Source organism: Streptomyces sp. ISL-94 (genome assembly GCF_018614075.1).
Classification (GTDB): Bacteria; Actinomycetota; Actinomycetes; order Streptomycetales; family Streptomycetaceae; genus Streptomyces.
Window position 1 is genome coordinate 1 of record NZ_JAGGOZ010000093.1, and the last position, 55257, is coordinate 55257.

The 55257-nt window shown below is 71.5% G+C and carries 51 protein-coding genes and 2 pseudogenes; 38 read left to right on the plus strand and 15 right to left on the minus strand.

Going from position 1 to position 55257, the window contains the following annotated elements; translation table 11 throughout:
- The first annotated feature begins 385 nt into the window (after positions 1-385).
- Positions 386-736, plus strand: a complete 351-nt coding sequence (locus J7E94_RS26640; protein WP_215019352.1) for a hypothetical protein — start codon at positions 386-388, stop codon at positions 734-736.
- Between the two features lie 85 nt (positions 737-821).
- Here J7E94_RS26640 and J7E94_RS26645 read toward each other — a convergent pair whose 3' ends face one another.
- From J7E94_RS26645 to J7E94_RS26655, 3 genes are all read right to left on the minus strand, one after another.
- Positions 822-1529, minus strand: a complete 708-nt coding sequence (locus tag J7E94_RS26645) for a gamma-glutamyl-gamma-aminobutyrate hydrolase family protein (protein WP_215019353.1) — start codon at positions 1527-1529, stop codon at positions 822-824.
- Between the two features lie 54 nt (positions 1530-1583).
- Complete coding sequence (eat, locus tag J7E94_RS26650) at positions 1584-3077, minus strand: ethanolamine permease (protein ID WP_251057262.1); 1494 nt, start codon at positions 3075-3077, stop codon at positions 1584-1586.
- Between the two features lie 121 nt (positions 3078-3198).
- The gene (locus tag J7E94_RS26655) at positions 3199-3945 is read right to left on the minus strand and encodes a FadR/GntR family transcriptional regulator (RefSeq protein WP_215019354.1); all 747 of its coding nucleotides are present in this window, start codon (positions 3943-3945) and stop codon (positions 3199-3201) included.
- 77 nt (positions 3946-4022) lie between these two features.
- On the opposite strand from J7E94_RS26655, the gene J7E94_RS26660 reads away from it, so the two are divergent.
- The 4 genes from J7E94_RS26660 to J7E94_RS26675 all read left to right on the plus strand — a co-directional run bounded on the left by J7E94_RS26660 (position 4023) and on the right by J7E94_RS26675 (position 9124).
- Positions 4023-5387 carry a glutamine synthetase family protein gene (locus J7E94_RS26660; protein WP_215019355.1) on the plus strand — a complete coding sequence of 455 codons (1365 nt, stop codon included), beginning with the start codon at positions 4023-4025 and terminating at the stop codon, positions 5385-5387.
- A 99-nt stretch (positions 5388-5486) separates the two neighbouring features.
- Positions 5487-6866: an aldehyde dehydrogenase family protein gene (locus J7E94_RS26665; RefSeq protein ID WP_308345469.1), complete on the plus strand. Its 1380-nt coding sequence runs from the start codon at positions 5487-5489 to the stop codon at positions 6864-6866.
- 5 nt (positions 6867-6871) lie between these two features.
- The gene (locus tag J7E94_RS26670) at positions 6872-7666 is read left to right on the plus strand and encodes a 3-oxoacyl-ACP reductase (RefSeq protein ID WP_215019356.1); all 795 of its coding nucleotides are present in this window, start codon (positions 6872-6874) and stop codon (positions 7664-7666) included.
- A 150-nt stretch (positions 7667-7816) separates the two neighbouring features.
- Entirely contained in the window at positions 7817-9124 is a 1308-nt protein-coding gene (locus J7E94_RS26675) for a haloacid dehalogenase-like hydrolase (RefSeq protein ID WP_215019357.1), read from the plus strand.
- A gap of 10 nt (positions 9125-9134) precedes the next feature.
- Here J7E94_RS26675 and J7E94_RS26680 read toward each other — a convergent pair whose 3' ends face one another.
- Positions 9135-10337: an amino acid deaminase/aldolase gene (locus J7E94_RS26680; protein WP_215019358.1), complete on the minus strand. Its 1203-nt coding sequence runs from the start codon at positions 10335-10337 to the stop codon at positions 9135-9137.
- Between the two features lie 583 nt (positions 10338-10920).
- Here J7E94_RS26680 and J7E94_RS26685 point away from each other — a divergent pair.
- The 3 genes from J7E94_RS26685 (at position 10921) to J7E94_RS26695 (ending at position 13905) form a co-directional block, all read left to right on the plus strand.
- Positions 10921-11727, plus strand: a complete 807-nt coding sequence (locus J7E94_RS26685) for a hypothetical protein (RefSeq protein ID WP_251057263.1) — start codon at positions 10921-10923, stop codon at positions 11725-11727.
- Positions 11728-11895: 168 nt separating this feature from the next.
- Positions 11896-13143, plus strand: coding sequence for a type VII secretion-associated serine protease mycosin (gene mycP, locus J7E94_RS26690; RefSeq protein ID WP_215019359.1), 1248 nt, complete (start codon positions 11896-11898; stop codon positions 13141-13143).
- Between the two features lie 21 nt (positions 13144-13164).
- Positions 13165-13905: an SseB family protein gene (locus tag J7E94_RS26695; RefSeq protein WP_215019360.1), complete on the plus strand. Its 741-nt coding sequence runs from the start codon at positions 13165-13167 to the stop codon at positions 13903-13905.
- 83 nt (positions 13906-13988) lie between these two features.
- On the opposite strand, the gene J7E94_RS26700 is transcribed toward J7E94_RS26695, so the two are convergent.
- Positions 13989-14366, minus strand: a complete 378-nt coding sequence (locus tag J7E94_RS26700; protein WP_215019361.1) for a DUF1844 domain-containing protein — start codon at positions 14364-14366, stop codon at positions 13989-13991.
- Between the two features lie 367 nt (positions 14367-14733).
- Between J7E94_RS26700 and infC the strand changes: the two genes are divergently transcribed.
- From infC to J7E94_RS26755, 10 genes are all read left to right on the plus strand, one after another.
- Positions 14734-15447 carry a translation initiation factor IF-3 gene (gene infC, locus J7E94_RS26705; RefSeq protein WP_215019362.1) on the plus strand — a complete coding sequence of 238 codons (714 nt, stop codon included), beginning with the start codon at positions 14734-14736 and terminating at the stop codon, positions 15445-15447.
- A gap of 103 nt (positions 15448-15550) precedes the next feature.
- Positions 15551-15745: a 50S ribosomal protein L35 gene (rpmI, locus tag J7E94_RS26710; protein WP_030387121.1), complete on the plus strand. Its 195-nt coding sequence runs from the start codon at positions 15551-15553 to the stop codon at positions 15743-15745.
- Between the two features lie 100 nt (positions 15746-15845).
- A complete protein-coding gene (gene rplT / locus J7E94_RS26715; protein ID WP_030157251.1) occupies positions 15846-16232 on the plus strand; it encodes a 50S ribosomal protein L20 in 387 nt (128 codons plus the stop codon).
- A gap of 167 nt (positions 16233-16399) precedes the next feature.
- On the plus strand, positions 16400-17260 hold the full coding sequence (locus tag J7E94_RS26720) for an RNA methyltransferase (protein WP_215019363.1): 861 nt from the start codon (positions 16400-16402) through the stop codon (positions 17258-17260).
- A 53-nt stretch (positions 17261-17313) separates the two neighbouring features.
- Entirely contained in the window at positions 17314-18459 is a 1146-nt protein-coding gene (locus J7E94_RS26725) for an ATP-binding protein (RefSeq protein ID WP_215019364.1), read from the plus strand.
- Positions 18460-18599: 140 nt separating this feature from the next.
- A complete protein-coding gene (gene pheS, locus J7E94_RS26730) occupies positions 18600-19727 on the plus strand; it encodes a phenylalanine--tRNA ligase subunit alpha (protein WP_215019365.1) in 1128 nt (375 codons plus the stop codon).
- Entirely contained in the window at positions 19727-22255 is a 2529-nt protein-coding gene (pheT, locus tag J7E94_RS26735) for a phenylalanine--tRNA ligase subunit beta (protein WP_215019366.1), read from the plus strand. Before pheS ends, pheT begins: the two co-directional genes overlap by 1 nt.
- 140 nt (positions 22256-22395) lie before the next feature.
- Positions 22396-23835 (plus strand): SpoIIE family protein phosphatase, encoded by a 1440-nt coding sequence (locus J7E94_RS36050; protein ID WP_374224507.1) that lies wholly within the window; start codon positions 22396-22398, stop codon positions 23833-23835.
- A gap of 376 nt (positions 23836-24211) precedes the next feature.
- Entirely contained in the window at positions 24212-25552 is a 1341-nt protein-coding gene (locus J7E94_RS26750) for a transcriptional regulator (protein WP_215019367.1), read from the plus strand.
- A gap of 62 nt (positions 25553-25614) precedes the next feature.
- Positions 25615-26148, plus strand: coding sequence for an NUDIX domain-containing protein (locus J7E94_RS26755; protein WP_251057270.1), 534 nt, complete (start codon positions 25615-25617; stop codon positions 26146-26148).
- Here J7E94_RS26755 and J7E94_RS26760 read toward each other — a convergent pair.
- Positions 26139-27041, minus strand: a complete 903-nt coding sequence (locus tag J7E94_RS26760; protein WP_215019369.1) for a 3-hydroxybutyryl-CoA dehydrogenase — start codon at positions 27039-27041, stop codon at positions 26139-26141. The genes J7E94_RS26755 and J7E94_RS26760 overlap by 10 nt on opposite strands.
- A 154-nt stretch (positions 27042-27195) precedes the next feature.
- Here J7E94_RS26760 and J7E94_RS26765 point away from each other — a divergent pair, with 154 nt between their 5' ends.
- Positions 27196-28470 (plus strand): glycoside hydrolase family 10 protein, encoded by a 1275-nt coding sequence (locus tag J7E94_RS26765; RefSeq protein WP_215019370.1) that lies wholly within the window; start codon positions 27196-27198, stop codon positions 28468-28470.
- 39 nt (positions 28471-28509) lie between these two features.
- Here J7E94_RS26765 and J7E94_RS26770 read toward each other — a convergent pair whose 3' ends face one another.
- Together J7E94_RS26770 and J7E94_RS26775 are read right to left on the minus strand one after the other, a co-directional pair.
- Entirely contained in the window at positions 28510-28707 is a 198-nt protein-coding gene (locus J7E94_RS26770; protein WP_215019371.1) for a DUF1918 domain-containing protein, read from the minus strand.
- A 57-nt stretch (positions 28708-28764) separates the two neighbouring features.
- Positions 28765-29649: a DMT family transporter gene (locus tag J7E94_RS26775; protein ID WP_374224508.1), complete on the minus strand. Its 885-nt coding sequence runs from the start codon at positions 29647-29649 to the stop codon at positions 28765-28767.
- 79 nt (positions 29650-29728) lie between these two features.
- Between J7E94_RS26775 and J7E94_RS26780 the strand changes: the two genes are divergently transcribed.
- From J7E94_RS26780 to J7E94_RS26790, 3 genes are read left to right on the plus strand one after another with little or no spacing between them, the layout of a single operon-like run.
- Positions 29729-31183: a PLP-dependent aminotransferase family protein gene (locus J7E94_RS26780; RefSeq protein ID WP_215019373.1), complete on the plus strand. Its 1455-nt coding sequence runs from the start codon at positions 29729-29731 to the stop codon at positions 31181-31183.
- 31 nt (positions 31184-31214) lie between these two features.
- The gene (locus J7E94_RS26785) at positions 31215-31790 is read left to right on the plus strand and encodes a histidine phosphatase family protein (protein ID WP_215019374.1); all 576 of its coding nucleotides are present in this window, start codon (positions 31215-31217) and stop codon (positions 31788-31790) included.
- A gap of 41 nt (positions 31791-31831) precedes the next feature.
- Positions 31832-32086 carry a hypothetical protein gene (locus J7E94_RS26790; protein ID WP_215019375.1) on the plus strand — a complete coding sequence of 85 codons (255 nt, stop codon included), beginning with the start codon at positions 31832-31834 and terminating at the stop codon, positions 32084-32086.
- Between the two features lie 30 nt (positions 32087-32116).
- Here the strand turns inward: J7E94_RS26790 and J7E94_RS26795 are convergent, their stop codons facing one another.
- The 3 genes from J7E94_RS26795 to J7E94_RS26805 form a co-directional block, all read right to left on the minus strand.
- Entirely contained in the window at positions 32117-32746 is a 630-nt protein-coding gene (locus tag J7E94_RS26795) for a TetR/AcrR family transcriptional regulator (protein WP_251057264.1), read from the minus strand.
- 90 nt (positions 32747-32836) lie between these two features.
- Positions 32837-36634: a type I polyketide synthase gene (locus J7E94_RS26800; protein WP_215019376.1), complete on the minus strand. Its 3798-nt coding sequence runs from the start codon at positions 36632-36634 to the stop codon at positions 32837-32839.
- 309 nt (positions 36635-36943) lie between these two features.
- Complete coding sequence (locus tag J7E94_RS26805; RefSeq protein ID WP_215019377.1) at positions 36944-37528, minus strand: TetR/AcrR family transcriptional regulator; 585 nt, start codon at positions 37526-37528, stop codon at positions 36944-36946.
- An 80-nt stretch (positions 37529-37608) separates the two neighbouring features.
- Here J7E94_RS26805 and J7E94_RS26810 point away from each other — a divergent pair, with 80 nt between their 5' ends.
- The 11 genes and pseudogenes from J7E94_RS26810 (at position 37609) to J7E94_RS26860 (ending at position 48109) form a co-directional block, all read left to right on the plus strand.
- The gene (locus tag J7E94_RS26810) at positions 37609-38454 is read left to right on the plus strand and encodes an AAA family ATPase (protein WP_251057265.1); all 846 of its coding nucleotides are present in this window, start codon (positions 37609-37611) and stop codon (positions 38452-38454) included.
- A gap of 90 nt (positions 38455-38544) precedes the next feature.
- Positions 38545-39144 (plus strand): flavodoxin family protein, encoded by a 600-nt coding sequence (locus tag J7E94_RS26815; RefSeq protein WP_215019378.1) that lies wholly within the window; start codon positions 38545-38547, stop codon positions 39142-39144.
- A gap of 41 nt (positions 39145-39185) precedes the next feature.
- Entirely contained in the window at positions 39186-39611 is a 426-nt protein-coding gene (locus tag J7E94_RS26820) for a nuclear transport factor 2 family protein (protein ID WP_215019379.1), read from the plus strand.
- A gap of 47 nt (positions 39612-39658) precedes the next feature.
- Positions 39659-40609, plus strand: a complete 951-nt coding sequence (locus J7E94_RS26825; RefSeq protein WP_215019380.1) for a DMT family transporter — start codon at positions 39659-39661, stop codon at positions 40607-40609.
- Between the two features lie 40 nt (positions 40610-40649).
- Positions 40650-41648, plus strand: a pseudogene (locus tag J7E94_RS34940) (FAD-dependent oxidoreductase); the annotation flags it as partial.
- A gap of 535 nt (positions 41649-42183) precedes the next feature.
- Positions 42184-42567 (plus strand): nuclear transport factor 2 family protein, encoded by a 384-nt coding sequence (locus tag J7E94_RS34945; RefSeq protein ID WP_251057266.1) that lies wholly within the window; start codon positions 42184-42186, stop codon positions 42565-42567.
- Positions 42568-42684: 117 nt separating this feature from the next.
- Positions 42685-43668: an AvrD family protein gene (locus J7E94_RS26840; RefSeq protein WP_215019382.1), complete on the plus strand. Its 984-nt coding sequence runs from the start codon at positions 42685-42687 to the stop codon at positions 43666-43668.
- A 31-nt stretch (positions 43669-43699) separates the two neighbouring features.
- Complete coding sequence (locus tag J7E94_RS26845) at positions 43700-44716, plus strand: beta-ketoacyl-ACP synthase III (protein WP_215019383.1); 1017 nt, start codon at positions 43700-43702, stop codon at positions 44714-44716.
- 56 nt (positions 44717-44772) lie between these two features.
- Positions 44773-45021: an acyl carrier protein gene (locus tag J7E94_RS26850; RefSeq protein WP_215019384.1), complete on the plus strand. Its 249-nt coding sequence runs from the start codon at positions 44773-44775 to the stop codon at positions 45019-45021.
- A 71-nt stretch (positions 45022-45092) separates the two neighbouring features.
- Positions 45093-45800 carry an HAD family phosphatase gene (locus J7E94_RS26855; protein ID WP_215019385.1) on the plus strand — a complete coding sequence of 236 codons (708 nt, stop codon included), beginning with the start codon at positions 45093-45095 and terminating at the stop codon, positions 45798-45800.
- 206 nt (positions 45801-46006) lie between these two features.
- Positions 46007-48109: an ISAzo13 family transposase gene (locus J7E94_RS26860; RefSeq protein ID WP_308345470.1), complete on the plus strand. Its 2103-nt coding sequence runs from the start codon at positions 46007-46009 to the stop codon at positions 48107-48109.
- A gap of 18 nt (positions 48110-48127) precedes the next feature.
- On the opposite strand, the pseudogene J7E94_RS26865 reads toward J7E94_RS26860, so the two are convergent.
- From J7E94_RS26865 to J7E94_RS34950, 4 genes and pseudogenes are all read right to left on the minus strand, one after another.
- Positions 48128-48442 (minus strand): annotated as a pseudogene (locus J7E94_RS26865) (transposase); the annotation flags it as partial.
- Positions 48443-48457: 15 nt separating this feature from the next.
- Positions 48458-48622, minus strand: coding sequence for a hypothetical protein (locus tag J7E94_RS26870; RefSeq protein WP_374224509.1), 165 nt, complete (start codon positions 48620-48622; stop codon positions 48458-48460).
- Positions 48619-49566: a transposase gene (locus J7E94_RS26875; RefSeq protein WP_251057267.1), complete on the minus strand. Its 948-nt coding sequence runs from the start codon at positions 49564-49566 to the stop codon at positions 48619-48621. Before J7E94_RS26875 ends, J7E94_RS26870 begins: the two co-directional genes overlap by 4 nt.
- Complete coding sequence (locus J7E94_RS34950; protein WP_251057268.1) at positions 49566-49979, minus strand: hypothetical protein; 414 nt, start codon at positions 49977-49979, stop codon at positions 49566-49568. The genes J7E94_RS26875 and J7E94_RS34950 overlap by 1 nt, the downstream gene beginning before the upstream one ends.
- Before the next feature lie 405 nt (positions 49980-50384).
- On the opposite strand from J7E94_RS34950, the gene argC reads away from it, so the two are divergent.
- The 5 genes from argC to J7E94_RS26905 are packed head-to-tail and all read left to right on the plus strand — an operon-like array spanning position 50385 to position 55224.
- Positions 50385-51413: an N-acetyl-gamma-glutamyl-phosphate reductase gene (gene argC, locus J7E94_RS26885; protein ID WP_215019386.1), complete on the plus strand. Its 1029-nt coding sequence runs from the start codon at positions 50385-50387 to the stop codon at positions 51411-51413.
- On the plus strand, positions 51410-52567 hold the full coding sequence (argJ, locus tag J7E94_RS26890) for a bifunctional glutamate N-acetyltransferase/amino-acid acetyltransferase ArgJ (protein ID WP_215019387.1): 1158 nt from the start codon (positions 51410-51412) through the stop codon (positions 52565-52567). Before argC ends, argJ begins: the two co-directional genes overlap by 4 nt.
- On the plus strand, positions 52564-53484 hold the full coding sequence (argB, locus tag J7E94_RS26895; RefSeq protein ID WP_215019388.1) for an acetylglutamate kinase: 921 nt from the start codon (positions 52564-52566) through the stop codon (positions 53482-53484). The genes argJ and argB overlap by 4 nt, the downstream gene beginning before the upstream one ends.
- Positions 53481-54680 (plus strand): acetylornithine transaminase, encoded by a 1200-nt coding sequence (locus J7E94_RS26900; protein ID WP_215019389.1) that lies wholly within the window; start codon positions 53481-53483, stop codon positions 54678-54680. The genes argB and J7E94_RS26900 overlap by 4 nt, the downstream gene beginning before the upstream one ends.
- Positions 54681-54687: 7 nt before the next feature.
- On the plus strand, positions 54688-55224 hold the full coding sequence (locus tag J7E94_RS26905; protein WP_215019390.1) for an arginine repressor: 537 nt from the start codon (positions 54688-54690) through the stop codon (positions 55222-55224).
- Positions 55225-55257 lie beyond the last annotated feature (33 nt).

The window sequence follows — 55257 nt, forward strand, 5'->3', positions numbered from 1 at the left end:
CACGAAAAAGGTAACGGGGGCTCTGCCCGGTCAGGCAGCGGCCTGGCGGCCGCCCCGGACTCCGCGCCTCAAACGCCGGCGGGCTGGGGTGCGCTCCCGCCGGTCCCGGCAGCGGCCTACGCCGGCGGGCTGGGGTGGGGCCTGCCCGGATCCGGCAGCGGCCTGCCGGCGGGGGCTGGGGTGGATCCGGCAGCGGCCTGCGCCGGCGGGCTGGGGTGGGCTCTGCCGGGCTTCGCGGGGTCGCCCGGGGCGGCTCCGGTTGGCGTGGCTGGGCCGTTCGGGCGAGGAGGGATCGATTCGGCGCACGTCGGGCGGTGACCTGGTTCCGGGCCGGCGGAAAGGTGGCTCCTGCACGTTGTTGTCCGTCGTGAAGGGAACCCCCGCCATGCATCTTCGCCGCGCCACCGTCGCCGCCTTCGGGGCGCTGACGCTCCTCCTGACCGTTCCGACGTCCGCCTCGGCCGCGACGGGCGAGTTCCGCTACACGTACAGCGGCCTGGACGGAAGCCCCCAGGTGGCGGTTCTGACGGACCCGCCCAGCGAGGAGTGCATCACGCTCCCCGAGGTGGCCGACCCGGACTCGAGCTCCCCGGCGCACTCACCGCGCAACCGGACCGACGCGACGGCGACGGTGTTCACCGAACCGGACTGCGAGGGCGACTACTTCACGCTGAGGCCGCGCACCGGCTACGGCTCGGCGCGGTTGGCGCTGCGGTCGGTGGTCTTCAGCCGCTGACCCGACGGACAGGCCCCGGCGGGGACGGTGGACGCCGGGCCGCCGTCCCCTCCGAGCCCCGAGTCCCGGACGCGGAGGGTGTCCCTCAGGACACCGGGACCATCGCGTGAACGGCGGCCGCCTCGATCAGGGACGCCATGACGCGGGTGTCCTTGTCGCGTTCGGGGTGCCACTGGACGCCCAGTACCCAGCCGGCCGGGTCGGGCAGTTCGATGGCCTCCACCGTGCCGTCGAGGGCGTGGGCCGAGGCGATCAGGCCGCGGCCCAGGCGGTCGACGGCCTGGTGGTGGTAGGTCGGGACGTCCGCCTCCTCCGGGACCAGCGCCGCGTACCGGGTGCCCGGGACCGGGCGGACCGGGTGCCAGGAGGTGGCGCCCGGCGTGTCGAAGTGACCGTCGATGTGCTGGATCAGCGTGCCGCCCAGGGCCACGTTCAGCGCCTGCATGCCCCGGCAGATGCCCAGCACCGGCATGGAGGAGTCGAGGGCCGCCGCGATCAGGGCCAGCTCCCACTCGTCGCGGACCGTCGCCGGGGCGCCGGTACGGGAGTCGCGCGCGGCGCCGTACCGGACCGGGTCCACGTCCGGGCCGCCCGCGACGACCAGACCGTCCACCCGGCTCAGCACCTCCGCCGCCGCCCCGGGCTCGTCCGGGGGCAGCAGGACGGCCGCGCCGCCCGCCGCCTGGACGAGTTCGTAGTACCCGGCGGGCACGAGGGACGTGGGCAGGTCCCATACCCCGTAGCGGGTGGATTCCTCCACGTAGGTGCTGATGCCGATGAGCGGCCTGGGCACGTTCTTACCTCCGAAGGGCGGTCAGGAGCGGTCAGGGGAGATCGGTTCAGCGTTTCAGTCGCGGCTCAGCTCCGCCTCGGCTTCCGCCAGAGCCGCGAACTCCTCTTCGGGGGCCGAGGCCACGAGGTGGTGGCGACTGTAGATCGCGAAATAGGCGAGGGCGACGGCGTACACGGCCAGTGCGATGAATGCCGCGTCCTTGTCCACCAGGAAGGTGGCGACCAGGGCCGACAGGGCGAGTACGAAGGCCACCGCGGAGGTCAGGATGCCGCCGGGCGTGCGGTACGGGCGCTCCAGGTTCGGCTCGCGGCGGCGCAGCGCGATGTGGGAGAGGGCCATCAGGGCGTACGAGATGGTCGCGCCGAAGACCGCGATGTTGAGCATCCGCGCGCCGTTGCCGGTGGCCGCGGCCAGCGCGAAGCCGATCGCGCCGGGGATGACCAGGCCCAGGTACGGGGCCTTGCGCTTCGAGGTGAGCGAGAGGAAACGGGGGAGGTACCCGGCCCGGGAGAGGGCGAAGAGCTGGCGCGAGCCCGCGTAGATGAGCGAGAAGAAGGAGGCCACCAGGCCGGCGAGGCCCGCGTAGTTCACGAAGCGGCTCAGCGCGGTCGGACCGCCGTCCCCCTCCAGCGCGACGACGAGCGGGTTGCCGGCCGTCCTGACCGCGTCCGCGCCCTGCGCGCCCGTCGCCGCGAAGAAGGTGAGCAGCGCCAGCAGGGCGAGGATGCCCATGGAGATGGCCAGGGCCTTCGGCATGGAGCGGACCGGGTCCTTCGCCTCCTCCGCGGCCAGCGGTACGCCTTCCACGCCGAGGAAGAACCACATGCCGAAGGGGAAGGCGGCCCAGATGCCCAGGACGCCCAGCGGCAGCCAGGAGTTCGAGCCGAAGGCGGTCGGGTCGACCGGGATGTCGTCGAGGCTGCCGGCGTCGAACCCGGTCAGGGCGCCCACTGCGAAGACGAGCAGCGCGGCCACGGCGATGGCGGTCACGACGAGGCTGAAGCGCAGGGCCTCGCCGACGCCCCAGAGGTGGACGCCGATGAAGACGACGAAGCAGCCGAGGTAGACGGGCCAGCTTGAGGTGAGGCCGAAGAGGCCGAGGGACTCGACGTAGTCGCCGATGAAGATGACGATCGCCGCCGGGGCCAGGATGTACTCGATCAGGATGGCGGTGCCGGTGAGGAAGCCGCCCCAGGGGCCGAGCGCGCGGCGGGCGAAGCCGTAGCCGCCGCCCGCCGTGGGCAGGATGGTGGACAGCTCCGCCAGCGAGAAGACCAGGCAGGCGTACATGGCGCCCATGAGGACGGTGGCGATGGCGAGGCCGCCGAAGCCGCCCTTGTCGAGGCCGACGTTCCAGCCCGAGAAGTCGCCGGAGACGACGTACGCGACGCCGAGGCCGGTGAGCAGCAGCCAGCCGGCGCTGCCGCGGCGCAGGGTGCGGCGCTCCAGGTAGTCGTCCGCGTGGTGGTCCGCTTGGTCGCCGCCGCCCTCGGGGGACTTGGCGGCTGGGGGCACGGCTGTCAGCCGTGCCTCGATGTCGTCGGCCATCGTGCGCTCCTGCCTCGGGGCAATGGTTGTGGGGCGTACCTTTGCCGCAATGGAGTGGAGTGCGCAAGACCCCCGCGTTAAACAGGCGTTACGAAAACCTCCCCAGGCCTCCCCGTCGCGCTCAGGCCAGAAACCCCCGCAGCAGCGCCGCCGTGCCGCAGCAGTGCTCGCGCATGGTCTCGCGCGCCCCGGCCGCGTCCCCCTCCAGGACGGACTCCACCAGGGCGGTGTGCTGCTGCTGGGAGTGCTCCAGGTTGCGCACCAGCAGCGGGATGCAGTCGAGCAGGTCGTTGACCGTGGCCCGGACGGCCGCGTACTGGGCCGTCAGGGTGGCGGAGCCGGCCAGTTCGCACAGCGTCAGGTGGAAGAGGGTGTCCTGGCGGCGGTAGTCGGCCAGCGGGGCGTCGTGGGTGGCGGCCAGCGCCCCGAGCAGCCGTTCGGCGTCCTCGTCGGTCAGCCCCTGGGAGGCGCACAGCCCGGCCGCCCCCACCTCCAGGACCTCGCGGAACCGCAGGGCGTCCTCGATGTCCACCCCCGCGACCCGCCGGCGCAGCTCCTGCTCGGCGCCGTCCGCGGGCGTGTCGGGCCGGGGCAGGACGAACGTTCCGCCGTACCGCCCGCGCCGGGCCTCCACCAGCCCCTGGTCCTGGAGCACCTTCAGCACCTCGCGCAGCGTGACCCGGCTGATGCCCATCCGCTCGGCCAGCTCGCGCTCGGGCGGAAGCCGTTCGCCGCCCGGCACCAGACCCAGCCGGACCACCTGGAGGATCTGCTCCAGCGCCTCCTCGAAACCGTTGCCCGCCCGCACTTGCCGCAGCACGGGATTCAGCCGCGCCATCGCGTCGCCCTCGCTCGCCGTGTCGGTCATCTCGGCCCCTCCCCTTCCCAAGCAATGGTTCTGTTCAATACCTTAGGCCTCCTCGGCTCACCGAAGGAGAGATCCCCGTGGTAGACCGCAAGCCGCCGCTCGCGACCGAGGAGCTCCGCTCCCTCGTCGCCAGCGGTGAGATCGACACAGTCGTCCTGGCCTTCCCCGACATGCAGGGGCGCCTCCAGGGCAAGCGGTTCGCCGCACAGTTCTTCCTCGACGAGGTCCTCGCGCACGGCACCGAGGGCTGCAACTACCTGCTCGCCGTCGACACCGACATGAACACCGTCGACGGATACGAGATGTCCTCCTGGGACCGGGGCTACGGCGACTTCGCCATGCACCCCGACCCTGCCACCCTGCGCCGCATCCCCTGGAACCCCGGCAGCGCCTTCCTCCTCGCCGACCTCGCCTGGAACGACGGCTCGCCCGTCGTCGCCGCGCCCCGGCAGATCCTGCGCCGCCAGCTGGAGCGCCTCGCCGAGCACGGGTACACCGCGATGGTCGGCACCGAGCTGGAGTTCATGGTCTTCCAGGACACCTACGAGCAGGCCTGGAACGCCAACTACCGCGGCCTGACCCCGGCCAACCAGTACAACATCGACTACTCCGTCCTCGGGACCGGCCGCATCGAGCCCCTGCTGCGCCGCATCCGCAACGAGATGCAGGCCGCGGGGCTGATCGTCGAGTCGGCGAAGGGCGAGTGCAACCTCGGCCAGCACGAGATCGCCTTCCGCTACGACGAGGCGCTGACCACCTGCGACCAGCACGCCGTCTACAAGACCGGGGCGAAGGAGATCGCCGCCCAGGAGGGTGTCTCGCTCACCTTCATGGCCAAGTACGACGAGCGCGAGGGCAACTCCTGCCACATCCACCTCTCGCTCAACGACGCCGACGGACGCAACGCGATGGCCGGGGACGGGCCAGGCGGAATGTCACCGGTGATGCGGCACTTCCTGGCCGGTCAGCTGGCCGCGCTGCGCGACTTCTCCCTTCTCTACGCCCCCAACATCAATTCGTACAAGCGTTTCCGGCCGGGATCCTTCGCGCCGACCGCCGTCGCCTGGGGCGTGGACAACCGGACCTGCGCGCTCCGCGTGGTCGGCCACGGCCGCTCCATGCGCTTCGAGAACCGCCTCCCCGGCGGCGACGTCAACCCCCACCTCGCCGTCGCCGGCCTGGTCGCGGCCGGGCTCTACGGCATCGAGAACCGCCTGGAACTGCCCGAGGCCTGCGCCGGCAACGCGTACACCGGCGACTACGCCCACGTCCCCGCCACCCTGCGCGAGGCCGCCGAGCTCTGGGAGAACAGCGAGATCGCCAAGGCCGCCTTCGGCCCCGAGGTGGTCGCCCACTACCGCAACATGGCCCGCGTCGAGCTGGACGCGTACGACTCCGCGGTGACGGACTGGGAGCTGCGCCGCTCCTTCGAACGCCTGTAACCCGACGGAACCGACGGAACCGACGGAACCGACCGAACCGACCGCCCCGACCGAACCGACCGAACCGACCGAACCGACCGGAAGTCTGTGAGGCACCACGTGTCCGATGAGCTGGCCCCCCTCCCTCTAGAGGTGCTGAATCCGGCCACCGAGGAAACCGTCGCCATCGTCCCGGCCGCCACACGGGACGATGTCGACGCCGCAGTCGCCCGGGCCGCCGCGGCCCAGCGCGGCTGGGCCGCGGCCGCCCCCGCCGACCGGGCCCGGCTGCTGCGCCGCTTCGCCGCGGTCGTCGACGGCCACACCGAGGAACTGGCCCAGCTGGAGGTCCGCGAGGCCGGCCACACCATCGGCAACGCCCGCTGGGAAGCCGGCAACGTACGCGACCTGCTCGAATTCGCCGCCGGGGGAGTGGAACGGCTCTCCGGCCGCCAGATCCCCGTCGCCGGCGGCATCGACGTCACCTTCCTCGAACCCCTCGGCGTCATCGGCGTGATCGCCCCCTGGAACTTCCCCATGCCGATCGCCGCCTGGGGCCTGGCCCCGGCCCTCGCCGCAGGCAACGCCGTCATCCTCAAGCCCGCCGAGACCACCCCCCTCACCGCGCTGCGCCTCGCCGAACTCGCCCTCGAAGCCGGGATCCCCGAGCACCTCTTCCAGGTGCTCCCCGGCCACGGCGCGGTCGCGGGAGACGCGCTCGTCGAGCACCCCGGCGTGGCCAAGATCGTCTTCACGGGCTCCACCCGCGTCGGCAAGCAGATCATGGCCAAGTGCGCCGACCGGGTGAAGCGCGTCACCCTCGAACTCGGCGGCAAGAGCCCCAACATCGTCTTCGCCGACGCCGACCTGGAAGCGGCCGCCGCCGCCGCGCCGATGGCCTTCCTCGACAACACCGGCCAGGACTGCTGCGCCCGCACCCGGATCCTCGTACAGCGCTCCGTCTACGACCGCTTCCTGGAGCTCGTCGCCCCCGCCATCGAATCCGTGGCCGTGGGCGACCCGCTCGACGAGAACACCCAGATGGGCCCGCTCATCTCCCGGGCACAACTGGACCGCGTACGGTCGTACGTCACCGCCGACCTCACCGCCCTCCGCGGCAAGGCCCCCGAAGGACCCGGCTTCTGGTACCCGCCGACCCTCGTCACCGACGTCGCCCCCACCGCGCCCGTCGCGGCCGAGGAGGTCTTCGGCCCCGTCGCCGTCGTCCTGCCCTTCGAGGACGAGGAGGACGCCGTACGCCTGGCCAACGCCACCGCATACGGCCTCTCCGGCTCCCTGTGGACCCGCGACATCGGCCGCGCCCTGCGCGTCTCGCGCGCCGTCGCCGCCGGCAACCTGTCCGTCAACTCCCACAGCAGCGTCCGCTACTGGACCCCCTTCGGCGGCTACAAGCAGTCCGGACTCGGCCGCGAGCTCGGACCCGACGCCCTCACCGCTTTCACCGAGACCAAGAACGTCTTCATCAGCACGGAGGCCTGAACCGCATGTCGAACGAGAAGAACGAAGAGATCGTCTGCCGCCGCCTGGTCGGCCGCACCGCCGTCATCACCGGAGCCGGCAGCGGCATCGGCCTCGCCACCGCCCGCCGCCTCGCCTCCGAAGGCGCCAACGTGGTCTGCGGCGACATCGACGAGACGGCCGGCAAGGCCGCCGCGGAGGAGGTCGGCGGCACGTTCGTGAAGGTCGACGTCACCAGCCCGGAGGAGGTCGAGGCCCTCTTCAAGACCGCCTTCGACACCTACGGCTCCGTCGACATCGCCTTCAACAACGCCGGCATCTCGCCCCCGGACGACGACTCGATCCTCACCACCGGGCTGGAGGCCTGGAAGCGGGTCCAGGACGTCAACCTCACCTCTGTCTACCTCTGCTGCAAGGCCGCGCTGCCCTACATGCAGCGCCAGGGCCGCGGCTCGATCATCAACACCGCGTCCTTCGTCGCCATCATGGGCGCCGCCACCTCCCAGATCTCCTACACCGCCTCCAAGGGCGGCGTCCTCGCCATGTCCCGCGAACTCGGCGTCCAGTTCGCCCGCGAGGGCATCCGCGTCAACGCGCTCTGCCCGGGGCCCGTCAACACCCCGCTGCTCCAAGAGCTGTTCGCCAAGGACCCGGAGCGCGCCGCCCGCCGGCTCGTGCACATCCCGCTGGGCCGCTTCGCCGAGCCCACCGAGATCGCCGCCGCCGTCGCCTTCCTCGCCAGCGACGACTCCTCCTTCGTCAACGCCACCGACTTCCTCGTCGACGGCGGTATCTCCGGGGCGTACGTGACGCCCCTGTAGCCGGCCGCGGCCGCCGCGCCGCCGGGCGCCGACGGGCACCGCAAGCGTTCATCCGGGCTCCACCCTCCCGACAGCCGGGCGTCGCACGACGCCCGGCTGTCGTGCTCTACCGTCCGCGACGATCGTCATCAGCAAGGAGCGTCCACCCCAGTGACCCCACGACCCGCCACGCGGCGGCTCCAGGCCGTCGCCGCCGCCGCGATAACCGCCGGCACCCTCCTCGCCACCGCGCCCGCCGCCGAAGCGGCCCGCCCCGGCGCGCCCTGTACCACCCCGCAGGTCAAGGCCGGCTGGTACGGGGACAACCAGGCCCGGCTCCAGCAGCTCATCGACCAGTACGGCCGCTGCACCCCGTACCGGACCGGCCGCAGCCGCCGCACCAAGCCCGTCGCCGTCTTCGACTGGGACAACACCGTCGTCAAGAACGACGTCGGCGACGCCACGCTGTACTGGCTGCTGCGCAACGGCAAGGTCCGCCAACCCGCCGGCGGCGACTGGTCCACCACCAGCCGCCACCTCACCCCGGCCGCCGCCCGGGCCCTGGACGACGCCTGCGGCACCCTCGCCCGCCCCGGCGCCCCGCTGCCCACCGGCACCCCCGAGGGCGCTGCCTGCGCCGACGAACTGGCCGCCGTCTACGGCACCGGCGCGACCCGGACCGGCGGCGCCGCGGCCTTCGCCGGCTGGGACCGCCGCACGACCGAGCCCTCGTACGCCTGGCTGCCCCAGCTGATGCAGGGCTGGACCACCCGCGAGATCCGCGGCTTCGCCGCCGCCGCCCGCACCGAGAACCTGGCCGCGCCCATCGGCGCCAAGCAGCAGGTGGGCACCGGCACCGCCACTGGCTGGGTGCGCTACTACGACCAGCAGAGGGACCTCATCGGCGCCCTGCGGAAGGCCGGCTTCGACGTGTGGATCAGCTCGGCCTCGCCACAGCCGGTAGTCGAGGTCTGGGCCCAGGACGTCGGCGTCCCGGCGGACCACGTGATCGGCATCCGCAACACCACCACCCGGGGCGGGAAGTTCACCGCGCACCTCCAGGGCTGCGGATCCGTCGCGGACGGCGCAGACACGATGATCACGTACATCGACGGCAAGCGCTGCTGGATCAACAAGGAGATCTTCGGCGTGCGCGGCGCGGCCGCCGAGGAGGTCCAGCCGGCCGCCCGCCGCCAGGTGTTCGCCGCGGGCGACTCCGACACCGACATCTCGTTCCTCCGCGACGCCACCGCCCTGCGGCTGGTGGTCAACCGCAACAAGAACGAGCTGATGTGCCGCGCCTACGACAACAGCGACGGCAAGTGGATCGTGAACCCGATGTTCATCGAGCCGAAGAAGCAGAAGAGCGGCCCCTACCCGTGCTCCACGACGGGTTACGTCGACCACGACGGCGCGGCCGGCCCCGTCCGCCGGGGTGACACGAGCGTCATCCCGGACCAGACGGACACGGTCTTCTAATGCCGGCTTCCTAGAGGAAGGTGCGGCCCTCGCCCCGGTACGTCGGGGGCGAGGCCGTCACCCGGTCCCCCTCGACGAGGTGCAACGTGTCGAAGCGCTCGCACAGTTCGCCCGCCTTGGCATGGCGGAACCAGACCCGGTCGCCGATCAGCAGGTCGTCGGCCGGGCTGCCGAGCAGCGGGGTCTGCACCTCGCCGGCGCCCTCCTGGGGGTCGTAGCGCAGCCCCTGCGGCAGGTACGGCACCGGAAACCGGTCGGCACCCGCCGCGCCCGAAGCCGGGTAGCCGCCGCCGAGCACGGTGACCACGCCCACGCCGGGCCGCCGGACCACGGGCTGGGCGAAGAGCGCGGCCGGACGCCCGCGGAAGGAGGTGTAGTTGTCGAACAGCCGGGGCACGTAGAGCCCGGACCCGGCGGCGATCTCCGTGACCGCGTCCTCGGCGGCCGTCTCCCCCACGCTCCCGGTGCCGCCGCCGTTGACGAACTCCAGGTCCGGCACCACCGCGCGCACGGCCCGCACCACCTCGGCCCGGCGCGCCGCCAGCTCCTTGCGGGCCGCGCTCTGCATGAGCCGGATCACCCGCGACCGCACCGGCCGCCCGGCCAGTGCGTCCCCGACCCCGGCAACGTGGCCCTCGTACCCCATCAGCCCCACCACGCGGAATCCCGGCCGGGAACCGACCGTCCGGGCCAGCTCGGCCAGCTGCCCGGGCTCCCGGAGGGGCGAGCGCCGTGCCCCGACGCGCACCCGCCCGCCCAACAGGTGCAGGGCGGTGTCCAGCTCCAGGCAGACCCGGATCTCCTGCGTGCCGCCGTCCCGGGACCGGTCGATGAGCTCCAGCTGGGCCGGGTCGTCCACCATGACGGTGACGGCGGCGGACAGCTTGGGATCGCCGGCGAGCTCGCCGAAACCGGCCCGGTCGGCGGAGGGATAGGCCAGCAGCACGTCCTCGAACCCGGAGCGGGCCAGCCACAGCGACTCGGCGAGGGTGTACGACATGATCCCGGCGAAACCGGGCCGGGCGAGGACCCGTTCGAGGAGCACGCGGCACCGTACGGACTTGCTGGCCACCCGGATCGGCTTGCCGCCGGCGCGCCGCACGAGGTCGTCGGCGTTGGCGTCGAACGCGTCGAGATCCACGAGGGCCAGCGGCGCGTCCAGGTGCGCGGTCGCCCGGTCGTACCGGGCGCGGTCGGCGGCGGGGGAGTTCATGGCGGGAGCTTGCCAGACCGCTCTACCGATGGGTAGGGGTCCGGGCCGCGGCCACCGCTGCCCGGGCCGGGTCCGGCGGCCCTGCGGCACGGGGCTCCGCCCCGGACCCCGCGCCTCAATCGCCGGCGGGGCTGGATGTGCCCGGCGGGGCTGGGTGGGTGCGGCTCAGTTGCCAGTGGGGCTCAGAGATTCGGGGCTCTGCCCCGGACCCCGCTCCTCAAACGCCGGAGGGGCTGGGTGTGCCTGGCGGGCTGGGTGGGTGCGGTTCGAAGACCGGCGTACGCCTGGGGGCTGGGTTGCCCGGAGGGCAATTTCAGCCCCGCCGGCGTTTGAGGCGCGGGGTTCCGGGGCGGAGCCCCGGGGCGGCCGGTAGGCCGTTGCCGTGGGGTGGGCGGTCGGCCGGTACGGGGGAGCTCCGGGCGGCCGGTGGGCCGTTGCCGTGGGGTGGGCGGTCGGCCGGTACGGGGGAGCTCCGGGCGGCCGGTGGGCCGTTGGAGCTGAGGCCGGCGGCCGGTCGGGGATGTGCGAGGACCCCGTAGAGTACGCGCAGGCAGCCGTACGGAACGGGGGGCGGAGCCGCCGGATGACCACGACGACACCGCGGACCGCGGTCCTGGGCGAGCCCGATCCGCCGCCCCCGCCCCCACCCCCGCCCGTCGGGACGAAGCGGCATCCCGGCCGGGTCCTCGCCGCCGTCCTGAGCGGGCTCCTCGGGGCCGGTCTCCTCGGCGGAGCCGGCATCGGCACGTGGGTCGAACAGCGCGCCGCCCACCGCCCGTTGCCGGCCGACGCCGCCTACCGCAAGGCCGGTGCGCTGTGGCACTCCGCCCCGGTGGACAGCCTCTTCCCGCCCGTCCTCGCCGGCCAGGCGACCGGCCCCGGCGGATCGGACCGCGTCTGGACCCGGATCGCGCTCGCCCCCGACGCCGACTGCCCGGCCGCGCTCGCCGCCGACTGGCAGGGACTGCTGGCCGCCACCGGCGCCGGCTGCACCCGCGTGCTCCGCGCCACCTACACCGACGCCACCCGCAGCTCCCTGATCACCGTCGGCATGGTCTTCACCCCCGCGGACGCCCCCGCAATGGCCGCCCTCACCGGCCGGCTCACCGCCCCGCCCGCCTACGGATTCGCCGACGCCCAGCGCGCCGCCTGGACCGCCTCCGTACGCGCCGAGGCCCCCGCCGTCGTCTACACGGTCTCCGCCTTCGCCGACGGCCGCCCCCTCGACGCGCCCCAACCCGCCGAGGACGCGATGAAGAAGGACGCCAGGGGAGCCGTGGCCCAGGCGGGCCTCGGCCACGAGGCCAAGGCCGTCGCGGACCGCATCGGCAACGGCCTGGCGCTCCTCGCCGCACCGCCCGTCACGCCCGCTCCGGAGGCCACCCGATGACGCCTCGCCGGTCCCATCCCGGCCGCCTGCGCCGCGCCTTCGGGCAGTCACCGCGCGTCACGCCCGCTCCGGAGATCACCCGATGACGCCTCGCCGGTCCCATCCCGGCCGCCTGCGCCGCGCCTTCGGGCAGTCACCGCCCGTCACGCCCGCTCCGGAGATCACCCGATGACGCCCCGCCGGTCCCACCCCGCCCGCCTGCGCCGCGCCTTCGGGCAGGGCGCCGCCGCGCTGGCCGCCGGCGCCCTCCTCGCGGTCGCCGCCGCACCCCCGGCGGCCGCCGACACCATCCGCGACCGCCAGTGGGGCCTGCTGGCCCTGCGCGCGGAAGAGGCCTGGGGCACCACCCGCGGCGACGGAGTCACCGTCGCCGTCCTCGACACCGGCGTCGACGACTCCCACCCCGACCTCGCCGGGCAGGTCCTCGACGGCACCGACCTCGTCGGCATCGGCGCCGGCCGCGGCGGCCGCGCCTGGGCCCGCCACGGAACCGCCATGGCCGGCATCATCGCCGGGCACGGCCACGGCTCCAGCCGCGGCCAGGGCGTCCTCGGCGTCGCCCCGCAGGCCCGGATCCTGCCGGTCCGCGTGATCCTGGAGGAGGGCGACCCGGGCCGGGCCCAGGCCCGCGACAGCAAGGGCGGCGCCCTCGCCGAGGGCATCCGCTGGGCCGCCGACCACGGCGCGGACGTGATCAACCTGTCCCTCGGCGACGACAGCGACTCCGCCCACCACGAGGCGGGGGAGGACGAGGCCGTCCAGTACGCCCTCGGCAAGGGCGTGGTCGTCGTCGCCTCCGCGGGCAACGGCGGCGAGAGCGGCGACCGCGTCTCCTATCCGGCGGCCTACCCGGGGGTCATCGCCGTCACCGCCGTCGACCGCAAGGGCAGGAAGGCGCGCTTCTCCACCCGCAACTGGTACGCCACCGTCAGCGCACCCGGCGTCGACATCGTCATCGCCGACCCCGACCGCTCGTACTACGAGGGCTGGGGCACCAGCGCCGCCGCGGCCTTCGTCTCCGGCGCCGTGGCCCTCGTCAAGGCCGCCCACCCGGACCTCTCCCCGGCCCAGATCAAGAAGCTGCTGGAGGACACCGCCTCCGACAGCCCCGCCGCAGGCCGCGACGACGGCCGCGGCCACGGACTGGTGGACCCCGTCGCCGCCCTGCAAGCCGCGGAGGCCGTACAGCCGGAGGCGGCCCTGCCCGTGCCCGCCGCGGCCGCGCGGTCCTACTTCGGCCCCGGCCCCGACCCGGTGCGCCGGCCCGAGCGCGACGCCCGGCTGGGTGCCCCGGCGGCCGCGGCCGCCGGGGCGGCGCTGCTCGTAGTGGCCGCCGTACTGGCCCGGCGCCCGCGGCAGGGCACCCGGGCCCGGGGCCGCCCACCCCTCGCGGCACAGCCGCCCCGGGCACAGTAGGGTCGGGTAACTGTGGCGAACATGGCGAACAAGAACATTCCCGACCCCGGCTTCTCCGACGACGACGGCTCCGCCGATCCGCGGCTGAGCGCGGCCCTGGCCGCGTGGTCGAAGGACCGGGCGCACGAGCCGCAGGTACTGGCCGCCCTCAAGGACGCCCGCCTGCTGGTCCCGGTCGTCGCCGTGCTCGGCGAGGTGGAGACCGATCCGGAGACGGGCCTCAAGCGCGAGAAGACCAGCGACATGGCCGTCCCGACCCTGCGGGCCGGCGACCGGCGGGCCCTGCCCGCCTTCACCTCGATCGCCTCGCTGGCGCTCTGGGACCCGGCGGCCCGGCCGGTGGCGGTCCCGCTGCACCAGGCCCTGGCGGCCGCCGCGCACGAGAAGGCCGACACCGTCGTCCTGGACCTGGCCGGCCCGGTCACCTACCAGCTGACCGGCTCCGCCCTGCTCGCCCTGGCCGAGGGCCGCACGGACGCGGGCCCGCTGGCCGATCCCGCCGTACGGGAGGCCGTACGGGCCGCGGTGTCCGCGGAGCCGGCCGTGCTCCGCGCCCACCTGGGCCCGGGCGGCGCCGACGCCGACGGCACCCTCGCGATCGTGCTGGCCGCCGGCGAGCAGGCTCCGGCAGCCGCCCGCCGGGTGGCCGAGGCCCTGGCGGCGGACGAGACCCTGCGGGCCCGGCTGGTGCGCGGGCTGGACCTGGCGCTGCTGCCGGCGGAGGCCCCGGCCCCGCCCGGCGAGGCACTGTTCTCCCGCTGAGCGGCTCTCCTGCCCCACGGCGAAGCGAATACGAAGAGGCTGCCGGAACGTTCCCGGCAGCCTCTCGCGCGAGCGGTGGGGGATCAGGCGAAGACAGGACCCGTGAACTTCTCGCCCGGTCCCTGGCCCGGCTCGTCCGGGACCACGGAGGCCTCGCGGAAGGCCAGCTGGAGCGACTTCAGGCCGTCCCGCAGCGGGGCGGCGTGGAAGGAGCTGATCTCGGTGGCGCTCGCGGTGACCAGGCCAGCCAGGGCGGTGATCAGCTTGCGGGCCTCGTCGAGGTCCTTGTACTCGGAGTCCGGCTTGTCCAGGCCCAGGTTGACCGCCGCGGCGCTCAGCAGGTGCACGGCCACCGTGGTGATCACCTCGACGGCGGGAACGTCCGCGATGTCGCGGGTCATGGCGTCGTAATCGGGGGCCTCGTCGGCGGCGGTGTCGGCAGGGAGGGTCGCGTCAGTCATGCTCCCCACGATAAGCCGGGCCCGGGACGCCCCCGCCCCTGGCATCGGGGAGCAGGCACCGGGTGAGCGGCTCTGGCGCGGAATGCTATATTGGGCTACGACCGGCCGGAGACCTGTGTCCCCGGCCCACAAGTGGAGGCTCCGATCTCCCACCCGACCACCCTCCGGGGCGGCGGGTCACCGGTCAGGCGGCATCCATCGTTCCGTACGGACGATGGAAAGCTGCCCGAGTCTGCGCCCCGCGGTTCGCACGCGGCGGTGCTCCGGTTGTATTGGAGCCCCTGCCTGTGCCCGGCGGGGCTTTTTTCATTCCCCGCTGTGGTCGGTCTGACGGAAATACACGTCAGCGGCTGTCTGCCAGACAGTCGTGTGGTGCTACCGAGGAGGATCCATCAGCACCGAGCCCCGCATCAACGACCGGATTCGCGTTCCCGAGGTACGACTCGTCGGTCCCAGCGGCGAGCAGGTCGGCATCGTGCCGCTTGCCAAGGCGCTTGAGCTCGCGCAGGAGTACGACCTCGACCTGGTCGAGGTCGCGGCGTCCGCACGCCCGCCGGTCTGCAAGCTCATGGACTACGGCAAGTTCAAGTACGAGTCGGCCATGAAGGCCCGTGAGGCGCGCAAGAACCAGGCGCACACGGTCATCAAGGAAATGAAGCTCCGGCCGAAGATCGACCCGCACGACTATGACACCAAGAAGGGTCACGTCGTTCGGTTCCTCAAGCAGGGCGACAAGGTCAAGATCACGATCATGTTCCGTGGTCGCGAGCAGTCCCGGCCGGAACTCGGCTTCCGACTGCTTCAGCGTCTCGCCGCGGACGTCGAAGACCTCGGGTTCATCGAGTCGAGCCCGAAGCAGGACGGCCGAAACATGATCATGGTCCTCGGTCCGCACAAGAAGAAGACCGAGGCGATGGCCGAAGCCCGCGAGGCGCAGGCCGCCCGCAAGGCGGAGCGCCAGGGTGTCGCCGCCACCGACGAGGAGGCTCCTTCCGAGGAGACCGACGCAGTCGAGGCGACGGCCACCGAGGATGCCGACGTCACCGAGGCCGCCGCCGACGAGGCGAACGCCGAGGCCTGATTCCGAGGCGGCCTGTCTCGAATCACCGACACAACATGACGCTCCCGTCGCCGGTCCCCAACCGGACCGGTGGGAGCGCCACCGACGAGGAGATAACGGCGCTATGCCGAAGAACAAGACGCACAGCGGTTCCAAGAAGCGCTTCAAGATCACCGGCTCCGGCAAGGTGCTCCGTGAGCGCGCCGGCAAGCGCCACCTGCTCGAGCACAAGTCGTCCCGTGTCACCCGCCGCCTGACCGGCACCGCGGAGATGGCCCCCGGCGACGCCGCGAAGATCAAGAAGCTTCTCGGCAAGTGACGTCCTCCGCTCCCTGCCGGGAGCGGGACGTCAAGACCGGGACCCCATCGAATTCGGGCCGTGTGAAGACACCCACGACCCCGCTACAAGGAGTTAAAAAGTGGCACGCGTCAAGCGGGCAGTAAACGCCCACAAGAAGCGCCGGGCGATCCTCGAGGCGGCCTCCGGCTACCGCGGTCAGCGTTCGCGCCTGTACCGCAAGGCCAAGGAGCAGGTCACCCACTCGCTGGTCTACAACTTCAACGACCGCAAGAAGCGCAAGGGCGACTTCCGTCAGCTGTGGATCCAGCGCATCAACGCCGCTGCCCGCCAGAACGGCATGACGTACAACCGCCTCATCCAGGGTCTGAAGGCCGCCAACATCGAGGTGGACCGCAAGATCCTCGCGGAGCTGGCCGTCAACGACGCCAACGCGTTCGCCGCCCTCGTCGAGGTCGCGCAGAAGGCCCTCCCGGCCGACGTCAACGCCCCCAAGGTCGCTGCCTAAGGGCTAGCCGGCCCGTTCCACACGGCCGGCCCCCACGGACCCGCAGGCATTCGCCTGCGGGTCCGTGTGCTTTCCCCTCAGCGGGCTTCCCGTCAGCGGGCTTCCCGCTGCGCACCGCACCGCTTCGCACCGCACCGCTCCGGACCCGAGAGAGAACCGCAGACACCATGGGCACCCCCGCCGAGCTGATCTCCCCCCGATCCCCGCGGGTGGCCGCCGCCAGGCGACTGGCGCGGCGCAACTTCCGCACCAAGGAGCGCCGGTTCATCGCCGAGGGCCCCCAGGCGGTCCGCGAGGCCGTCGAGCACCGCGGGGCAGGCGGCGCGTCGACCCTGATCGAGCTGTTCGCCACCGTCGAGGCCGCCGAGCGATACTCCGAGATCATCGACGCCGCGCTGGACGCGGGCGCCCGGGTGCACTACGCCTCCGACGAGGTGCTGGCCGAGGTCTCGCAGACCGTCACCCCACAGGGGCTCGTCGGCGTCTGCCACTTCCTCGACTCGCCCTTCGAGGACATCCTGGCCGCCGGGCCCAAGCTGGTCGCCGTCCTCGCGCACGTCCGCGACCCCGGCAACGCCGGTACGGTGCTGCGCTGCGCGGACGCCGCCGGGGCGGACGCGGTCGTGCTGACCGACGCCTCGGTGGACCTCTACAACCCCAAGTCCGTACGGGCCTCCGTGGGCTCCCTCTTCCACCTCCCGGTCGCCGTCGGCGTCCCGGTGGAGAAGGCCGTCGAGGGGCTGCGGGCGGCGGGCGTACGGATCCTCGCGGCCGACGGGGCCGGCGAGGACGACCTCGACGCCGAGCTGGACGCGGGCACCATGGGCGGCCCCTCGGCCTGGGTATTCGGCAACGAGGCCTGGGGCCTGCCGGAGGAGACGCGGGCGCTGGCCGACGCCGTCGTACGGGTCCCGATCCACGGCAAGGCGGAGAGCTTGAACCTCGCGACGGCCGCCGCGGTGTGCCTGTACGCGTCCGCGCGTGCACAGCGGGCGCCCGGAGGGTGCCGCTCCGTGACCCCCAGCTAGTAATGTGGCGGCCCGGGGGCCCACTGCGCACTCGGAGATGTGGGGTACGGGGAATGACCGTCGGTACGAACAGCTCACCGGGGGCCGCTGACGCGGCCGAGGCCGTACCGCAGCAGCCGGCACCCACGGCGCGTCCGCGCGGCCAGGCCCGCCCCGAGGGGTTCGGGATCGATCCCGACGATCTGCCCGAGGGGCTCGTCGTCGCCGATCACACCGGGCTCGTCATCTGCTTCAACCGGGCCGCGGCCCGGATGACCGCCACCGACCCCGCGCAGGCACTCGGCACCCGCATCGAGCGCGCGCTGCCGCTCGAAGACCTCGACGGCCGCCGCTGGTGGACGCTGACCGACCCGTACGGCGGCCTCGCCACCCGCCGCGGACAGCCCGAGCGGAACCTGCTGCTCCCCGGCGGCCGCGAGGTGCTCGTCTCCGCCAGCTACGTCCGCACCCACCCCAGGGGCCCGCTGCGCCGCCTCGTCGTCACCCTGCGCGGCACCGAGGCCCGCCGGCGCACCGAGCGCAGCCACGCCGAGCTGATCGCCACCGTCGCGCACGAGCTGCGCTCCCCGCTGACTTCCGTCAAGGGCTTCACCGCGACCCTGCTCGCCAAGTGGGAGCGGTTCACCGACGACCAGAAGCGGCTGATGCTGGAGACCGTCGACGCCGACGCCAACCGCGTCACCCGCCTCATCGCCGAGCTCCTCGACATCTCCCGCATCGACTCCGGCCGCCTGGAGGTGCGCCGCCAGCCCGTGGACATCGCCACCGCCGTCGGCCGCCACGTCCAGGCGCTCACCGCGAACGGACAGGCCCCCGAGCGGTTCCTCGTACGAGTGAGCCGCCCGCTCCCCGACCTGTGGGCCGATCCGGACAAGATCGACCAGATTCTCGGCAACCTCCTCGAAAATGCGGTGCGCCACGGAGACGGAACGGTCACCATCGACGTATCGCCGCATGAGAAGGGAACCGCCGTCACCGTGACCGACGAAGGCCCCGGGATCCCCGAGGAGTCGATGGGCCGCGTCTTCACCCGCTTCTGGCGGGGGAGCAAGCGCGGCGGCACCGGCCTGGGCCTGTATATCGTCAAGGGCATCGTGGAGGCCCACGGCGGCACCATCGCGGTCGGCCGGGGCCCCGGCGGCGGCGCCGAGTTCCGATTTATCCTGCCCGTGAGCGCCCCGGCCTACCTCACGCAGTAGCTGCGGAGCGTCTCGCCAGGCGGCCCACGGGCTCCTTCACCCCCGACGACCTTTAGACTCGTCCTTTGGCACCTTTGTGTCCTTGTGCCGATCGAGTCGTACGGGGACCCACCAGCCAGCCATCGGAAGTACGGGAAGAGATGTCGGCACCGAACAAGTCGTACGACCCTGTCGAGGTCGAGGCACTGAAACCGGAAGAGATCGAGCGCATGCGGGACGAGGCGCTCGCCGCCTTCGCCTCCGCCGGCGACCTCGACGCGCTGCGTGAGGCGAAGACCGCGCACATGGGCGACCGCTCGCCCCTGGCGCTCGCCAACCGCGAGATCGGCGCGCTGCCCCCGCAGGCCAAGGCCGAGGCGGGCAAGCGCGTGGGACAGGCCCGCGGCGCCGTGAACAAGGCCTTCGGGGCCCGCACGGTCGAGCTCGAGGCGGAGCGCGACGAGCGGGTGCTGGTCGAGGAGGCGGTGGACGTCACGCTGCCCTACGACCGCACCCCCGCCGGCGCCCGGCACCCCCTGACCACGCTGATGGACCGCATCGCGGACATCTTCACGGCCATGGGGTACGAGGTCGCGGAGGGCCCCGAGGTCGAGGCGGAGTGGTTCAACTTCGACGCCCTCAACTTCACGCCCGACCACCCGGCACGCCAGATGCAGGACACCTTCTTCGTCCAGGGGCCGGCAGGCACCGAGGGCGACGAGTCCGGTGTCGTGCTGCGCACCCACACCTCCCCGGTGCAGGCGCGCTCGCTGCTGGAGCGCAAGCCCCCCGTCTACATCGTGTGCCCCGGCCGCGTGTACCGCACGGACGAGCTCGACGCGACGCACACCCCGGTCTTCCACCAGGTCGAGCTGCTCGCCGTGGACGAGGGCCTGACCATGGCGGACCTCAAGGGGACCATGGACCACATGGTCCAGGAGCTGTTCGGCGAGGGCACCACCACGCGCCTGCGCCCGCACTTCTTCCCCTTCACCGAGCCGTCCGCCGAGATGGACATGCAGTGCTACGTGTGCCGCGGCGAGTCGGTGGGCAACCCCGACCGCCCGTGCCGTACCTGCTCCAGCGAGGGCTGGATCGAGCTCGGCGGCTGCGGCATGGTCAACCCCAAGGTGCTCACCGCCTGCGGCGTGGACCCCGAGAAGTACAGCGGGTTCGCCTTCGGGTTCGGCATCGAGCGGATGCTGATGTTCCGCCACAACGTTGAAGACATGCGAGACATGGTCGAGGGTGACGTTCGCTTCACCCGGCCGTTCGGGAGTGAGATCTGATGCGCGTCCCGCTTTCCTGGCTGCGGGAGTACGTCGACCTCCCCGCGGGTGAAACCGGCCGCGACGTGGCGGCCAAGCTCGTCGACGCCGGCCTCGAGGTCGAGACGGTCGAGCAGCTCGGCGGCGGGCTCAAGGGCCCGCTCGTCGTCGGCAAGGTGCTGACCATCGAGGAGCTCGAGGGCTTCCGCAAGCCGATCCGCTTCTGCACGGTCGACGTCGGCCAGGCCAACGGCACCGGCGAGCCGCAGGAGATCGTCTGCGGCGCCCGGAACTTCTCCGTGGGCGACAAGGTCGTCGTGGTCCTGCCCGGCGCCGTGCTGCCCGGCGACTTCGCGATCGCCTCGCGCAAGACGTACGGCCGCACCTCGCACGGCATGATCTGCTCCGGCGACGAGCTGGGCATGGGCGACGACGGCACGCACGGCATCATCGTGCTGCCGCCGGAGCACGAGGTCGGCACCGACGCGATCGAGCTGCTCCAGCTCGTCGACGAGGTCCTCGACATCGACATCACCCCGGACCGCGGCTACTGCATGTCCATGCGCGGTGTCGCCCGCGAGGCGGCGACCGCGTACGGCCTGCCGCTGCGCGACCCGGCGCTGCTCGACGTGCCCGCGCCGAACTCGTACGGCTACCCGGTCACGATCGACGACCCGGCCGGCTGCGACCGCTTCACCGCCCGCACGGTGACCGGACTCGACCCCGAGGCGCGCTCCCCGATCTGGCTCACCCGCCGCCTCCAGAAGGCCGGCATGCGCCCGATCTCGCTCGCCGTCGACATCACCAACTACGTGATGCTGGAGCTCGGCCAGCCGCTGCACGCCTACGACCGCTCCAGCATCGACGGCACCATCGGTGTCCGCCGCGCCGAGCAGGGCGAGAAGTTCACCACCCTCGACGGGGTCAAGCGCACGCTCGACGCCGAGGACCTGGTGATCACCGACAACAGCGGGCCGATCGGCCTCGCCGGTGTCATGGGCGGCGCCAACACCGAGATCGCCGACTCGGTGACGGACCCGGAGACGGGCGCCGTCACCGGGACCACCGAGGTCGTCATCGAGGCCGCGCACTTCGACTCCGTGTCGATCTCGCGCACCGCCCGCCGCATGAAGCTCTCCTCCGAGGCCTCCAAGCGCTTCGAGCGGGGCGTCGACCCGCAGGCCGCCGCCGCGGCCGCGCAGCGGACCGTCGACCTGCTCGTGCTCCTCGCCGGCGGCACCGCCGAGGCAGGGGTCACCGAGGTCGTCGCCCCGGGCGCCCCGCGCACCATCGCGATGGCCGCGGACCACCCCGACCGGGTGGCGGGCATGGACTACGGCCGCGAGACCGTCGTCCGCCGCCTCCAGGAGATCGGCTGCGACGTCTACGGCCAGGACGAGCTCGTCGTCACCGTCCCGTCGTGGCGGCCCGACCTCGCCGCGCCGAACGACCTCGCCGAAGAGGTCATCCGGCTGGAGGGCTACGGGAACCTCCCCTCGACCCTCCCGCAGGTGCCCTCCGGCCGCGGTCTCACCGCCCGGCAGCAGCTGCACCGCCGGGTCGGCCGCGCGCTGGCCGGCGCGGGCTACGTCGAAGCGCTGAACTACCCGTTCATCGGCGAGGGCGTCTTCGACCAGCTCCAGCTGCCCGCCCACGACGCGAGCCGCCAGGTCGTCAAGCTGGTCAACCCGATCTCCGACGAGGAGCCGGCGCTGCGCACCACGCTGCTGCCGGGTCTGCTGGGCGCGCTGCGCCGCAACGACAGCCGGGGCAGTCACGACCTCGCGCTGTTCGAGACCGGTTCGGTCTTCCGGGCCGCCGCGCAGCCGGGTGTCGCCGTACGGCTGCCCGTCGACCGGCGTCCCACGGACGAGGAGATCGCCACCCTGAACGCGGCCCTGCCCGCGCAGCCGCGGTACGCCGCGGTCGTGCTGGCCGGTGCGCGCGAGCAGGCCGGCTGGTGGGGCAAGGGCCACCCGGCCGACTGGGCCGACGCGATCCAGGCCGCCCGCTCGCTGGCCGTCGAGGCCGGCACCGAGCTCGTGGTGCGCCAGGGCCAGTACGGCCCGTGGCATCCGGGCCGCTGCGCCGAGCTGGTCGTCACCCTCGACGGCGTCGAGCAGGTCATCGGCCACGCCGGTGAGCTGCACCCCCGCGTGGTCAAGGCGCTGGGCCTGCCGGCCCGCACCAGCGCGATGGAGCTCGACCTGGACCGCCTCGCGGCGGCCGGCGGCGAGGCACTCCAGGCGCCCCGGATCTCCTCCTTCCCGGTGGCGACCCAGGACGTCGCGCTGATCGTGGACGCGTCGGTCCCGGCGGCTTCCGTCGAGGCGGCGCTGCGCAAGGGCGCGGGCGAACTGCTGGAGTCCCTGCGGCTGTTCGACGTGTTCACCGGTGAGCAGGTCGGCGAGGGCAAGAAGTCCCTGGCGTACGCGCTGCGCTTCCGCGCGGCCGACCGCACGCTGACCGCCGAGGAGTCCACGGCGGCGCGCGACGCGGCGGTGGCCCTGGCGGGCGAGCGGACCGGGGCGGTGCTCCGGGGCGCGTAGCGCACCCGTAAGGCCAGTTGAGGGGCGCATCCGGACCACCGGGTGCGCCCCTCACTCATTCGGGTGATAACGCCGGTGACCCGTGTCCGGGGGCGTGGGCCGGTCGCAACAATCGTCGGGGCCGGAGGGGAGTCCTACGGATGTTCACGCGCGGGGAGATGCCCCAGCTGCGCCGGGTGTGCGTGCTGGCGTGGGGCGGCGCCGCGGTGTCCTGGGAGCTGTCCACCCCCGGGCGGCTGGTGCCGAGCCTGGCGACGTGCGCGGCCTTCCTGATCCTGGCCACCGGGTGCGCCCTGCACATCCGGCGCGGGCTGCTGGCCGAGCTGCGGCGCTCGCAGGAGATCGCGGGCGCGGCGCAGCGGGCGCTGCTGCGGCCGCTGCCGGGGCGGATGGACGGCCTGACGCTGGCCGCGGCGCAGCTGTCCGCGAGCCGGGGTGCGGTGGTGGGCGGGGACCTGTACGAGGCCGTGCCGACGGTGTACGGGGTGCGGGTGGTCATCGGGGACGTACGGGGCCACGGGCTGCCGGCGCTGGCCGCGGCGGCGGCCGTCCTCGGCGCGTTCCGCGAAGCGGCGTACGACGAGCCGTCGCTGGGCGGCGTGCTGCGGCGGATGGAACGGGCGCTGGGCCGCCACGTACGCGACCGCGCCCGGTCCGAACACCCCGCGTCCTGCCCCTCCGAGCCGGAGTCGCCGGCGGCGGAGGAGTTCGTGACGGTACTGCTCCTCCAGATCGGCCCGGGCGGCACCCTGCTGGCCCTCAACTGCGGCCACCCCTGGCCCTACCTGATCCGCCCGGCGGCACCCCCGGACCACGGCGCTCCGCGCAGCCGGGGCTCGGCACCGGATCCCGCGCCTCAAACGCCGGCGGGGCTGGATCGTGCGGACGATGCCCCCGAGACCGCAGACCGGGGCTCCGCCCCGGACCGCGCGCCTCAAACGCCGGCGGGGCTGGATGAGGGTGACTGCCGGCCTGGAACTGCGCGCAGCGCAATCCAGAGCCGGGCGAGCTGGATTGCCCGCAGGGCAATTCCAGCCCCGCCGGCGTTTGAGGCGCGGGGGCTCGGGGGCGGAGCCCCCGCAGCGGCGCCGCAGGGCGCGTCCGGCTGCGCCGAGCAGGGTCCGGCCTCGCCGGCGTTTGAGGCGCAGAGGTGTGGGGGCGGAGCCCCCGCAGCGGCGCTGCAGGGTGCCGGGCAGAAGCCGGCCCCGCCGGCGTGTGAGGCGCGGGCCGGTGCAGAGCCCGGTCGTTCCGCGCAGCGGGCCCGGCACGTGCAGGTGCTGGACGGCGAGACGCTGCCGCCGCTCGGGGTGGTCCCCGTACCGGCGGACGCCCAACCGCATCCGGTCGGGAGACTGCGGCCCGGCGAGACGCTGTTCCTGCACACGGACGGCGCCGAGGAGGCCCGCGACGCCGCCGGCGCGTTCTTCCCCCTGCGGAGCGTCCTCGCAGAGGCACCGGCACCGCTCACGCCCGCGCGGCTGGTGGCGGGCGTGCACGCCGCACTGCTGCGGCACACCGGAGGACGACTCGCCGACGACGTAGCCCTCCTCGTGCTGCGCGACGACAGCGACCGGTCCTGAACCGAACGGAACCGAACCGCGCACCGGGCCCGGTGGGTGGGCCCGGCGCGCGTTCGGACCGGCTCCTGCGGGAGCCCGGCGACCAACCGGGCCCCGGCGGAGCCGGGAACACGCCGCCCGCCTGCCGTGGAGTGTCGGGCAGACAGCAGAACGGGCGGCGCGGTGACGGGTCGTCGCACTGTACGAGGGGGAGCCGACGACCCGGGCTGCCTCTTGGCGAGGCCCTTAAGTGAAGCGCTCGCGGGGGCCCCGGCGGCAGAGTGCGAATCGCATTTATGCGCGTACGCGGTTCACACCCTGTGTGAATTCAATGCAGTACACCCGGTGTGAACCGCGCACCCATTAGCCTGAGACCGACGAGCCCTTGGAGCGGCCCATGCAGCCCAATGTCCTGCTCGACGCCCTCCTCGCCGAGGCGGGCATGTCACACGCCGGACTCGCCGCCTACGTGAACCAGGCGGGTCGCACCCGCGGACTCGCCCTGCGCTACGAACACACCGCCGTCGCCCGGTGGTTGAAGGGCCAGCGCCCCCGTGGCCAGGTCCCCGACCTGATCTGCGAGGTGCTCGGCGGCCGGCTGCGGCGGCCACTGGGGCTGGACGACATCGGGCTCGGCGTGCCCGGCCTGCCGACGTCCCCGCACGCCTCCCCGCTCAGCGGCTTCGTGGACCGGGCCGCCGCCCTGTGGCGTTCCGACGGGCAGGCCCGGCCCCAGCTGCTCACCGCGCAGGCGGTCACCGGGACGCCCGCGGTCATTCCGGTCTGGGAGTGGGAGAACCCGCCCGAGGACGCCGACGTCTCCCGCGAGGGCCCTGACAGGATCGGGCCCGAGCACATCGAGATCCTGCGGGCGGCCAGGGCCCACTACGAGCTGATGTACCGCCGGGCCGGCGGGGTCGCCACCCGGGACCGGATCGTGCGCTTCCTCGGCAGCGAGACGGCCCCCATGCTGCGCGGGAGCTACGCCGACGCGCTCGGCCGCCGGCTGCACCGGGCCACCGGGTCCCTCGTGGCGGTGGCGGGCATCTGCGCGTACGACTCCGACGCCCACGGGCTCGCCCAGCGCTACTTCCACCAGGCCCTGCGCCTGGCCAAGGCGAGCGGGGACCGCGGGCTCGGGGCGTACGTCATCGCGCTGATCGTCAACCAGTGCCTGCACCTGCGCGAGTACCGCCAGGCCGTCGCCTTCGCCGAGGCCGCGCTGCGTGCCGCCGGCCGGCACACCACCCCGGCCCTGGCCGCCGACCTGTACGCCATGCAGGCCAAGGCGTACGCACAACTCGGCGATGCCCGCACCGCGTTGGCATGCATCCGGCACGCCGAGGAGGCCGCCGAGCGGATCCGCCCGGGCACCGAACCGGACGAGACCGGCTACGTACAGCCCGGGCTCGTCAACGTGCAGGTCGCCGAGGCGCTGCTCAGCCTCGGGGACCTCGCGGCGGCCCATGAGCAGGCGACCGCCGCCGTCGGCACCCCCGCGCACGACCGCGGCCGGGTGCACCGCCTGGCGATGCTGTGCGAGATCCAGCTGCGCCAGGGTGAGGCGGACCGGGCGGTGGCGGCCGCGGCCGAAATGGCCGAGCGGGCCAAGGGGATGGAGTCGCTGCGTTTGCGCGACCGGTTGCGGGCGGTCCGTCAACAGCTGCTGACCAGCGGTTGTTCGGGTGCGGGGGAGACCGCCCGGCTCATCGACGGGGCTTTGCGCGTTCCCCTGTGACCGCTCCAACTGCTGCCATGTTGCCACCAACCCGATCGGAAGGTGGCGCAGCCGTGCAGTGGATGAACCTGAGTGAGCAGACTGTGTACAAGAACCGCTGGTTCGACGTGAATCTCGCCGACGTGGAACTCCCCGACGGCCGGCACCTGGACCACTTCGTGATCCGGCTGCGCCCGGTCGCCGTCGCCACGGCCGTCAACGAGGCCGACGAGGTGCTGCTGTTGTGGAGGCACCGCTTCATCACCGGCAGCTGGGGCTGGGAACTGCCCGCCGGGGTCGTCGAGGACGGAGAGTCCGTCGAGGCGGCCGCCGCGCGGGAGATGGAGGAGGAGTCGGGCTGGCGCCCCGGCCCGCTCCACCACCTGATGACCGTCGAGCCGTCCAACGGTTTGACCGACGCCCGCCACCACCTCTACTGGGCGGACGGGGCCACCTACATCGGTCACCCCGAGGACGACTTCGAGTCCTCACGCCGTGCATGGGTCCCGCTGAAACTCGTGCCGGACATGATCGCGCGCGGGCAGGTCCCGGCCGCCAACATGGCGGCCGGGCTGCTCCTGCTGCACCACCTGCGGCTCGGCCGGCGTCAGCCGTAGGGGTAGAAGCCCGAGCCCGTCTTGCGGCCGAGGCGGCCCGCGTCGACCATCCGCTGGAGCAGCGGGGGAGCGGCGTACAGCGGCTCCTTGTACTCGGCGTACATCGAATCGGCGATCGAGACGATGGTGTCCAGGCCGATCAGGTCGGACAGCTTGAGCGGACCCATCGGGTGGGCGCAGCCCAGCTCCATGCCGTTGTCGATGTCCTCGCGGCTTGCGATGCCGGACTCGAACATCCGGATCGCCGAGAGCAGGTACGGGACAAGGAGCGCGTTGACGACGAAGCCGGAACGGTCCTGGGCGCGGACCGCGTGCTTGCCCAGCACGTCCCGCACCAGGGCCTCGGCCCGCTTGACCGTCTCGTCACCGGTGGTCAGCGCCGGGATCAGCTCGACGAGCTGCTGGACAGGCGCCGGGTTGAAGAAGTGGATGCCGATGACCTGGTCGGGCCGCGAGGTCGCGACGGCCAGCTTGACCAGCGGGATCGAGGAGGTGTTGGAGGCGAGGATCGCATCCGGGCGGGTGATCACCTGGTCGAGGACCTGGAAGATCTCCGTCTTGACCTGCTCGTTCTCGACGACCGCCTCGATGACGAGGTCGCGGTCGGCGAACTCGCCGAGGTCGGTGGTGAAGCTGAGGCGGGCCAGGGTGGCGTCCCGCTCCTCCTCCGTGATCTTGCCGCGTTCGGCGGCCTTCGTCAGGGAGTTGTGCAGCCGGGTGCGCCCGATCTCCAGGGCCTCGCCCGTGGTCTCGGCGACCTTCACCTCAAGACCGCTGCGGGCGCACACCTCCGCGATGCCCGCGCCCATCTGGCCGCAGCCCACTACGCCGACGCGGGCGATGTCGGTCGGGAGGGTAGAGAGGTCCGTCACTTCGTGCCTTTCGCTGCTCATCCATCGCGGGTCCCCCGGGCCTGTCAGTGGTAACTGCGTTCCGGCGCCCGCCACGCCCCCCGACGTTACCCCCGACCTTGGCCTCGGTGGCGGGCCGGGGCGGGCATGCTGGGCGCACGCAGAGCAATGTCACGCAACGGAACGGAGTGGTCACATGGCGCACATCGGACGGCGGGGGCTGCTGGCAGGGGCCGCCGGAGCACTGGCCGCGGTCACCGCGGGCCGGGCGGCCCCGGCGCGGGCGGCGCAGCGGCCGGGGCCCGCCGGCGACCGGGACGCGCCCGGGCCCTCCGGGAGGGCGGCGGCCGCCGAGTTCCGCGGGATGTGGATCGCCACCGTGTCCAACGTCGACTGGCCCTCCGAGAGCGGCCTGCCGGCGCAGAAGCAGCGCGCGGAGCTGATCGGCCTCCTCGACAGCGCGGTGCGGCGCCGGCTCAATACCGTGATCCTCCAGGTCAGGCCGGCGGCCGACGCGCTGTGGCCCTCGGAGCTGGAGCCCTGGTCGCAGTGGCTGACCGGGGAGCAGGGGGTGGATCCCGGCTGGGACCCGCTGGGCACGGCCGTCACCGAAGCGCACGCCCGCGGGCTGGAACTGCACGCCTGGTTCAACCCGTACCGGGTGGCCAACCACACCGATCCCGAGCTGCTGGCGCCCGAGCACCCGGTCCGGCGCAACCCCGACTGGGCGGTCGAGTACGGCGGGAAGCTCTACTACAACCCGGGCCTGCCCGAGGTGCGGCTCTTCGTCCAGGAGGCCATGCTCGACGCGGTCTCCCGCTATGCGGTGGACGGGGTGCACTGGGACGACTATTTCTATCCGTACCCGGCGGAGGGCGAGTACTTCGACGACGACGAGGCGTACGAGGAGTACGGGGCCGATTTCCCCTCCCGCGCCGACTGGCGGCGCGACAACACCGACACCCTGGTCCGCGAGATGTCGGAGCGGCTGCGGAAGGTCCGGCCCGCGGCCCGGTTCGGGGTCAGCCCGTTCGCCGTCTGGCGCAACTCCGACCGGGACCCGAGCGGCTCACCCACGCGCGCGGGCCTGGGCACGTACGACGACTTGTACGCGGACACCCGCAAGTGGGTGACCGAAGGCTGGATCGACTACATCGTCCCGCAGGCCTACTGGCACATCGGGCACCCGACCGCCGACTACGCCGACATCGTTCCGTGGTGGGCGCGGACGGTCGCGGGCACGGGCGTGGACCTGTACGTGGGGGAGGCGCTGTACCGCTGCGACGCGCACAGCCCGACCGCGGCCTGGCGCGATCCGGCGGAGCTGTCCCGGCACGTGCGGTTCGCCCGCCAGTACCCGGAGGTCCGCGGCCACGCCTACTTCTCGGCGAAGCAGGTGGCCGCGGACCCCAACGGAGCGATGGCCAGGGTCGTCGCCGACCACTACGGATCGGTCGTGCCCCCGCGCTGAGCCGGTGCCCCGGTCAGCGCTCGAGTCGGCCCGCCCAGGTCAGTGCTGGGTTTCGTCGGGGTGACGGACCACGCAGTCGGGGCCGGGAGCCATCAGCGCCTCGTGCCCGTCCTCGAAACGGACCCGGTACGGGGGGGTTCCGTTCTCGCCCAGCACCTGGGTGATCTCACCCACCTTGTCGTGCTGTCCGACGATCCTGCCGTGCTGCACCAGCTGGTCGCCCTCGGTCGCGCGCATAACTGACCTCCTCGGTGGCGGTCCGATCCGGTGCTAGCAGTTTAGGTCGTTCTGCCGCTATTTGACCCGTTGGGTCACGGCGATGCAGACCAGGACGGCACAGGCGGCCGCCGGTGCGGCGGGGGACAGGTGCTCGCCGAGCAGGGCCACCGACCACACCAGGGTCAGCAGCGGCTGGGCGAGCTGGAGCTGGCTGGCCCGCGGGGCGCCGATCTCGGCCATGCCGCGGTACCAGACGTACAGGCCGAGGAAGGTGGAGCCGGCCGCCGCCCACACCAGGCCGGCCAGCCCGTGCCCGGTCAGGTGCACCGGCTCGTACGCGAGCCCGAGCGCGGAGCCCGCGAGGCTGAGCGGCAGGCACAGCACCAGCGCCCAGCCGACCACCTGCCAGCCGGGCAGCACCCGGGCCAGGCGCCCGCCCTCGGTGTACCCGGCGGCGCACACCAGCAGGGCGCCGAACAGGTAGGCGTCGCCGGCCGAGAGGGAGCCGCCGCTCTGCGCGACGGTGAAGCCGAGGACCACGGCCGCCCCGGCGAGGGCTGCGGCCCAGAACCGGCGCGAGGGCCGGGCCCCGGTGCGCAGCGCGGACAAGGCGGCCGTGGTCAGGGGGAGCAGGCCGACCACGACGGCGGCGTGCGAGGTGGTGGAGGTCGTCAGCGCGAGGGTGGTGAGCAGCGGGAAGCCGACGACCACGCCGGCGGCGACGACAGCCAGGCCCGCCCAGTGCTCGCGGGCGGGCAGCGGTACCCGCAGGGCCAGCAGGAAGCCGCCGGCGATGACGGCCGCGAGGACGCTGCGCAGGGCGACGAGCGACCAGGGGCCGAAGCTCTCCAGGCCCCAGGCGGTGGAGGGGAAGGTCAGCGAGAAGGCGACGACGCCGAGCGAGGCGAGGAGGGTGCCCCGGGCCCGGGTGGGGGTCGCGGTCCGGGTCGCGGTCAGCATCCCTGCCACTGACGCGGTCCCGGTCGCTGAACCCTCAACCGCTATCGTCCTGTGGGTAGTAGCGCTATTCTGTGCTGTCATGTACGAGCGTAGCAGTGTGGTGGAGCTGGCAGAATCCCTACGGGCCGAACTCAACCGCTACTCGGTGGGTGGAAAGCTCCCGTCGAGCAGGGCCCTGGTCGAGCGCTACCGCGTCAGCCCCGTCACCGTCTCCCGGGCCCTCGCGCAGCTCGCCGCCGAAGGCCTCGTCGTCACCCGGCCCGGCGCCGGGGTGTTCCGGGCCCGGCCCCGCACGGCGGAGCCCGCGCCCGGGGACACCTCCTGGCAGGAGGTCGCCCTCAGTGCGGAGGGCGCCGGCGAGGTCGTGCCGCGCTCCGTGGACGCCTCCGGGGTACTGGTCTGCCTGGCCGCACCGCCCTCCGGGGTGATCGGGCTCAACAGCGGCTACCTGCACCACTCCCTCCAGCCCGAGCGGGCCATGGCCGCCGCGCTGGCCCGCGCCGGGCGGCGCCCCGGGGCCTGGGACCGGCCGCCCATGGAGGGGCTGCCCGAGTTGCGCGACTGGTTCGCGCGGGAGATCGGCGGGGCCGTCGCCGCCGCCGACGTACTGGTCACCGCGGGCGGGCAGAGCGCGCTGGCCACCGCCCTGCGCGCGCTCGCGCCGCCCGGGGCGCCGATCCTGGTGGAGTCGCCGACCTACCCCGGGCTGCTGGCCATCGCCCGCGCCTCCGGATGCCGGCCCGTGCCGGTCCCGGTGGATGCCGAGGGGGTCCGGCCCGAGCTGCTCGCCGCCGCCTTCGAAGCGACCGGGGCGCGGGTCTTCGTATGCCAGCCGCTGTTCCAGAACCCGACCGGGGCGGTGCTGGCTCCCGCGCGGCGGGCCGAGGTGCTGCGGATCGCGCGGGCCGCCGGGGCCTTCGTGGTCGAGGACGACTACGCCCGGTCCCTGGCCCACGAGGACGCCGGGCCGCTGCCCGCGACGCTGGCCGCCGAGGACCCCGACGGGGTGGTGGTCCACGTCCGCTCGCTGACCAAGGCCACCTCCCCCAGTCTGCGGGTGGGCGCCCTGGCCGCCCGCGGCCCGGTGCTGGACCGGCTGCGCGCCATCCAGGTCGTGGACACCTTCTTCGTGTCCCGGCCGCTCCAGGAAGCGGCCCTGGAACTGGTCGGCGCACCCGCCTGGCCGCGCCACCTGCGGACCGTGGCCGCCGAGCTGCGGCACCGGCGGGACGTGCTCGCGGGTGCCCTGCGGCGCGAGCTGCCCGCCCTGGAGCTGCCCCATGTGCCGTCCGGCGGCTACCAGTTGTGGGTGCGGATGGCCGGCGGGGGAGACGACGCCGCCTTCGCGGCCGAGGCCCTGCGCGCCGGGGTCGCCGTAGCGCCCGGGCGCCCCTACTTCTGTGCGGAACCGCCGGGGCCGTACGTCCGGATGAGCTTCGCCGGTGTGTCGGGCCCGGGCGAGCTGGTCGAGGCGGTCCAGCGGCTGCGGGCCGGCCAGGTCGGCCAGGTCGGCGGGGTCGGTCCAGACGCTTGACCCCGCGCGGCGGGCGGCTCACCATCTCCGCATGCATGTTCGGGTTTCGCTCGTCGCCGCAGCCCGTGGTTCCTCGCTGCTCGCCGAGCGCTTCGACGACGACCGGCCGCTCGACGGCGCGGGATGGCGGGCGGTGGAGTCCGCCGCGCGCGGACTCGTTCCGCTCGGCGCGGCCGAGCTGCGCTACTGCTCGCCCACCCCGCGCAGCCGGGCCACCGGCGAAGCCCTCGGGTACGCGCCCCTCGCCCAGCCCGCGCTCCGCGACTGCGACATGGGCCGCTGGCGGGGGCTGACGCTGGGGGAGGTGACCACGCACGAGCCGGGGGCGGTGGACCTCTGGCTCACCGACCCGCGCGCCGCCCCGCACGGCGGTGAGTCCCTGCTCGCCTTCATCTCCCGGGTCGGCGGCTGGCTCGACAGCCGGCCCGCCGACGACGGGGGTGCGATCGTGGCGGTGGCGGAGCCCTCCGTGGTCCGGGCGGCGCTGGTCTACGCGCTGAAGGCGCCGCCGCTGACCTACTGGAACGTGGACGTCCGGCCGCTGTCGACGATGACACTGACGGGCTGGTCCGGGCGCTGGCACCTCTCCTTGCAAGCCCCCGTGTAAAACGCCTGGATCCCGGCTCGCGCCGCGCCTGGCCTGCGATCATGACCGGCGTCCTCATCACCACGATCGCAGAGCGGCCCGAACTGGCCGGCCGGCTCTGGGGCATGAAGGACTCGTGGCCCGCGTTCGCCGAGCACGACGCGCTGGCCTGGCTGCTGTATCCGCGCATGGTGGCCGAGCTGCCGGAGTACGTCCTGATCGCCACGGACGGGGACACGGTGGTCGCCCGGGCCGCGTCATCGGCGCCGCATGACGAGCGCGGCGGCGCTGTTGCCCGACGTGCTGCCGATCACTAGCACTTGACCTCCGCCTGTGCTCGGCAGTGATCAGCTCCGCTGGTCGTAGGCGCGGACGCCGCTGAGGACGACCCTCAGCAACGCACGCAGCTCGACCGCCAGCGGCACCTGCCCGTCCTTGGCCTGGGACCAGCGGTAGAGGATTCCCAGGTACGAATCCCGCAAAAGATTGCCCACCAGGAACGGGTCGACGTCGGCCGTGACCTCGCCGCGCCCCTGGCCGAGGCGGACGATGTCGGCGAACACATGCCCCGCGTACGCGGGCTCTTCCAGCATCGGCTGGCCCGACTTGACCCAAGCCGTCAGCATCACGCAGGTGAGATCGCGGTCGGATTCGTTCAACTTCGCCAGTGCCGCCATACATCGCTCCAGCTGCACGGTGACGTCGTCCCCCGACGCTAGGGACTCTGCCATCTGGGCGATGAGCTGCTCCTTGCGCTGCTGCGCCCAGCTGCTGACGAGGTCTTCCTTGCGTTGGAAGTGGTTGAAGAACGTGCCTCGCGCGACATCGGCCCGTTCGGTGATCTGGTCGATGGTCGTGCCCTCGTAGCCCTGCTCCGCGAAGAGCGCGAGCGCAGATTCGTACAGCAGGTTCCTCATGCGAACCTTGCTGCGCTCACGCCTGCCGAGGGGACGCACCGTTGCGTCGTCGTCGGTCATGAGTACCCGCTCCCCAGAGTCTGGCTTTCTTTACCAAGAAACTTATATCAAAGTTCATTAGTAGTCTCCAGTTCATCACTAGTGTGATCGCTACGACCCCTCTGCCAGCGCCGCCGCGAGCCCGGCGAGGCTCTGCGCCCCCAGGAGGCGACCGACCGGTACCGTCAGCCCGAAATCACCCTGGAGTCGTCGCCTCAGCTGTGTCGCCATAAGGGAGTCGAGCCCCATGTCGCGCAGCGGGCGGCGCACGTCGAGCCGGCTGGCCGAGATGCCGAGCACGCCTGCGGCCAGTGCCACGATGGCGTCCGCGGTGGGGTGGCCGACACCGGCCGGCCCGGGCTCCGCGGCGGGCGCGGGGGAGGGGGTGGGAGTCGAGCCGGCCAGGGGCATTTGCGGCGGCAGCGTGCGCAGGGACAGGGCCTGGAACGCGGCCAGCACCGACCCGTTGGGCGCGATCAACGTGACGCTGCAGTGTGCCCGGGGCTCTTCGTCCCGTCGGCCAGGGGCCGACAGCGGTGGCGTGAATTCGGCAACGCTCCAGTGCTCGTCGCCCAGCTCCCCGGCCAGATACACCGACCCGAAGGCCACCGTGACATACGCGGACTCCGCGCCGTCCGGCACGGCCGAGTGCGGCCAGGAGGCGATCATGGGCAAGAGTCCCGCCTCCAGCGCCGCGGCCGTCGACGTCCCCGAGGTGCGCACCAGGGCCACGGACTCACCGTCCCTGCGCCACAGTTGGCGTACTGACCGCAGCTCATGCGCGACCCGGTAGCCGCGGCCCTGTGCCCGGCGGTAGAACTCAGGGGCCGGTACGTACTCGGTGCACCGGGTCAGCGCGAGGTCCACCTCGTCCGCGCCGATGCCGGCAGGTTGCGGATGGCCGTGACGGGCCTCTCCCTCGATGCACAGCAGTGGCCGGCTCGCCCCGGTGACGGACAGCGCTTCCACGGTGAACCGGTAGGAACCTGGCGCCGCCGAGGGCTCGATGACGATACGAAGGGAGGCCTGCAGGACGTCGGCCAGCGCGAGAGGGGCGTCGCCGAACCGCAGGTTCTCCAGCGTGACAGGGCCATCACCGGCGAGGTCGCGTACTGCCTCCGCGACAGCGTCGAAGTACAGGACGGGCGGCACGGGGGTCAGACCGCGCAGTGCGACCCCCGCGCCGAGGGCCTGCGCGCCCAGGCGGGGCAGGCCGACCTCGCGGACGTAGTGGGTTGGCCGGTCCGGCTGGGCGGCCGGCTGGTCCCGGAAGTCTTCCGTGTCCCAGGCATACAGCGGCAGCGGCACCTGGCGGGGCGCGCCGTCGAACCAGCGGTTCCAGTCGACCTTCCCGCCCAGTGCGAAGACCTGGCCCAACGCCCGGGCCACGGCCCTGCGTTCGTCGAGCCCACGGAGGAGGGTCGGGACTGCCGTGGACGGCGTCCCGATCGACTCCTGTCCGTCCTGGACCGCGGGGACCAGGACTGGGTGAGGGCTGATCTCCAGGAAGACGCTGTCGTGCCGCTTGGCCAGCTCGGTCACTGACTCCGCGAAGCGCACCCGCTCACGCAGGTTGTCCATCCAGTAGCGGGCATCGAGTTCGGCCTCCACCACAGGGGCGCACCGAACGGTCGAGAACAGGGCGGTGCGCGGAACCGTCGGCCGCAGGTCCGCGAGCAGGTCCAGCAGATCGTCGCGGAGTTCGTCCATCACGGGCGAGTGTGAGGCCACGTTCACCTTGACGGACCGGCAGAACACCCCCCGCGCGTCCAGCTGCTCGGCGATCAGCCGCAGCGCCGTCTCGTCACCGGCGAGAACCGTCGATTCGGGCGCGTTCTCAGCCGCGACGCACACCAGATCTCCGTGGGCCGCCGCAAGGTCGCGGGCGGCGTCAGCGGTGACGTCGGCGGCGAGCATGGCGCCGCGCCCGGCCACCGTCTGCATCAGAGTGCTGCGGCGGCAGATCACCGCGGCAGCGTCGCGCACGGAGAGGGCCCCCGCCACGCAGGCGGCCGCCACCTCGCCCATGCTGTGTCCGACACACAGGGCCGGCTCGACCCCGCGGGCCCGCCACAGGGCCGCCAGCGACACCTCCATGGCCCACAAGGCGGGCTGCACCACGTCGACGGCGTCGGCTGCCTCGGCGCCTTCCTCGCCGCCGTCGTGCAGGAACTCCACGACGGACCAGCCGAGTTCTTCCCGTACGGCGGCGTCGCACTCCTTCATGGCGGCGCGGAAGCTCGCGGAGTGCGCGAAGAGTTCGCGTCCCATGCCCCGCCACTGTGAGCCCTGCCCGGGGAAGACGAAGGTGACATCGCGTGCCTCACCGAATCCCGCCTCGTGGATCCCGCCGTCCGGGCACTGTTCGTCCGCTGCCAACGCGCGTAGGACACGGGCCAGTTCGTCATGAGTGACACCGACGGCCCACAGTCGGTATGGGTGGGCATCGCGCCGGGTGGCCGCGGTGGCGCAGATGTCGGGCAGGGCGAGAGAGTGTCCCGCGCCGCCGGGCTCGAGGTATTCCGCGTACCGGGTCGCGAGCCGCTGCAGCGAGGTGAGGGAGCGCGCCGTGAGGGTCAGCAGGTGGCTTTCCCCGCTGTCCGTGGCCGCCGGCTCGGCGGCGGGTGGCTCGGGGGTGTACTCGCGGACCACGACATGGGCGTTGGTGCCGGAGAGCCCGAAGGAGCTGACGCCCAGAACGGCTTGCTCCCCGACGGGTGTGAGCGGCGTATTGGCGCGTACCACCTCTATGGGTGCGCTCTCCTCAGCCAGCAGCGGGTGCTTTGAGCGGAGGTGGAGTGAGGCGGGAATGGTGCGGTGCCGCGCCATGAGCACGGCCTTGATGAGTCCGGCCATCCCCGCCGCCGCTTCAGCATGGCCGATGTTGGTCTTCACCGAACCGACGGGTAGCCGCCGGCCCAACGGCCCGTCGGACGTCAACATCTGTGCCAGTGCGCGCAGTTCGACTCCGTCACCGACGGTGGTTCCGGTTCGGTGCGCCTCGACGTAGTCCACCTGCCCCGGGCGCACTCCAGCGTCCCGCCACGCGGCCTGCAGCATCGCGGCCTGTCCGGTGACAGCGGGCTGGAGCAGCAGGCCGCTGCCCTTGCCGTCGTTGGTGACCGCGCTGCCCGCGAGCAGGGCCAGCACTGGGTCGCCGTCGGCGAGGGCATCGGTCAGTCGCTTGAGCACGACAGCGCCTACGCCCTCGCTGCGCACGAAGCCGTCGGCGGAGCTGTCCCCGAATTTGCATCTGCCGTCCGGCGCGAGCATCTCGCCCTGCGAGTAGGCGATTGCATCCAGCGGGGACAGTACGGCGTTGACGGCCGCCGCGATCGCCAGGTCGCACTCGCCGGTCAACAGGCTCCGGCGTGCGGTGTGGACTGCGACGAGCGATGAGGAGCAGGCGGTGTCCAGGACCAGGCTGGGGCCGCGGAGATCAAGGGCGTACGACACCCGGCCGGCGGTCACGGCCCTGAGTCGCGCACCCGCCATGGTGCGGACGTCGGCGGTGGCGGCGTGGCCCAGCGCGTCGGCGTACTCGGCGGTCGCCTGTCCCACGAAGATGCCCGCACTGCTTCCGGCCAGGGACGACGGCCGGATCCCCGCCGCTTCGAGGGCCTCCCAGACGACGTGCAGCAGAATGCGCTGCTGCGGGTCCATGACCTGCGCCTCGCGCGGGGATATCCCGAAGAAGGCCGCGTCGAACCCGAACAGGTCGTCGACAAAGCCGCCATGACGAGAGAGGGACCGCTCCTCGTCGACGGCGAATCTGGTGGCGGGGACCGGTGTCACGGCATCCCCGTTGTCCATCAAGAGTTTCCAGTACGCGTCCACTCCGGACGCCCCCGGAAACCTGCACCCCATCCCCACGACCGCGATGGCGGAATCGCTCGTTGCCTGACCCATGTCCGTGGCCTGCCCTCCCCTTGAGCACTAAGAGGGCAAAGATATATCCCAGAACAACTTTGCCCTCCAGTCGGAGGCGGGTGACCTCCCTGCGCTGGTGGCAATGATGGCCTTCGTCCCGTTATTGGTGGCTTTCCGGTCATGCGCCGAAGCGCTCTGGCTGAGGCCTAGATCACACTTGTGTACCTCACAGGGTAAGCATGGCTCTGCGTATATTCATGGATCGAAGTCCAGATACGAGTTCTCGGTGTGGGGGCGCGTGGCGTGTTCTCGCCTGCGGCGCAGGCGCGGAGGGGGATGTGGTGCGGGTCAGGGCTTGGATTCAGGGTGGGCGCCGGCTCCCCGCTCGGCGAAGGAAATGAGGAAGTCCCTCAGCGGGTTCAGGTCCGCGGTTTCGCCGGTGGCCTCCAGGCACAGCCGACTGAGGTGCGGCATCGCCACCGGCCAGGCGCCCAGGCCGATCAGGGTGAGCAGGAGGTGTCCGCCGTCATCCGCTGAGCAGCCGGTGGCCGCGGCCAGGGACTGGGCCGCGTCGGTGTACCAGGCGGCCCGTCCGGCAGGGTCGTAATCGAGGTGCCCGTCCTGCAGGCCCTCGAACATGAGCAAGCGCAGCAGGGTGGGGTCGTTGCGGTGATAGTCGAAGATCCGGCCCACGTAGTCGCCGATCGACCCTTCGCCCGGGCGTACGGCCTGGACGAGTTCGGTCATGGCTTCGGCGATCACGGCGTTGAACAGGCCTTCCTTGCTGTGGAAGTGCCCGTAGATGCGTTCCTTGTTGACGCCGGCCTGTTCGGCGATGCGGTTCACGCGGGCACCGGCGATGCCGTAGTTGCTGAACTCCGCCCGGGCGGCGTCCAGGAGTAGGCGCTTGGTCTTTGCTGCGTCTCTTGCCATGCGCCCCACGATACTTCTCAACCCAACCGGTTGGTTGACTCGGATTTGCGGCTTATGTAAGGATCTTTCCAACCAACTGGTTGGATGACTCGGTCGAGGTCTTCGGCTTCTCCATCCCTGTGCGTCGTCACAGCCGTCAAGGACGGCCGAGCCAGGTCAAGGCTCCGGTGCAGTTCCAGGTCCTCAACTTCTTCCACGGAAAGGCCATCAGGCACGTGAAGATCGCTATCTCCGGCACATATTCGGCCGGCAAGACGTCAACGGTCATGGCGTTGTCCCGCTACACCGGGGTCCCGCGCACCTTGGCCCGCACGATCCGGGAGATCCTGCCGGAGGCCGTGCCCGGCAAGGCCCTCGCGGAGGTCACGCCCGCGGAGTTCCTGCAGCTGATGCTGCGTCGGCACACAGGGCGAGCCGTACAAGAAGCCCTGCTCGGCGACCACTTCATCTCCGACGGCTCCTCGCTGCAGGAGTGGCTGTACGGTGCGGGGCGCGTCATCCACGGCATGAACCCGAATGCCAATGCGGGCAACGCGGGTGGGCGCGCGGTCGTGCAGGACGAGGAGATGCAGTTCTTCGCCAAGGCCGTCGATCAGTACGCGCTCGCGCTGAAGAGCCACGTGAAGAGCACCTATGACGCGTATGTGCACCTGGAGCACGAGCTGCCCATCGCCGCGGACGGACACCGGCCGATGAACGATGGCTTCCGGGCGACGATCGACAAAATGCTCCTGCAGACGCTGGACGAGCTGGAGATCCCGTACTACATCGTCCGGGGCACGATGTCGGAGCGTCTGACGCGGATCTGTGAACTGTTCGACCTCAAGCCCGTGTTGGGCCTGGACGAGGCCATCGAGCTCGCCCGCCAGGACTACGCGGCCCAGGACTTCCGCCTGGAGACGGAGCGCGTCGCAACGGCCGCCTGACATCGGGGCGCACAGCCCCGGCTCGTCAATTCTCCCCATCGCTCCCTTTATCGCTCGCTCTTTCTACGTCATCCCGGGAGGGATCCCTTCATGCCCAAGAAGCCGTCCATCGTCATCGCCTATCACTCCGGCTTCGGCCACACCGATGTGCTCGCCGCAGCGGTCAGGCGGGGCGCTGTCGAAGCAGGAGCGGCCGATGTCGCCCTCGTACGCGTCGACAAGATCACTGATGAGCAGTGGCAGCTGCTCGACGATGCGGATGCCATCGTCTTCGGCTCGCCGACCTACATGGGTTCGGCCTCGGGCGACTTCCATGTGTTCGCCCAGTCCACCAGCAAGCGCTGGGCCTCGGCCGCCTGGCGGGACAAGCTCGGAGCGGGCTTCACCAACGCAGCCTGCAAGGCCGGTGACAAGCACTCCACCCTCGCCTACTTCGCCACGCTCGCCGCGCAGCACCAGATGAACTGGATCAACCTGGGCCTGCTCCCGGGCTGGCACACGAGCACCGAGAGCGAGAACGACCTCAACCGCCTCGGCTACTTCAACGGCGCCGCGGCCAGCACCCCGGCCGACCTGCCCGCAGAGGGGGTCTCCAAGGCCGACATCGCCACCGCCGAGCACCTCGGCGAGCGGGTGGCCAAGCACACGGCTGTCGTCCTGGCGGGCCGCGAGGCCCTCGGCGTCGCCTGAGTCTCGGCCATCACCGCACCACGCACGGGAGGAAACCCCTCATGACTGACACTTCCACCACTTCCACCACTTCCACCACTGCCGACACCGTCGACGCGTTCTTCACCGCCTTCGGCTCCGGCGACACCGCGCAGATCCTCGCGCTCTTCGCCGACGAGGTCGCCTTCCGCGTCACCGGCGCACCGATCGTCCCGTGGACGGGCGAGCGCACCCGCAAGGAGCAACTCGCCGAGTTCTTCGGCCTGTTCGGCAAGGTCCTCACTGCGCCGGAGTCGTTCGAGGTCACCGGTCGCGTCGTACAGGACGAAGACGCCGTGGTGATGGCCAGGTGCGTCTTCGGAGTGCTGGCCACGGGCCGGAAGTTCACCAATCACTACGCGTTGCACTTCACGATCTCCGAGGGCCGCATCCGCCGCTACCACATGTACGAGGACAGCTACGCCATCGCTGAAGCGTTCGCCGCGTGACCTCGAGATCCAGCACTTCGGCAGTGCCCCCCCACGGAGCCCACCAGATGAAACAGTCAGTACTTCTCATCCGCACCGGACTGGGTCCGGCCATCGGCGGGACGCTCTTCTTCGTCGCCGCCCACTACCTGCCGCCGACGCCCTACTGGGACGGCTTCTTCCGGGTGCTGCCCGCTGGCATCCTGCTGCTGGCGATCCGCCGGGGCCTGCCCCGTGGCTCCTGGTGGTGGAAGTCGCTTGTGCTCGGCACGCTCAACATGGGTCTGTTCACCGTGTTGCTGCTGATCTCTGCCCAGCGCCTGCCCGGGGGTATCGCGGCCACGCTGAACGCGATGTCCAGCCTGGTGGCCATCGCGGTCGCATCGGTGATCCTCAAGGAGAAGATCCGGCCGCATCACTACATCGCCTGCCTCATCGGTGTCGTCGGTGTTGCGCTGCTCGTGCTGCGCAGCTCGGCGGCGCTCGACGCGATAGGCGTCCTGGCCGGTATCGGCAGTGCGTCCAGCATGGGCGTCGGCACCGTTCTGGCGCGCAAGTGGGGCCGTCCGGAGGGAGTGCACAGCCTCACCACGGCGGGGTGGACCCTGCTCGGGGCGGCCGTCTTCCTGCTGCCGCTGGCGTTCCTCTTCGAAGGCCCGCCGCCGAGCTTCACCGGCGAGCAGCTGCTGGGGCTCACCTGGGCCGCGTTCGTCGTCGGCGCGCTCGGCTTCGCCCTCTATCTCTCCGGCGTCCAGCGGCTGCCGGTCTCCCTGACCGCGCCGCTCACCCTGATGAACCCGGTCACGGCAGCCCTGCTCGGCTGGGTGGCGATCGGGGAACGCTTCACCCCCCTGCAGACCCTCGGGGCCGTGCTCGTCTGCGGCGCGATCGTCCTGGTCGCGAACCCGAACATTCTGGGCCGCTTCTTCACCAAGCCGGAGCCGGAGCCTGATCCGAAGCCGGCGCTGACGGCCGCGATAGCCACCGACGACGCGAAAAGGATCGGGTCGCCTTCCTAGCCCGCGACGCGACGTGTTCCTGAGGAGAACGAGAGAAGGCATGAAGAACTACGACGTCGTAGTGGCCGGCGCCGGACCGACCGGCCTGGTACTGGCTGGCCTGCTGTCGCGGGCGGGGGTGAAAGTACTGGTCGCGGAACGCCGACTCCACCGCGGCGACCGGCCCAAGGCGGTCGTGCTGCATGCGCCGACCCTGGAGCTTCTCGACTCCTTCGGTCTCCTCGACGATGTGGTCGCCCGCAGCATCCCGCTCGAGCGGTTCGCCTTCCACGTTGGCGGGGCGGGAGAGTTCTGCGCCGACATGACCGGCATGGACAGCCATGTGGACGGCTATCGGAACCTGCCGCAGCCGGTACTGGAGGGGCTGCTTGAGAAGTACGCGCTCGAATACGGAGCGCACATCGAATACGGCGTCAGCTACGTGTCCCACGACGCGGAGGACTCCGGCATATCGGTCCGCTTCGAAGGCCACGATGACGTCCGCTGTACGTATCTTCTCGGCAGTGACGGTCCGCGCAGTGCTGTGCGGCAGACGCTGGGCATCCCCATGATCGGCCGCAGCCTGACCACGAGCTATCTCCTGGTCGAGGGGATCCCGCAAGAACTCGTCGGCCGGAACGAGGTCGGCGTGCATGTCGGGAAGAACGGCATGGTCACCATGATGCCGCTCCCCGACGACCAGGTACTCATGGCCGGACCGGTGGTGTCCGGACTCAGCTTGGAACGCGGCGCGGAAGTGCCGTGGAGCCAGATTGCCGATGCCATCGAGACGTTGGGCTTCGGCAGTCGTCTGCGGCTGTCGCAGGCCATACGTACGAGCCACTATTCCGTGGACCTGCGGGTCGCCGAACGCCTGGTGGCCGGCCATGTCGTACTGGCCGGCGATGCCGCCCATTTGAACACGCCCGCCGGCGGGCAAGGGCTCAATCTCGGTATCGGTGACGCGGTCGCACTGTCCTGGCGCATTCTCGTGGCCTTGAACAATGATGACTCGGGAGTGCTCGCGGGATATGATGAGGAGCGTCGTCAATTCGCCGCGAAGATAGGGCAGACGACATTCCTCGCGCCGCTTATCGACCGCATGCGGGCAGCGAATGACGCGACGCTGCCGGCCATTCAGGAAGAGCTCAACGAGCTGGCGCTGAGCTGGAGCCAGCTGTACCCCGGCCCAGGGAACTGGAACGGCGCTCACTATGAGCTGGGCGTCGGAGCACGCGTTCCGTCCTGGATCAGGACCGACGCGGGGCTGATCCCGTTTCTTGCCCCGAGCGACCGCATCGACGGTTCGACATTGGTGCTGTTCGACGGCGCCGAAACCGGAGCCGTCGAAAGCGGACTCCCGATTCCCCCGGTGCGGGAAGTGCACCGGATCTCTCGACCCGGCAGTGGCCGGGTCACCGTACCGGCGCACGCCAGGGGGCTCCTCGTGCGCCCGGATCGACGGGTCGCGAAAGTGCTGGGGGGACCAGGACATCTCGACGGCGTTCGCAGCCTGAAACACCTCACCGCACCGGCTCCGTTTTCACTGAATTCCAATTCACCAAAGAGAGAAGAATTCCATGTCATTTCCTGCCATGCCCAAGGCTGTCCACCAGTTCTACGCCGGTTCGCTTGCCGCCGACGCCGAGCAGTGGGGCGGAGCGTTCGCCGAGGACGCGCTCTTCCACGACCCGGTCGGGAGCGAGCCGATCCGAGGTCGTGAGGCCATCCTCGCAAAGCTGCGCAAGGTGATCCCGCTGTTCGACCCGTTCATTGGCATCACCCCGACCGAGGCCTACACCACCGGCGGCGAGACGGCTGTCTCCTGGCGCGGCGCCGTGGTCACCACCGACGGCAACCCCGTCAACTGGTCCGGCATCTCGGTCTTCCGCCTCGACGACGAGGGGCTGATCGCCGAAGCGCGCCTGTACTTCCACCACGGTGTCTTCTCCGCGCAGGCACAGCTCGGCGCCCACTGACTCGGGCACTCGCAGGGGCGCCTGCCGAGAAGGACCAGGCGCCCCTGCCGCCCTCCCCCGCGGCACCGGACCGGGGAGGGCCGCAATCACCAACTGCTAAGGGGGAGGACCACAACCATGCAGACAACCGGCCTGGGACAACCACTGCGCATCGCCGACGTGGATGACGTTCTGGGAGATCGTCACGCGCGCTTCTTCGGAGAAGGCTTCAAGCGAGTCACCTATACGCTGGCCGACGTCACCATCACCCCCAGCACCGCCACGTCCTCGGGCCAGGTCCATGCCTTCGCGGGCATCCATCTGCCCGAGACATGGTCCCGCAAGGGGCAGACCCTCCAGCGGCCGCATCTGTCGACTCTCGACGGGATGCTCCTCGCTGCCCAACTCACCGGCCTGTACGCGGCACATACGCATCGTCTCGGGCCCGATGCGCAGTTCCGGGTCCGTGCCATGCGCCTCAAGGCCGGCACCATGCCCGACGAAGAAGGGCTGGAACGCTTCGGTGTGACCGCCCGGCGTCTCTCGACCACCGCTTCCCCGTACACGTCCGGCTGGTCCCTGACCACCGCGGACTGCACGATCGGCTCCATGAGCGTACAGATCGAGGCCGAGCATCCCACGGCGGACCAACCCGATGGCGCGCAGGGCTCCTACGCCACCGCCGAAGAACTGAACGGCCCCTGGAACTCCGCCGTGTTCGGCTTCTCCCACCGCCACCGCAGCCAGCACCTGGAGGACGTGGTGACGGACATCGCCGAAGGCACCGCGCATGCCCGGTTGACCCTCGTCGACACCCCTGGTCAAGGCCCCGCAGCGGCACAGGAGCCGACCGCGATCGACCTGTTCGTCTCCGCCCTCCAGCTCGGCCAGGTTCTGCTCTATGAACTCGACAACTTGAGCCGAGCGGAATCCAACACGCTTTGGATGCGCAGCACCACGTTCACCTCCACCACCGAAGCCGAGCCCGACGGCCGCTTCCGGGTGGCGCTCGGGAGGTCCAACGAACTCCCCTCCGCCGAGGGCACTTGGCGTACCGCGCAGATCACCGCTGCTCTCGGCGGCACCAAGGTGACCTGCAACGTCGCCCATCTCCTGCCCTGAGCCAGCTGCCGTACACCGGGAGGCAACCATCGTGCACCACACCTCCGTCGCGTTGACTGGCCTGGGCAGCTATCTGCCTCCACAGCGCATCACCAACGACTCCCTCTGCGACCGCCTCGACACCACCGACGAATGGATCACCTCGCGCACGGGCATCCGCAGCCGCTACTGGGCTGGTCCAGGCGTGGCAACGAGCGATCTGGCCGTCGAGGCCGGGCACCGCGCCCTCAAGTCGGCAGGGCTCGACGCAGAGCCCGGCGCAGTGGACCTCGTCGTGCTGGCCACCACCACACCCGACTACCCCTGTCCCGCGACCGCTCCCGATGTGGCGGCCCGTCTCGGCCTCGGACCCGTTCCGGCCTACGACATCGCCGCGGTGTGTTCCGGATTTCTCTACGCCCTCGCGGCCGCATCGGCGCAGATCGTTGCCGGGCTGGCGCGAACCGCACTGGTCATCGGGGCCGAGACCTACTCCACCATCCTCAATCCCGCTGACCGCACCACCAATGTCATCTTCGGCGATGGCGCCGGCGCGGTGGTGCTCAGCGTGGCGAGCGACCAAGAGCCCGGCCTTCTGCTCGCCATGGACCTGGGCTCCGACGGCACCGGCCGCGACCTGATCACGATTCCGGGCGGCGGTTCACGCGGGCGCGCCACCATGGCGGAACCTGCCGTCGACGGCCACTACTTCACGATGCAGGGCAAGAAGGTGTTCACCGAGGCCGTCAAGCGGATGACCGAGTCCTCGCAGACCGTGCTCGACCGACTGGGCTGGACACCCGACCAAGTCGACTGGCTCGTGGGCCACCAGGCCAACGTACGCATTCTCAACGCGGTGGCCCGTGGACTCGGCATTCCCCAGGAGCGCGCGGTCATCAACCTCGACAGGGTCGGCAACACATCCGCGGCCTCGATACCCCTCGCGCTCGCCGACGCCGCCGCGGACGGCTCTCTCACACCGGGCTCCCGCATCCTGCTCACCGCATTCGGCGGTGGCCTCACCTGGGGGGCCGCCGCGCTCACCTGGCCGGACATCACCGCCGCATAACAAGCCTGCCGCACCCGACATGAAGTCCTGCGCCCGAGACAGACAAGGAACCCGACATGACCACCAAGACCCTGCCGCTGACTGACCTCCTGCTCGACATCCTGCGCACCGAGTACGGAGTCCCGGACAGCACCGACGCGGACACCGGCTTCGACACCCTCGACTTCGATTCCCTGGTCCTGCTCGAACTCGCCGTGGACCTCTCACGCCGCTTCGACGTCGAAGTCGCCGACGACGAACTCCAGGCTGCCGGGACCGTAGCCGCCATGGCGGACCTCCTCACCTCCAAGGGCGTCCAGGTCTGATCCGTTGCGCGCCTTCGCCGGCGCCGGGAGCCCCGGCGTCGGCGAAGGCGCGACGCTCACACAGGAGAAACATGAGTCCCCAACCCCTGGCCTTCTTCGACGTCGACGGGACCCTCACCACCGGCACCACGCTCTTCCGGTTCCTGCGCTACTACCTGGCGGCGCAAGGCCACCGATCGCATGTCTATGAGCAGCGGCGTCAGCAGCTGAAGGCCATGACGGCCGTGGGCGTAAGCAGAGAAGACACCAATCGCGCCTACTTCGCCAACTTCCACAACGCCGACGCGGTCGACATGTCCCACCTGGCACGCGCCTGGTTCAAAGCAGAACTTGCCCGAGGCGGCTTCTTCAACGGGAGCGCGGTTGATGTCCTCAACCGTCACAAGGCCCGAGGCGAGGCCGTCGTCATCGTCTCCGGATCCTTCCCCGCCGTACTCTCACCGCTCGCAGAGCACCTCGGCGTAGCCGAAGTCTGGGCGACCGCACCTGAGATCACCGATGGCCGGTACACCGGACAACTCCTCAGGGCGCCGATGATCGGCAAGGCGAAGGTCGATGCCGCGCGGCTGGCAGCCTCGATACACCGGACCGACCTCGCCGACTGCTACGCATACGGAGATCACCTGTCCGACCTCCCGCTCCTCCAGGCGGTGGGAACCCCCGTCGTCATCAGGGGAGACCCAAGGCTGGACGAGTATGCGCAGCAGCAGCGCTGGACCGTGCTCCCCGGCGCTCCCGAGCCCCCGGAGATCCCGCTGGGCGCATGCATCGCGGCATGAGCCTGAGTTCGACCGCCGTCAAGCCGGGTGATGCCGGAGAGGTGGGGGCGGGGCGGCCTCTTCGGTCGCGGCGGTGTAGACGGGCTTGAGGAGCTTTGCGATCTTGTCCCGGTCCTGGCGGGCGGCATAGCGGAAGGAGTTCCGCAGGAGGTGAAGCCGTCAAAAATCAACATGTTGCTTCGCCGTGGCGGTCTCGTTGATGTGGTGTGCGAATATCCGACGAGGTTCACCGCCAGCTGGCTCGGCGTTTCGAGGTCCTGCTCCCGCATCTGAACGAGCGTCAGCAGCGGCTAGCGCTGGCGACTGAGGCCCGACTGCTCGGCCACGGGGGCGTGCGCCTGGTCGCACAGACGGCCCAGGTGAGCGAGACGACCGTCCGCAAGGGCGTATTCGAACTTGAAGCCGGGGTCGAGCCGCTGCCCGAGGGACGCGCCCGACGCCCCGGGGGTGGGCGGATGCGGGCCGAGGCCGTTGACCCACATCTGGTTCCGGCGCTGATGGCGCTGGTCGAGCCGGATGAGCGCGGCGATCCGATGTCGCCCCTGCGCTGGACCACGAAGTCGCTGCGGAACCTGGCCGCCGAGTTGTCCCGGCAGGGGCATCGTGTGACCGCGCCCACGGTGGGCCGACTGCTGAAGGAACACGGATTCAGCCTGCAGGGCACCGCCAAGACCCTGGAGGGCGACCAGCATCCAGACCGGGACGCGCAGTTCCGCTATATCAACGAGCAGGTCAAAGAGCACCAGGCCGCGGGCGAGCCGGTGATCAGCGTGGACGCTAAGAAGAAGGAACAGCTGGGGCTGCTGCCGAGGGCCGGGCAGGAGTGGCGGCCGGCCGGGCAGCCCATCGAGGTCGAGGACCACAGCTTCTTCGCCGGCCCGCGCGTTCAGACGGTGATCCCGTACGGAATCTACGACATGACCGCGAACACCGGCTGGGTCAACGTCGGGGTCGACCACGACACATCCGCGTTCGCGGTCGCCTCGATCCGCCGCTGGTGGCAGGCACGCGGCCGGCACGACTACCCCGCGGCGTCCCGGCTGCTGATCACCGCGGACGCCGGCGGGTCCAACAGCTACCGCTACCGGCTCTGGAAGGCCGAGCTGGCCGCCTTCGCCGCCGAGACGGGCCTGACGGTCACGGTCTGTCACTTTCCTCCAGGCACTTCGAAGTGGAACAAGATCGAGCACCGGTTGTTCTCGCACATCACCATGAACTGGCGCGGCAGGCCGCTGACCAGCCACGAGGTCATCCTCAACACGATCGCCGCGACCACGACCCAGACCGGGCTGCGTGTCGAAGCCGCCCTCGACCACGGCTCCTACCCGACTGGCATCGCGGTCAGCCGCGACCAGGTGCAGGCCCTGGCGATCACCGAGCACGCTGACCGCGGCCGGTGGAACTACAGCATCGCCCCGACCGGCGACACCGCTGCCGCACCGCGCTCCGACGAACGCGCGACAGCTCGGGCGCAAGCCCTGCAGATGCTCGCTGACTCACGTCTGACCGGCATGAACACAGACGAACTGGACGCGCTTCGGGCCCGGTTGGCCCCAGATCAGAAAGCGCGGGCCGAACAGCGCCGCTATGTGCTCCGCGGAGGCCGGCGTGTCGCCACGACCGGCAGCAACCGAGCCCTGCTCTCGGACGCGGACGAGGTCCTGATCACCGTCGCCTACCTGCGGCAGGTCTGCCCGCAAAAGGTCCTGTGCGACCTGCTCGGGATCAACCCGGTCACCATCGGCCAGGCGATCAAGGCAACCCGGCAGCTACTGGACGAACACAAGGTCAGCATCACGCCGACCATCGCGCGCTACTTCACCCGCGCCGAAGACCTCCGCACCTGGGCCACCGGCAGCGCTCCGGCCAAACACACTCCAACAACCCCGACCCGCCAGGCACTGACGGACCCGACGCTAACCGGCATGAGCCGCGAAGCGCTCAACGTCCTTCTCGAAGAGCTGATCGTGCCCTATGCCGCCGCGATCGAACAGCGCCGACATCGTCAGCGCGGCGGCAACCGACTCCCGGGCACCCGCGGGGGCGTCTTCCGCCAGAAGATCACCGACGGCGACCGGATCCTCGCCACGATCCTCTACCGGCGCCGCGTCTGCGGCCTCGGCTCCCTCGCCGAGCTGTTCGGCGTCTCCCGCAGCACACTGTGGAACGCGATCAACGACGCCCTGCCGATCCTCGACGCCCACCATGTCACCATCACCCCCGCTGAACACCAGCACACCACAACGGCCGACCTGCTTGCCTCGATCAACGAGCCGCATACGGACGATCACAAGAACGAGCACGGATAGCCACCACGTTGATTTTTGACGGCTTCGGTGGACCACGCAGGTCTGGACGGTGGTGCGGGGCCAGACGGTCTCCACTGCATCTGGCAGGCCCTTGAGGCCGTCGCAGACGAGCATGAGGACGTCGTTGACGCCGCGGTTCTTGATCTCGGTGAGGATGTGCATCCAGTGCTTGGCGCCCTCGCCGCCGTCGCCGGCCCACAGGCCGAGGATGTCGCGGCGGCCCTCGACGGTGACGGCCAGGGCCACGTGGACGGGCCTGTTCGCGACGGCGCCGTCACGGATCTTCACGTGGACGGCGTCGATGAAGATCGCCGGATAGACGGGGCGGTTTCTAGCAGTGGTTGCGAATCAGCAGGTCAATGGCTGTGTGAGCCAGTCTTTCATGGCTTCGGCGGGGGTCTTGTCGCCGAGGACGAGGCGGGGCCTGCTGTTGAGTTCACGGGCGACTTCCCGCAGGTCGCGTGCGGTGTGGGCGGACAGGTCGGTGCCCTTGGGTGCCTCTGTGTTTGTCAAGCCGGTTGAGACGGTGGCGTAGGCTCGCCTTTGGCGGGTCCGGGAAGTGACTTGTCCGAAGTGCTGGTCGTCGGGGTTGGGCCAGCCGCGCTGGATGTTGTAGTCGCCCCCGTTTGTCCTCCCGGGTCCGTCACCCGGGTGCGGCGGCGCTCGTCAGCGATCATGGTGCACCAGACGTGATCAGCGAGTCGGCGTTTGAGACAACGTTGCGCTTCACGGGATGTTTTGCCCTCTGCGAGTTTGGCCTGGTAGTAGGCGTGGCCTCGTGTGCCGGGCATGCGTATCTGCGTGATCGCCACGGTGTGGAGTGCCGCGTTGAGCTGGCGGTCGCCGCGCCGGGACAGGCGGTGGCGTGCACGGTCCGCGCTGGCGATCTCGATGGGAGCGGTGCCGGAGTACTGCGCGAAGGCGCTGGCGGTCGGGAAACGGGTTGGGGCTCCAGTCCGGCCGAGGAGACGAGCGGCGGTGACGGCCCCGATGCCGGGAGTGTCGGTCAGCCGGCTTTCGGACTCTGTGACCAGCGCGGCCATGGCTTTGGCGTTGTCCTTCAGTTTCACGTCCCAGGTGCGGACCTCGGCAATCAGGTCGGCGGCGAGGGCGTGGCGGGTGAGCTCGGCCGGGCCGGCAGGGACGACCGACTCCAGCAGCTGCTCGGCCTTGGCCGCGGACAGGTCGCGCGGTGCGCCTCCGGGCAGGAGTGCGCGCAGCAGTGCGTGGAGCTGGTTCACCGCGCGGACTCTGGCCTGGGCGAGGTTGCTGCGTCGTTCGTCCAGCAGCGCCAGCGCGTGAGCCCCTCGCCGCCATTGCGTCTCCCAGATCAGCGGGTTGTCGCGCAAGGGGCTGCCCAGATCAGCACCGAGCTCGCGTTGCCAGAGCAGCCGGACGATGTTCGCCCGGCCAACGGAAGGCACGCTGGTCGCGTCCGCCGGCTCGGAGAATGTCATCACCCGTCCCGCCCGGTCGCCGACAGCAGTGAGCAATTGGTCCGCATGCCCAGCAGATCCCTCGACGGCCGCCGGCGCGAGGGCAGGTGATCAAGGACGCTCCAGACCTGCGGCCGTGAGGCCGCGACCACCGAGTACCGCCAGCCGCATGCCGCCGCCACCTGCCTGGCCGCCGCGAACTTCAGCGCGTCCTCGTCCTTGACCAGCTCCATCGGGCGGACGTCCAGCAGCCACAGCCCGCCGCCGATCATGGCCAGGAAGTCCGGGATGTGCCAGGACTGCCCGCCCATGTGCTCGAAGTCCAGCCGGAACGGCTGCGACAGCACCTCCGATGCACCCAGGAAGTCCAGCGCGACCAGCAGCCGCATCTCCTCCAACGACTCGAAACCGTGCTGCCTGCCCGTTGACGCCATGCCCTCAAGCCCGGGGCGATGCCGCAACTTTGCCCGCCACGTGAACCCCCGCATCGGCCGGGACGACAGCACCGGCACGTGAGCCATATCCCGGATCGGCCAGCAGACCTCGCCAACACCCACCCGCCATGTCGAACTCCACCGACGCGGCCAGCCGTCCCCGAGCCGCAGCCGATCCTGCAGCCCGGCGTCCCCCTTGTACTCCGCGATCAGCCGGTCCAGGTGACTTCAAGCCGACGGGATCTTCGCCCTCGCTACCTCGCCCACTCACCAACCACAGAACCCTCCACCCGGCAACGGGGGCCATCTTTCGGAACGATCACCAACCCGTGATCAACAACCGAAGAAGCGCTTTGCATAAACGTGCGGCAGTACGTATAGTCATGCCTTTAGGAGGAGGGTCCGATGGCGGTACGTGTAGCGGTGGCCGGAGCGAGCGGATACGCGGGCGGTGAAGTCCTGCGCCTGCTGCTCTCCCACCCCGAGGTCGAGATCGGCGCGCTGACCGGCCACTCCAATGCCGGAGAGCTCTTCGGCAACCTGCAGCCGCACCTCGGGCCGCTCGCGGAGCGGACCCTGCAGGCGACCACGCCCGAGGTCCTCGCCGGTCATGATGTCGTGTTCCTCGCGCTCCCGCACGGCCAGTCCGCCGCGGTCGCCGCCAAGCTGGGCGGCGAGGTCCTGGTCATCGACATGGGCGCCGACCACCGGCTCAAGGACCCGGCCGACTGGGACAAGTTCTACGGCGGCACCCACGCCGGGACCTGGCCCTACGGCCTCCCCGAGCTCCCCGGCGGCCGCGCCGCACTCGCGGGCTCCAAGCGCGTCGCCGTACCCGGCTGCTTTCCCACCGCCGTCTCGCTCGCACTGTTCCCCGCCTACCAGGCGCGGCTCGCCGAGCCCGAGGCCGTGATCGTCGCCGCCACCGGCACCTCCGGCGCGGGCAAGGCGCTCAAGACGAACCTGCTCGGCTCCGAGGTGATGGGCACGGCCACTCCGTACGGGGTGGGCGGCGTGCACCGGCACACCCCCGAGATGGTGCAGAACCTGACCCCCCTCGCCGGGGAGCGGGTCTCCGTCTCCTTCACGGCGAACCTCGTGCCCATGGCGCGCGGCATCCTCGCCACCTGCTCCGCCAAGGCCCTCCCCGGCACCACCGCGGAATCGCTCCGCGCCGCCTACGAGAAGGCCTACGCGGAGGAGCCCTTCGTCCAGCTCCTCCCCGAGGGCCGGTGGCCGACCACCAAGTCCGTCCAGGGTTCCAACGCCGTCCAGCTCCAGGTCGCCTACGACGAGTCCGCCCAGCGGGTCATCGCCATCAGCGCCATCGACAACCTGACCAAGGGCACCGCCGGCGGCGCGGTGCAGAGCATGAACATCGCCCTCGGGCTCCCCGAGCAGCTCGGGCTTTCCACGATCGGAGTGGCACCGTGAGCGTCACGGCAGCACAGGGATTCACGGCGGCGGGCATCGCCGCCGGAATCAAGGCAAACGGCAACCCCGACCTGGCCCTCGTGGTCAACAACGGGCCGCGTCTGGCCGCCGCGGGCGTCTTCACCTCCAACCGCGTCAAGGCAGCACCCGTGCACTGGTCCGAGCAGGTCCTGCGCGGCGGCACCGTCAGCGCGGTCGTCCTGAACTCCGGCGGCGCCAACGCCTGCACCGGCCCCAAGGGCTTCCAGGACACCCACGCCACCGCCGAGAAGGTCGCCGCCACCCTCGGCGGCGCGTTCAACGCCGGCGAGATCGCGGTCGCGTCCACCGGCCTGATCGGCGTCCTGCTCCCCATGGACAAGCTGCTGCCCGGCATCGAGACCGCTGCCGCCGCCCTGTCCGCGGACGGCGGCGAGGCCGCCGCCATCGCCATCAAGACCACCGACACCGTGCACAAGACGGCCACCGTCTCGCAGGGGGGCTGGACCGTCGGCGGCATGGCCAAGGGCGCGGGCATGCTCGCCCCGGGCCTGGCCACCATGCTCGTCGTCCTCACCACCGACGCCGACCTGGACAGCTCCACCCTCGACCGGGCGCTGCGCGCCGCCACCCGCACCACCTTCGACCGGGTGGACTCCGACGGCTGCATGTCCACCAACGACACCGTGCTGCTGCTCGCCTCCGGTGCCTCCGGCCAGGTGCCGGCGTACGAGGAGTTCGCGCAGGCCGTACGGACGGTCTGCGACGACCTGGCCCGCCAGCTGATCGGCGACGCCGAGGGGGCCGGCAAGGACATCCGCATCGAGGTCGTCGGCGCGGCGAGCGAGGACGACGCGGTCGAGGTCGGCCGCTCCATCGCCCGCAACAACCTGCTCAAGTGCGCCATCCACGGCGAGGACCCGAACTGGGGCCGGGTGCTCTCCGCGATCGGCACCACGAAGGCCGCCTTCGACCCGGACCGCCTCAACGTCGCGATCAACGGCGTCTGGGTCTGCAAGAACGGCTCGGTCGGCGAGGACCGCGACCTGGTGAGCATGAAGGACCGGGAGGTCCGCATCACCGCCGACCTGTCCACCGGCACCGAGTCCGCGGTCATCTGGGCCAACGACCTCACCGCCGAGTACGTCCACGAGAACAGCGCGTACTCCTCGTGAGCACGGCCGACGGCAAAACACGGAAGCACACCGCGCTGCCCAAGGCCGAGATCCTCATCGAGGCGCTGCCCTGGCTCACCCGCCACAACGGCAAGATCATCGTCATCAAGTTCGGCGGCAACGCCATGATCGACGAGGACCTCAAGGCCGCCTTCGCCCAGGACGTGGCCTTCCTGCGCCAAGCCGGGCTCAAGCCCGTCGTCGTGCACGGCGGCGGTCCCCAGATCAACGCCCAGCTCGACAAGCAGGGCCTGGTCAGCGAGTTCAAGGCGGGCCTGCGCGTCACGACCCCCGAGGCCATGGACGTCGTGCGGATGGTGCTGGCGGGCCAGGTCCAGCGCGAGCTGGTCGGGCTGCTCAACCGGCACGGGCCGCTCGCCGTCGGCATGACCGGCGAGGACGCGCACACCATCACCGCCACCCGGCACACGCCCGAGATCGAGGGCGAGCTCGTCGACATCGGGCGGGTCGGCGAGATCACCGCCATCGACACCGGCGCCATCGAGGCGCTGCTGGCGGACGGCCGGATCCCGGTCATCTCCTCCATCGCGCGCAGCGCCGACGACCACCACGTCTACAACGTCAACGCCGACACGGCGGCCGCGGCCCTCGCCGCCGCGCTCGGCGCCGAGACGCTGATGGTCCTCACCGACGTCGAGGGCCTCTACGCGGACTGGCCCAACAGCGACGAGGTCATCAGCCGGCTCACCGTCAGCGAGCTGGAGAAGCTGCTGCCGGAGCTGTCCAGCGGCATGGTGCCCAAGATGCAGGGCTGCCTGCACGCCGTACGCGGCGGCGTCAGCACCGCCCGCGTGATCGACGGGCGGGTCCAGCACTCGATCCTGCTGGAGATCTTCACGGACGAGGGAATCGGCACGATGGTCGTGCCCGACGCACAGGGAGGGGAGCCCCGGTGACCACCGGCAATGAGGAGTACCGCGCCCGCTGGCAGGGTGCGCTGACCAACAACTACGGCACCCCGGCGCTGGCCCTCGTACGCGGCGAGGGCGCCCAGGTCTGGGACGCGGACGGCCGGCAGTACACCGACTTCGTCGGCGGCATCGCGGTCAACGCCCTCGGCCACGCCCACCCGGCGATCGTCGAGGCCGTATCCGGCCAGATCTCCCGGCTCGGCCACGTCTCCAACCTCTTCGCCTCCGAGCCGGTCCTCGCGCTCGGCGAGCGGCTGCTCAAGCTCTTCGGCCGCCCCGGCAAGGTCTTCTTCTGCAACTCCGGCGCCGAGGCCGTCGAAGCCGCCTTCAAGATCGGCCGGCTGACCGGGCGGACCCACATGGTGTCCACCGCCGGCGGTTTCCACGGCCGGACCATGGGCGCCCTCGCGCTCACCGGGCAGCCGAAGAAGCAGGATCCCTTCCGGCCCCTGCCCGGTGACGTCACGCACGTCCCGTACGGCGACGCGGACGCCCTGCGGGCCGCCGTCACCGAGGAGACGGCGTTCGTGATCATCGAGCCGATCCAGGGCGAGAACGGCGTCGTCGTCCCGCCCGCCGGATACCTGACGGCCGCCCGCGAGATCACCCGCGCCAAGGGCGCGCTGCTCGTCCTCGACGAGGTGCAGACCGGCATCGGGCGCTGCGGCCAGTGGTTCGAACACCAGGCCCACGAGGGCGTGGAGCCCGACCTCGTCACGCTCGCCAAGGGCCTCGGCGGCGGTCTGCCGATCGGTGCCGTGGCCGCCTTCGGACCGGCCGCCGACCTGCTCCAGCCCGGCCAGCACGGCACCACCTTCGGCGGGAACCCGGTCGCCTGCGCCGCCGGCCTCGCCGTCATCGACACCATCGCCGGCGACGGCCTGCTCGACCGGGTCAAGGCACGCGGTGAGCGGCTGCGCGCCGGAATCGAGGGTTCCGGGCACGGGCTGGTCTCCCACGTCCGCGGTGCCGGCCTGCTGCTGGGTATCGTGCTGACCGAGCCCCTCGCACCCCAGGTGCAGCAGGCGGCTCAGGACGCCGGCTTCCTGGTCAACGCGCCCGCCCCCGACGTCGTACGGCTCATGCCTCCCTACGTACTGTCCGAGGCCGAGGTGGACGCGTTCCTCCGGGCCCTGCCCGGCATCCTCGACGCAGCCAACGGGGACCGATCCGGAGAATGAGACGACGATGAGTCAGGCGCAGGACAACGAGCACGGCGGACAGGCCGTCCCGCAGACCCGCACCGCCCGCCACCGCCGGATCGTGGACATCCTCAACCGGCAGCCGGTCCGCTCCCAGAGCCAGCTGGCCAAGCTGCTCGCCGACGACGGGCTGAGCGTCACCCAGGCGACGCTCTCGCGCGACCTCGACGAGCTGGGCGCGGTGAAGATCCGCAACACCGGCGGCGAGCTGATCTACGCGGTGCCCAGCGAGGGCGGCTTCCGCACCCCGCAGGCCCCGCTCGGGGAGTCGGCGAAGGAGGAGCGCATGCGGCGCCTCTCCGGGGAGTTGCTGATCTCGGCGGAGGCCTCCGCGAACCTCGTGGTCCTGCGCACCCCGCCCGGCGCGGCACAGTTCCTCGCCTCGGCGATCGACCAGGCCGAACTCCGCGAGATCCTCGGCACGATCGCGGGCGACGACACGCTGATGCTGATCAGCCGCGACCCCGCGGGCGGCCAGGCCCTGGCCGACCACATGCTGCGGCTGGCCCAGAAGGAGGGCTAGCTAGTGCTGTGACCGGAAAGGTTCACGGGTCGC

Excerpts from the sequence above, each read along its gene's own strand:
- J7E94_RS26640 (WP_215019352.1), top strand. The coding sequence starts at position 386 with ATGCATCTTCGCCGCGCCACCGTCGCCGCCTTCGGGGCGCTGACGCTC.
- eat (WP_251057262.1), bottom strand. The coding sequence starts at position 3,077 with ATGGCCGACGACATCGAGGCACGGCTGACAGCCGTGCCCCCAGCCGCC.
- J7E94_RS26655 (WP_215019354.1), bottom strand. The coding sequence starts at position 3,945 with ATGACCGACACGGCGAGCGAGGGCGACGCGATGGCGCGGCTGAATCCC.
- J7E94_RS26670 (WP_215019356.1), top strand. The coding sequence starts at position 6,872 with ATGTCGAACGAGAAGAACGAAGAGATCGTCTGCCGCCGCCTGGTCGGC.
- J7E94_RS26680 (WP_215019358.1), bottom strand. The coding sequence starts at position 10,337 with ATGAACTCCCCCGCCGCCGACCGCGCCCGGTACGACCGGGCGACCGCG.
- J7E94_RS26685 (WP_251057263.1), top strand. The coding sequence starts at position 10,921 with ATGACCACGACGACACCGCGGACCGCGGTCCTGGGCGAGCCCGATCCG.
- mycP (WP_215019359.1), top strand. The coding sequence starts at position 11,896 with ATGACGCCCCGCCGGTCCCACCCCGCCCGCCTGCGCCGCGCCTTCGGG.
- J7E94_RS26695 (WP_215019360.1), top strand. The coding sequence starts at position 13,165 with ATGGCGAACAAGAACATTCCCGACCCCGGCTTCTCCGACGACGACGGC.
- J7E94_RS26700 (WP_215019361.1), bottom strand. The coding sequence starts at position 14,366 with ATGACTGACGCGACCCTCCCTGCCGACACCGCCGCCGACGAGGCCCCC.
- rpmI (WP_030387121.1), top strand. The coding sequence starts at position 15,551 with ATGCCGAAGAACAAGACGCACAGCGGTTCCAAGAAGCGCTTCAAGATC.
- J7E94_RS26720 (WP_215019363.1), top strand. The coding sequence starts at position 16,400 with ATGGGCACCCCCGCCGAGCTGATCTCCCCCCGATCCCCGCGGGTGGCC.
- J7E94_RS26725 (WP_215019364.1), top strand. The coding sequence starts at position 17,314 with ATGACCGTCGGTACGAACAGCTCACCGGGGGCCGCTGACGCGGCCGAG.
- pheS (WP_215019365.1), top strand. The coding sequence starts at position 18,600 with ATGTCGGCACCGAACAAGTCGTACGACCCTGTCGAGGTCGAGGCACTG.
- pheT (WP_215019366.1), top strand. The coding sequence starts at position 19,727 with ATGCGCGTCCCGCTTTCCTGGCTGCGGGAGTACGTCGACCTCCCCGCG.
- J7E94_RS36050 (WP_374224507.1), top strand. The coding sequence starts at position 22,396 with ATGTTCACGCGCGGGGAGATGCCCCAGCTGCGCCGGGTGTGCGTGCTG.
- J7E94_RS26750 (WP_215019367.1), top strand. The coding sequence starts at position 24,212 with ATGCAGCCCAATGTCCTGCTCGACGCCCTCCTCGCCGAGGCGGGCATG.
- J7E94_RS26755 (WP_251057270.1), top strand. The coding sequence starts at position 25,615 with ATGAACCTGAGTGAGCAGACTGTGTACAAGAACCGCTGGTTCGACGTG.
- J7E94_RS26760 (WP_215019369.1), bottom strand. The coding sequence starts at position 27,041 with ATGAGCAGCGAAAGGCACGAAGTGACGGACCTCTCTACCCTCCCGACC.
- J7E94_RS26765 (WP_215019370.1), top strand. The coding sequence starts at position 27,196 with ATGGCGCACATCGGACGGCGGGGGCTGCTGGCAGGGGCCGCCGGAGCA.
- J7E94_RS26770 (WP_215019371.1), bottom strand. The coding sequence starts at position 28,707 with ATGCGCGCGACCGAGGGCGACCAGCTGGTGCAGCACGGCAGGATCGTC.
- J7E94_RS26775 (WP_374224508.1), bottom strand. The coding sequence starts at position 29,649 with ATGCTGACCGCGACCCGGACCGCGACCCCCACCCGGGCCCGGGGCACC.
- J7E94_RS26780 (WP_215019373.1), top strand. The coding sequence starts at position 29,729 with ATGTACGAGCGTAGCAGTGTGGTGGAGCTGGCAGAATCCCTACGGGCC.
- J7E94_RS26785 (WP_215019374.1), top strand. The coding sequence starts at position 31,215 with ATGCATGTTCGGGTTTCGCTCGTCGCCGCAGCCCGTGGTTCCTCGCTG.
- J7E94_RS26790 (WP_215019375.1), top strand. The coding sequence starts at position 31,832 with ATGACCGGCGTCCTCATCACCACGATCGCAGAGCGGCCCGAACTGGCC.
- J7E94_RS26795 (WP_251057264.1), bottom strand. The coding sequence starts at position 32,746 with ATGACCGACGACGACGCAACGGTGCGTCCCCTCGGCAGGCGTGAGCGC.
- J7E94_RS26800 (WP_215019376.1), bottom strand. The coding sequence starts at position 36,634 with ATGGGTCAGGCAACGAGCGATTCCGCCATCGCGGTCGTGGGGATGGGG.
- J7E94_RS26805 (WP_215019377.1), bottom strand. The coding sequence starts at position 37,528 with ATGGCAAGAGACGCAGCAAAGACCAAGCGCCTACTCCTGGACGCCGCC.
- J7E94_RS26815 (WP_215019378.1), top strand. The coding sequence starts at position 38,545 with ATGCCCAAGAAGCCGTCCATCGTCATCGCCTATCACTCCGGCTTCGGC.
- J7E94_RS26820 (WP_215019379.1), top strand. The coding sequence starts at position 39,186 with ATGACTGACACTTCCACCACTTCCACCACTTCCACCACTGCCGACACC.
- J7E94_RS26825 (WP_215019380.1), top strand. The coding sequence starts at position 39,659 with ATGAAACAGTCAGTACTTCTCATCCGCACCGGACTGGGTCCGGCCATC.
- J7E94_RS34945 (WP_251057266.1), top strand. The coding sequence starts at position 42,184 with ATGCCCAAGGCTGTCCACCAGTTCTACGCCGGTTCGCTTGCCGCCGAC.
- J7E94_RS26840 (WP_215019382.1), top strand. The coding sequence starts at position 42,685 with ATGCAGACAACCGGCCTGGGACAACCACTGCGCATCGCCGACGTGGAT.
- J7E94_RS26850 (WP_215019384.1), top strand. The coding sequence starts at position 44,773 with ATGACCACCAAGACCCTGCCGCTGACTGACCTCCTGCTCGACATCCTG.
- J7E94_RS26855 (WP_215019385.1), top strand. The coding sequence starts at position 45,093 with ATGAGTCCCCAACCCCTGGCCTTCTTCGACGTCGACGGGACCCTCACC.
- J7E94_RS26875 (WP_251057267.1), bottom strand. The coding sequence starts at position 49,566 with ATGACATTCTCCGAGCCGGCGGACGCGACCAGCGTGCCTTCCGTTGGC.
- J7E94_RS34950 (WP_251057268.1), bottom strand. The coding sequence starts at position 49,979 with ATGGCGTCAACGGGCAGGCAGCACGGTTTCGAGTCGTTGGAGGAGATG.
- argC (WP_215019386.1), top strand. The coding sequence starts at position 50,385 with ATGGCGGTACGTGTAGCGGTGGCCGGAGCGAGCGGATACGCGGGCGGT.
- J7E94_RS26905 (WP_215019390.1), top strand. The coding sequence starts at position 54,688 with ATGAGTCAGGCGCAGGACAACGAGCACGGCGGACAGGCCGTCCCGCAG.